54 protein-coding genes (1 of these 54 running past the window's edge) are annotated in these 57,002 nt (G+C 71.4%); 29 read left to right on the forward strand and 25 right to left on the reverse strand.

From position 1 onward, the window contains the following. Nucleotides 1–61: 61 nt before the first annotated feature. The 3 genes from DEJ27_RS14255 (at nt 62) to DEJ27_RS14265 (ending at nt 3,241) form a co-directional block, all read left to right on the forward strand. Complete coding sequence (locus DEJ27_RS14255; protein ID WP_110862261.1) at nt 62–1,468, forward strand: APC family permease; 1,407 nt, start codon at nt 62–64, stop codon at nt 1,466–1,468. Further along, entirely contained in the window at nt 1,465–2,394 is a 930-nt protein-coding gene (locus DEJ27_RS14260; protein WP_110862262.1) for an acetamidase/formamidase family protein, read from the forward strand. Before DEJ27_RS14255 ends, DEJ27_RS14260 begins: the two co-directional genes overlap by 4 nt. 79 nt (nt 2,395–2,473) lie before the next feature. Further along, nucleotides 2,474–3,241 carry an SGNH/GDSL hydrolase family protein gene (locus DEJ27_RS14265; RefSeq protein ID WP_258369953.1) on the forward strand — a complete coding sequence of 256 codons (768 nt, stop codon included), beginning with the start codon at nt 2,474–2,476 and terminating at the stop codon, nt 3,239–3,241. A gap of 6 nt (nt 3,242–3,247) precedes the next feature. Here the strand turns inward: DEJ27_RS14265 and DEJ27_RS14270 are convergent, their stop codons facing one another. From DEJ27_RS14270 to DEJ27_RS14280, 3 genes are all read right to left on the reverse strand, one after another. Continuing rightward, nucleotides 3,248–3,739, reverse strand: a complete 492-nt coding sequence (locus DEJ27_RS14270) for a GNAT family N-acetyltransferase (protein WP_110862263.1) — start codon at nt 3,737–3,739, stop codon at nt 3,248–3,250. A gap of 4 nt (nt 3,740–3,743) precedes the next feature. Continuing rightward, nucleotides 3,744–5,147 carry an LLM class flavin-dependent oxidoreductase gene (locus DEJ27_RS14275; RefSeq protein WP_220032959.1) on the reverse strand — a complete coding sequence of 468 codons (1,404 nt, stop codon included), beginning with the start codon at nt 5,145–5,147 and terminating at the stop codon, nt 3,744–3,746. A 137-nt stretch (nt 5,148–5,284) separates the two neighbouring features. Continuing rightward, on the reverse strand, nt 5,285–5,653 hold the full coding sequence (locus DEJ27_RS14280; protein ID WP_110862264.1) for a VOC family protein: 369 nt from the start codon (nt 5,651–5,653) through the stop codon (nt 5,285–5,287). Nucleotides 5,654–5,715: 62 nt separating this feature from the next. On the opposite strand from DEJ27_RS14280, the gene DEJ27_RS14285 reads away from it, so the two are divergent. Together DEJ27_RS14285 and DEJ27_RS14290 are read left to right on the forward strand one after the other, a co-directional pair. Then, entirely contained in the window at nt 5,716–6,165 is a 450-nt protein-coding gene (locus DEJ27_RS14285) for a MarR family winged helix-turn-helix transcriptional regulator (RefSeq protein WP_111091236.1), read from the forward strand. A 28-nt stretch (nt 6,166–6,193) separates the two neighbouring features. Next, a complete protein-coding gene (locus DEJ27_RS14290) occupies nt 6,194–6,649 on the forward strand; it encodes a GNAT family N-acetyltransferase (RefSeq protein WP_111091237.1) in 456 nt (151 codons plus the stop codon). On the opposite strand, the gene DEJ27_RS14295 is transcribed toward DEJ27_RS14290, so the two are convergent. After that, complete coding sequence (locus DEJ27_RS14295; protein ID WP_111091238.1) at nt 6,603–7,178, reverse strand: TetR family transcriptional regulator; 576 nt, start codon at nt 7,176–7,178, stop codon at nt 6,603–6,605. The two genes, DEJ27_RS14290 and DEJ27_RS14295, sit on opposite strands and share 47 nt — an antisense overlap. Nucleotides 7,179–7,273: 95 nt before the next feature. Between DEJ27_RS14295 and DEJ27_RS14300 the strand changes: the two genes are divergently transcribed. The 3 genes from DEJ27_RS14300 to DEJ27_RS14310 all read left to right on the forward strand — a co-directional run bounded on the left by DEJ27_RS14300 (nt 7,274) and on the right by DEJ27_RS14310 (nt 9,984). Further along, on the forward strand, nt 7,274–8,326 hold the full coding sequence (locus tag DEJ27_RS14300; protein WP_111091239.1) for a zinc-binding alcohol dehydrogenase family protein: 1,053 nt from the start codon (nt 7,274–7,276) through the stop codon (nt 8,324–8,326). Nucleotides 8,327–8,344: 18 nt separating this feature from the next. Continuing rightward, entirely contained in the window at nt 8,345–9,157 is an 813-nt protein-coding gene (locus DEJ27_RS14305; RefSeq protein ID WP_111091240.1) for a hypothetical protein, read from the forward strand. A 122-nt stretch (nt 9,158–9,279) separates the two neighbouring features. Beyond that, entirely contained in the window at nt 9,280–9,984 is a 705-nt protein-coding gene (locus tag DEJ27_RS14310) for a hypothetical protein (RefSeq protein WP_111091241.1), read from the forward strand. A gap of 84 nt (nt 9,985–10,068) precedes the next feature. Here DEJ27_RS14310 and sufU read toward each other — a convergent pair whose 3' ends face one another. The 6 genes from sufU to DEJ27_RS14340 form a co-directional block, all read right to left on the reverse strand. Continuing rightward, nucleotides 10,069–10,518 carry a Fe-S cluster assembly sulfur transfer protein SufU gene (gene sufU / locus DEJ27_RS14315; protein ID WP_071405057.1) on the reverse strand — a complete coding sequence of 150 codons (450 nt, stop codon included), beginning with the start codon at nt 10,516–10,518 and terminating at the stop codon, nt 10,069–10,071. Beyond that, a complete protein-coding gene (locus DEJ27_RS14320; RefSeq protein ID WP_110862271.1) occupies nt 10,515–11,807 on the reverse strand; it encodes an aminotransferase class V-fold PLP-dependent enzyme in 1,293 nt (430 codons plus the stop codon). Before DEJ27_RS14320 ends, sufU begins: the two co-directional genes overlap by 4 nt. Nucleotides 11,808–11,942: 135 nt before the next feature. Next, entirely contained in the window at nt 11,943–12,155 is a 213-nt protein-coding gene (locus tag DEJ27_RS14325; RefSeq protein ID WP_110862272.1) for an antitoxin, read from the reverse strand. A 95-nt stretch (nt 12,156–12,250) separates the two neighbouring features. Beyond that, on the reverse strand, nt 12,251–13,534 hold the full coding sequence (locus DEJ27_RS14330) for a chloride channel protein (protein ID WP_111091242.1): 1,284 nt from the start codon (nt 13,532–13,534) through the stop codon (nt 12,251–12,253). A 100-nt stretch (nt 13,535–13,634) separates the two neighbouring features. Then, complete coding sequence (locus tag DEJ27_RS14335; protein WP_111091243.1) at nt 13,635–15,746, reverse strand: alpha-galactosidase; 2,112 nt, start codon at nt 15,744–15,746, stop codon at nt 13,635–13,637. 153 nt (nt 15,747–15,899) lie between these two features. Further along, entirely contained in the window at nt 15,900–16,883 is a 984-nt protein-coding gene (locus DEJ27_RS14340; protein ID WP_110862275.1) for a magnesium and cobalt transport protein CorA, read from the reverse strand. 153 nt (nt 16,884–17,036) lie between these two features. Here DEJ27_RS14340 and DEJ27_RS14345 point away from each other — a divergent pair, with 153 nt between their 5' ends. Then, entirely contained in the window at nt 17,037–17,846 is an 810-nt protein-coding gene (locus DEJ27_RS14345; RefSeq protein WP_111091244.1) for a tryptophan-rich sensory protein, read from the forward strand. A 106-nt stretch (nt 17,847–17,952) separates the two neighbouring features. On the opposite strand, the gene ald is transcribed toward DEJ27_RS14345, so the two are convergent. The 3 genes from ald to DEJ27_RS14360 all read right to left on the reverse strand — a co-directional run bounded on the left by ald (nt 17,953) and on the right by DEJ27_RS14360 (nt 21,174). Then, the gene (gene ald / locus DEJ27_RS14350; RefSeq protein ID WP_111091277.1) at nt 17,953–19,062 is read right to left on the reverse strand and encodes an alanine dehydrogenase; all 1,110 of its coding nucleotides are present in this window, start codon (nt 19,060–19,062) and stop codon (nt 17,953–17,955) included. A 141-nt stretch (nt 19,063–19,203) separates the two neighbouring features. Then, a complete protein-coding gene (locus DEJ27_RS14355) occupies nt 19,204–20,163 on the reverse strand; it encodes an AraC family transcriptional regulator (protein WP_110862277.1) in 960 nt (319 codons plus the stop codon). Between the two features lie 48 nt (nt 20,164–20,211). Then, the gene (locus DEJ27_RS14360) at nt 20,212–21,174 is read right to left on the reverse strand and encodes a sugar-binding transcriptional regulator (RefSeq protein ID WP_027466231.1); all 963 of its coding nucleotides are present in this window, start codon (nt 21,172–21,174) and stop codon (nt 20,212–20,214) included. Between the two features lie 192 nt (nt 21,175–21,366). Here DEJ27_RS14360 and DEJ27_RS14365 point away from each other — a divergent pair, with 192 nt between their 5' ends. Next, nucleotides 21,367–23,115 carry a glycerol-3-phosphate dehydrogenase/oxidase gene (locus DEJ27_RS14365; protein WP_111091245.1) on the forward strand — a complete coding sequence of 583 codons (1,749 nt, stop codon included), beginning with the start codon at nt 21,367–21,369 and terminating at the stop codon, nt 23,113–23,115. A 112-nt stretch (nt 23,116–23,227) separates the two neighbouring features. On the opposite strand, the gene DEJ27_RS14370 is transcribed toward DEJ27_RS14365, so the two are convergent. Both DEJ27_RS14370 and ykgO read right to left on the reverse strand, forming a co-directional pair. Next, entirely contained in the window at nt 23,228–23,884 is a 657-nt protein-coding gene (locus tag DEJ27_RS14370) for a histidine phosphatase family protein (RefSeq protein WP_111091246.1), read from the reverse strand. Between the two features lie 28 nt (nt 23,885–23,912). After that, nucleotides 23,913–24,035 (reverse strand): type B 50S ribosomal protein L36, encoded by a 123-nt coding sequence (ykgO, locus tag DEJ27_RS14375; RefSeq protein WP_071247691.1) that lies wholly within the window; start codon nt 24,033–24,035, stop codon nt 23,913–23,915. 45 nt (nt 24,036–24,080) lie between these two features. Between ykgO and DEJ27_RS14380 the strand changes: the two genes are divergently transcribed. Continuing rightward, nucleotides 24,081–25,109 (forward strand): GTP-binding protein, encoded by a 1,029-nt coding sequence (locus tag DEJ27_RS14380; RefSeq protein ID WP_071405048.1) that lies wholly within the window; start codon nt 24,081–24,083, stop codon nt 25,107–25,109. Between the two features lie 157 nt (nt 25,110–25,266). Next, nucleotides 25,267–25,791 carry a DinB family protein gene (locus tag DEJ27_RS14385; RefSeq protein ID WP_111091247.1) on the forward strand — a complete coding sequence of 175 codons (525 nt, stop codon included), beginning with the start codon at nt 25,267–25,269 and terminating at the stop codon, nt 25,789–25,791. 285 nt (nt 25,792–26,076) lie between these two features. Here the strand turns inward: DEJ27_RS14385 and DEJ27_RS14390 are convergent, their stop codons facing one another. Beyond that, nucleotides 26,077–27,039, reverse strand: coding sequence for a sugar-binding transcriptional regulator (locus DEJ27_RS14390; RefSeq protein ID WP_110862283.1), 963 nt, complete (start codon nt 27,037–27,039; stop codon nt 26,077–26,079). A 115-nt stretch (nt 27,040–27,154) separates the two neighbouring features. Between DEJ27_RS14390 and DEJ27_RS14395 the strand changes: the two genes are divergently transcribed. From DEJ27_RS14395 to DEJ27_RS14410, 4 genes are all read left to right on the forward strand, one after another. Then, a complete protein-coding gene (locus tag DEJ27_RS14395) occupies nt 27,155–27,637 on the forward strand; it encodes a ribose-5-phosphate isomerase (protein WP_110862284.1) in 483 nt (160 codons plus the stop codon). A gap of 80 nt (nt 27,638–27,717) precedes the next feature. Beyond that, entirely contained in the window at nt 27,718–28,794 is a 1,077-nt protein-coding gene (locus DEJ27_RS14400; protein ID WP_146244707.1) for an outer membrane lipoprotein carrier protein LolA, read from the forward strand. Between the two features lie 38 nt (nt 28,795–28,832). Further along, a complete protein-coding gene (locus DEJ27_RS14405) occupies nt 28,833–29,810 on the forward strand; it encodes an ABC transporter ATP-binding protein (RefSeq protein WP_111091278.1) in 978 nt (325 codons plus the stop codon). Beyond that, nucleotides 29,797–30,657, forward strand: coding sequence for an ABC transporter permease (locus tag DEJ27_RS14410; RefSeq protein WP_111091249.1), 861 nt, complete (start codon nt 29,797–29,799; stop codon nt 30,655–30,657). Before DEJ27_RS14405 ends, DEJ27_RS14410 begins: the two co-directional genes overlap by 14 nt. 53 nt (nt 30,658–30,710) lie before the next feature. Here the strand turns inward: DEJ27_RS14410 and DEJ27_RS14415 are convergent, their stop codons facing one another. The 4 genes from DEJ27_RS14415 to DEJ27_RS14430 all read right to left on the reverse strand — a co-directional run bounded on the left by DEJ27_RS14415 (nt 30,711) and on the right by DEJ27_RS14430 (nt 34,601). Next, a complete protein-coding gene (locus DEJ27_RS14415; protein WP_111091250.1) occupies nt 30,711–31,772 on the reverse strand; it encodes an NADP-dependent oxidoreductase in 1,062 nt (353 codons plus the stop codon). A gap of 177 nt (nt 31,773–31,949) precedes the next feature. Next, nucleotides 31,950–32,882 (reverse strand): metallophosphoesterase, encoded by a 933-nt coding sequence (locus tag DEJ27_RS14420; protein ID WP_111091251.1) that lies wholly within the window; start codon nt 32,880–32,882, stop codon nt 31,950–31,952. Nucleotides 32,883–32,907: 25 nt separating this feature from the next. Continuing rightward, nucleotides 32,908–33,249, reverse strand: a complete 342-nt coding sequence (locus tag DEJ27_RS14425) for an L-rhamnose mutarotase (protein WP_110862289.1) — start codon at nt 33,247–33,249, stop codon at nt 32,908–32,910. Next, a complete protein-coding gene (locus tag DEJ27_RS14430) occupies nt 33,246–34,601 on the reverse strand; it encodes an MFS transporter (protein ID WP_220035397.1) in 1,356 nt (451 codons plus the stop codon). The genes DEJ27_RS14425 and DEJ27_RS14430 overlap by 4 nt, the downstream gene beginning before the upstream one ends. A gap of 247 nt (nt 34,602–34,848) precedes the next feature. On the opposite strand from DEJ27_RS14430, the gene DEJ27_RS14435 reads away from it, so the two are divergent. The 11 genes from DEJ27_RS14435 (at nt 34,849) to DEJ27_RS18085 (ending at nt 50,508) form a co-directional block, all read left to right on the forward strand. Then, entirely contained in the window at nt 34,849–35,859 is a 1,011-nt protein-coding gene (locus tag DEJ27_RS14435) for a LacI family DNA-binding transcriptional regulator (protein ID WP_071247721.1), read from the forward strand. Between the two features lie 43 nt (nt 35,860–35,902). Beyond that, on the forward strand, nt 35,903–37,009 hold the full coding sequence (locus DEJ27_RS14440; protein ID WP_111091252.1) for a LacI family DNA-binding transcriptional regulator: 1,107 nt from the start codon (nt 35,903–35,905) through the stop codon (nt 37,007–37,009). A 406-nt stretch (nt 37,010–37,415) separates the two neighbouring features. Continuing rightward, on the forward strand, nt 37,416–38,735 hold the full coding sequence (locus DEJ27_RS14445; protein WP_111091253.1) for an ABC transporter substrate-binding protein: 1,320 nt from the start codon (nt 37,416–37,418) through the stop codon (nt 38,733–38,735). Nucleotides 38,736–38,740: 5 nt separating this feature from the next. Further along, the gene (locus DEJ27_RS14450; RefSeq protein ID WP_232536511.1) at nt 38,741–39,673 is read left to right on the forward strand and encodes a carbohydrate ABC transporter permease; all 933 of its coding nucleotides are present in this window, start codon (nt 38,741–38,743) and stop codon (nt 39,671–39,673) included. A gap of 101 nt (nt 39,674–39,774) precedes the next feature. Beyond that, a complete protein-coding gene (locus DEJ27_RS14455; protein WP_258366682.1) occupies nt 39,775–40,581 on the forward strand; it encodes a carbohydrate ABC transporter permease in 807 nt (268 codons plus the stop codon). A 118-nt stretch (nt 40,582–40,699) separates the two neighbouring features. Then, a complete protein-coding gene (locus tag DEJ27_RS14460) occupies nt 40,700–43,018 on the forward strand; it encodes a family 78 glycoside hydrolase catalytic domain (RefSeq protein ID WP_110862294.1) in 2,319 nt (772 codons plus the stop codon). Nucleotides 43,019–43,186: 168 nt separating this feature from the next. Further along, nucleotides 43,187–44,359 carry an L-rhamnose isomerase gene (rhaI, locus tag DEJ27_RS14465; protein WP_111091254.1) on the forward strand — a complete coding sequence of 391 codons (1,173 nt, stop codon included), beginning with the start codon at nt 43,187–43,189 and terminating at the stop codon, nt 44,357–44,359. Between the two features lie 40 nt (nt 44,360–44,399). Beyond that, the gene (locus DEJ27_RS14470) at nt 44,400–46,448 is read left to right on the forward strand and encodes a bifunctional aldolase/short-chain dehydrogenase (RefSeq protein WP_111091255.1); all 2,049 of its coding nucleotides are present in this window, start codon (nt 44,400–44,402) and stop codon (nt 46,446–46,448) included. Between the two features lie 20 nt (nt 46,449–46,468). Beyond that, nucleotides 46,469–47,956, forward strand: a complete 1,488-nt coding sequence (locus DEJ27_RS14475; RefSeq protein WP_111091256.1) for a rhamnulokinase family protein — start codon at nt 46,469–46,471, stop codon at nt 47,954–47,956. Then, nucleotides 47,953–49,278 carry an alpha-hydroxy acid oxidase gene (locus DEJ27_RS14480; RefSeq protein WP_181430168.1) on the forward strand — a complete coding sequence of 442 codons (1,326 nt, stop codon included), beginning with the start codon at nt 47,953–47,955 and terminating at the stop codon, nt 49,276–49,278. The genes DEJ27_RS14475 and DEJ27_RS14480 overlap by 4 nt, the downstream gene beginning before the upstream one ends. 291 nt (nt 49,279–49,569) lie before the next feature. Further along, nucleotides 49,570–50,508: a glycoside hydrolase family 16 protein gene (locus DEJ27_RS18085; RefSeq protein WP_111091257.1), complete on the forward strand. Its 939-nt coding sequence runs from the start codon at nt 49,570–49,572 to the stop codon at nt 50,506–50,508. A gap of 116 nt (nt 50,509–50,624) precedes the next feature. Here the strand turns inward: DEJ27_RS18085 and DEJ27_RS14490 are convergent, their stop codons facing one another. Next, nucleotides 50,625–50,987: a hypothetical protein gene (locus tag DEJ27_RS14490; protein ID WP_111091258.1), complete on the reverse strand. Its 363-nt coding sequence runs from the start codon at nt 50,985–50,987 to the stop codon at nt 50,625–50,627. Between the two features lie 484 nt (nt 50,988–51,471). On the opposite strand from DEJ27_RS14490, the gene DEJ27_RS14495 reads away from it, so the two are divergent. Then, entirely contained in the window at nt 51,472–52,899 is a 1,428-nt protein-coding gene (locus DEJ27_RS14495; protein WP_375231901.1) for an MFS transporter, read from the forward strand. Further along, nucleotides 52,892–53,872: an alpha/beta hydrolase gene (locus DEJ27_RS14500; RefSeq protein ID WP_110862301.1), complete on the forward strand. Its 981-nt coding sequence runs from the start codon at nt 52,892–52,894 to the stop codon at nt 53,870–53,872. Before DEJ27_RS14495 ends, DEJ27_RS14500 begins: the two co-directional genes overlap by 8 nt. Before the next feature lie 71 nt (nt 53,873–53,943). On the opposite strand, the gene DEJ27_RS14505 is transcribed toward DEJ27_RS14500, so the two are convergent. From DEJ27_RS14505 to DEJ27_RS14520, 4 genes are all read right to left on the reverse strand, one after another. Further along, nucleotides 53,944–54,579: a hypothetical protein gene (locus tag DEJ27_RS14505; protein WP_110862302.1), complete on the reverse strand. Its 636-nt coding sequence runs from the start codon at nt 54,577–54,579 to the stop codon at nt 53,944–53,946. 492 nt (nt 54,580–55,071) lie between these two features. Continuing rightward, nucleotides 55,072–55,377, reverse strand: a complete 306-nt coding sequence (locus DEJ27_RS14510; protein ID WP_110862303.1) for a hypothetical protein — start codon at nt 55,375–55,377, stop codon at nt 55,072–55,074. 69 nt (nt 55,378–55,446) lie between these two features. After that, complete coding sequence (locus DEJ27_RS14515) at nt 55,447–55,980, reverse strand: hypothetical protein (RefSeq protein ID WP_110862304.1); 534 nt, start codon at nt 55,978–55,980, stop codon at nt 55,447–55,449. Between the two features lie 38 nt (nt 55,981–56,018). Beyond that, on the reverse strand, nt 56,019–57,002 hold the 3' portion of the coding sequence (locus DEJ27_RS14520; protein WP_146244708.1) for a bifunctional lysylphosphatidylglycerol flippase/synthetase MprF. The gene runs 1,470 nt beyond the window's last position; the window shows 984 of its 2,454 coding nt (coding positions 1,471–2,454); the start codon falls outside the window, past its right edge; its stop codon occupies nt 56,019–56,021.

The raw sequence follows: 57,002 nt of genomic DNA on the forward strand, positions 1-57,002 counted from the left end.
TCGGAGATGTGTATAAGAGACAGCCCCTGCACCCGTCCCTCCACCCGAAACGGAACCCGACATGTCGCAGCAGCACAGTGAGCTCTCCGCACAGCAGCAGCTCGAGGCCTACGGCTACAAGCAGGAGCTCAAGCGCTCCGTCTCCACCACCGACCTGCTCATCTACGGCCTGGTCTTCATGGTCCCGATCGCCCCGTGGGCGATCTTCGGGACCGTCTACAACGCCTCCAGCGGCATGGTGCCGCTGGTGTACCTCGTCGGCCTCGTCGCGATGATCTTCACCGCCCTGGCCTACGCGCAGATGGCGAAGTCGATCCCCCTCGCCGGCAGCGTGTTCTCGTACGTCGGCCGCGGCATCCACCCCACCGCCGGGTTCTTCGCCGGCTGGGCGATCCTGCTCGACTACCTGCTCGTCCCGACGCTGCTCTACGTGTTCGCCGCGGAGAGCATGGTCGGCATCTTCCCGGGCACGCCCCGCTGGCTGTGGGCGCTCGTGTTCGTCGCGATCAACACCGTCATCAACCTGGCGGGGGTGTCCTCGCTCAAGCTCGCGAACCGCATCTTCCTGCTCATCGAGCTCGTCTTCGTCGCGATCTTCGTCGTCATCGCGATCGTCGCACTGACCGGCGGCACGATCCCCGACGCGTCCTTCGGCACCGAGCAGATCTGGGACCCGGCCAAGGTGTCGGCGCCGCTCATCGCCTCGGCCCTGTCGATCGCGGTGCTGAGCTTCCTGGGCTTCGACGGCATCTCGACGCTGTCCGAGGAGTCCACCGGCCGTCGTGGCGGAGCCGGCACGGCGATGATCCTGGCGCTCGTCATCGTGGCGTTCCTGTTCATCCTGCAGACCTGGCTCGCATCCGCCCTGGCCGCGGGGCGGGACTCGTTCTCGGACAGCGAGGCCGGCAACGCCTTCTTCACCATCGTCGAGCAGGCCTCGTCGAGCGGCTGGGCGACCGCGTTCTTCGCCGTCAACGTGCTCGCCGTCGGCATCGCGAACGCCATGGCCGCACAGGCCGCGACGAGCCGTCTGCTCTTCTCGATGAGCCGCGACCGTCAGCTGCCCGCGTTCCTGCACAAGCTCAACGGGCGCCAGGTGCCGCAGAACGCGATCATCGTCGTCTCGGTGCTCTCCGCGATCCTGGTGCTGTTCTTCGTCGGGCAGATCGACACGATCTCGTCGCTCGTGAACTTCGGCGCGCTGTTCGGCTTCATGCTCCTGCACGTGTCCGTCTTCGTGCACCACGTCGTCAAGGGGAAGTCGCGCAACTGGCTGCTGCACCTGGTCGTGCCGCTGGTCGGGTTCCTGATCATCGGGTACGTCCTGCTGAACGCCGCGGTCGAGGCGAAGGTCGGCGGGGTCATCTGGCTGATCGTCGGCGCGGCCGTGTTCCTGTACTACCGACGCACCGGCCGTTCCACCGAGGTCGGCTCCGAAGCAGAACCGACGACGGAGGACGCACGATGACCCCGGACCACTTCCTGCCGAACACCCTCGGCCGCCCCGGGTTCTCGGCCGACCGGGAGCCCGTGCTGCGGGTCCGCCCCGGCACCGGCGAGACCATCGGCTTCGAGACCACCGACGCCGTCTACGCCGAACTCGACCAGCACCACGACATGGCGCAGCTGCAGGCGCCGATCAACCCGGTGACCGGCCCGGTGTTCGTCGAGGGGGCAGAACCCGGCGACACCCTCGTGGTGACCATTCACGCCATCGAGCTGACCACGCACGGCTGGTCGGTGTCCCTGCCCGGCTCCGGGGCCCTGCAGCACGTGATGGGCGACCGGGTCTTCGCCCGCCGCTGCCCGATCTCGGACGGCACGGTGCAGGTGTCCGAGCGGCACCGGTTCCCCGTCCGGCCGATGATCGGGTGCATCGGGACGGCCCCTGCCGAGGGTGAGAACTCGACGATCATGCCAGCCTACCCGGAGGGCGGCAACATGGACGTCACCGAGGCCCGCCCCGGCTCGAGCGTGTCCCTGCCCGTCCGGGTCCCCGGTGCGCTGCTGTCGATCGGCGACATCCACGCGCTCATGGCCGAGGGCGAGTCGTCGTTCGTCGCCATCGAGGCCCAGGGCACCGCGATCGTCTCCGTCGACCTGGTGAAGGGCGGCCCGGTGCTCCGCGCACCCCGCATCGAGACCGCCGACGACTGGCTGTTCGTCGGCCTCGGCGACCCCGTGCAGGAGAGCGTCCGGCGCGGGTACGAGGACGCCTTCGCGTTCCTCGTCGACGAGCACGGCTGGACCGCCGAGGACGCCTACGCGGTGCTCAGCGCAGTCGGTGACTCGAAGCTCGGCGGGCCGACCGGCTCCACCGCCCCGGACCCGCTGCACCCCTTCGCCGCCGTCGGCGCGGTCACCCTGCACCGGGTGCCGAAGGCGGTGCTGTGAGGGTTCGCTGGGGGTGACGAGCCCTTCGTGAGCACGGAGTGCCGGGAACCTGCACAGGCGTGTGCACGATGATGGGCGCATGCACGACACCATCCGCTACGTCGCGATCGGCGACAGCTTCTCGGAGGGCATCGGCGACGCCGGACCCGCTCCGTTCCCCGGCTGGACCGGACGACTCGCGAGCGCGATGGCGGGAGCCTCGGACGCCGACGTCTCGTACGCGAACCTCGCGGTGCGCGGCCGACTGCTCGCCGGGGTCCTCGACGGCCAGCTCGGGGCCGCACTCGCGCTCGACCCGGCGCCGACCCTGATCACCTTCTGCGCCGGCGGGAACGACCTGCTGCGCCCGCGCTTCGACGTGGACGCGCTCATCGGGCAGGTCGAGGCAGCCGCCGACCGCGTCGAGGCCACCGGGGCACGCCTGGCGCTCCTCAGCCCGGCCGACCCGAGCGCCCGCCTGCCCCTCGGCTCCCTCATCAACCGCCGCGGTGACGCCTGGGCCGAAGCGCTCGGCACGCTCGCCCGACGCCGCGGCCTGCCGTTCGTCGACGTCTCGCGCGACCCGCACCTCGGCCGTGCGGAGTTCTGGTCGGACGACCGGCTGCACATGAACGCCACCGGGCACCAGCGCGTCGCGGACCTGGCGCTGCACGCGGTCCTCGACGGCCCCGCGCCGGTCGAGCCCGCGGACGCCGGTGCCGCCCGGGCCCGCCTGGGCGAGGAACTCCGCTACTACCGCGAGTACGTCCTGCCGTGGGTGCAGCGTCGGATCACCCGCACGTCGTCGGGCGACGGGCGCTCGGCGACCCACCCCACGTGGACGCCGGTGCGCAGGCAGGACGCGTAGCCAGCGTCAGCCCGCGACGTACACGCGGGTGGTGACCCCGCTCAGCGCGTGCGCGAACTCGTCGCCCGTCGCCACGAAGCCGCCCGCCTCGTACAGCCGCACCGCCCGGTCGTTGTCGCCGAGCACGTGCAGCACGACGCGTGGGTGCCCGGCAGCACGGGCATCGTGCACCGCCTCGGACAGCAGCGACCGTCCGACCCCGCGGGCCTGCACCCCTGGGCGCACCGCGAGCAACGACAGGTAGGCGGCGTCCGCCGGGTCCGTCGACCGCCCGGTGCCGGGCGCCGTCACGAGCACGAAGCCGTCGACCGCACCGTCCGGGCCGGGAGCCACCAACCAGGCGACGTGCTCCGCGGCGAACTTCTGCCGCGCACGCTCCCGCACCGCCGGGTCCTCGGCGGCGCCGTCACGGGCGGCCACGGCCGCGGCCCACAGGTCGATGCAGGTGTCGGTCTCGTCCGGGGTCGCAGGACGCACGACCACGGACGACTCGATCACCCGATCAGCCTACGACCGCCCGGCTCCCGATCCTGAACGACGCCCCACGGTGCTCGTCGGGCAGCCGGTCCCCGCGGCCGTGCAGCTTCTGGCGGAGCGACCCCGACCCGTACTCCTCCGGGTAGGCCCCACGGGCACGGAGCTCCGGGATCACGAACTCGATGACGTCCTCCCACGTGCCCGGGGTCACCGCGTACGCCAGGTTGAAGCCGTCGACGTCGGTCAGCTCCTGGATCTCCTGCAGCCGGTCGGCGATGGTCGCTCCCCCGCCGACCGCCACCGGGCCGAGTCCACCGATCGCCGTCTGCCGCGCCAGGTCACGGATCGTCCACTTCGACCCGTCCTCCCCCGTCGCCGCCGCGATGTTCGCCGCCGCCGACTGGATCGCGTTCGACTCGACGTCACCGAGGGGCTGGTCCGGGTCCCACTGCGACAGGTCGACCCCCATCCAGCCGGAGTTGAGCACCAGCGCACCGAGCTCCGACGCGTACGACAGGTAGTCCTCGTACTTCGCCTGGGCCAGCTCGTCGGTGGCGTCCGTGATCACGGTGAGCAGCGTGTAGACGCGGGCGGCGTACCGGTCGCGACCAGCTGCCTCCAGGGCGTCCCGGACCTTCGCGACGGTCGACGCGAGCTGCTCGACGGTCGGTGCGCCCACGAAGACCGCTTCCGCGTTCTCCGCGGCGAAGCGGATGCCGCGCGGCGACGCGCCCGCCTGGTAGATGACGGGCGTGCGCTGCACGGACGGCTCGGACAGGTGGATGCCCGGCACGTCGAAGTGCGTGCCGTGGTGCTCGATCGGGTGCACCTTCGCCGGGTCCGTGAAGACCCCCGCTTCGCGGTCGGCGACGACGGCGTCGTCCTCCCACGAGCCCTCCCACAGCTTGTAGAGGACCTCGAGGTACTCGTCCGCCACGTCGTACCGGTCGTCGTGTGACAGCTGGTCGGTCTGGCCCATGTTCCGCGCGGCACTCGGCAGGTACCCGGTGACGACGTTCCAGCCGACCCGGCCCTTGGTCAGGTGGTCGAGCGTCGACATGCGTCGGGCGAACGGGTACGGGTGCTCGTACGCGGTGCCCGCCGTGATGCCGAAGCCCAGGTGCTCCGTCACCGACGCCATCGCCGACACGAGCAGGATCGGGTCGTTCACGGGCACCTGCGACCCGGTGCGGAGCGCAGCCTCGTTCGAGCCGCCGTACACGTCGTACGTGCCCAGGACGTCGGCGATGAAGATGCCGTCGAACGCACCCCGCTCGAGCGTCTTCGCCAGGTCCGTCCAGTAGGTCAGATCGCGGTAGTCCCGCGACCGGTCACGCGGGTGCCGCCACAGCCCGGAGGACTGGTGCGCGACGCAGTTCATGTCGAACGCGTTGAAGCGGATCTGCCGGTGCTCGCTGCTGGTGGTCACGGGTCGAGACGCTACGTCGGACACCCCGGACCGTCACGGATCGTGACGAAGCGTGACGGTCGGCTCCGGCATCGGCCTGGAGGCCCGCCCCGCGCCCGGCGCGCCGCCCGCGCCGGGCGCGTGGCTCGTTCCAGGGCTCAGGCGCGGTCGTGGAGCGTGACGTGGTAACCGTCGGGGTCGGCGAACGTGAACGTCCGACCGAAGGGACCGTCGATCGGCGCCGAGACGATGCGGTGCCCGTCGGCGACCAGCGCGTCGTGGATCGCCTGCACGTCCGTCGCGTGCAGCCAGATCGCGACGCCGAGGCCGGGCTGCGCCACCGCGTCGAGGTCCGTGCCGGGTACCAGGTCGCGCAGGGCGAAGGCGATCGGCGTGGTCTCGAACACGACGGCGTGCGGCGGGCCGGCCTGCGAGCGGACGAGGCCGAGGTACCGCTCGTAGAACGCCTGTGAGGCATCGAGGTCGCGGGTCTGCAGTGAGATGAAGTCGGGGCCGGTGACGGGCATTGGTGCACTCCTTGATCTTTGTGTCAGTTTTCTGACACACGAACCTATGTCAGACTACTGACATGCGTCAAGACGACACCGGCATCGACCTCGAGACGTCGATCGGCTACCTGCTCAAGGAGACCGCCAGCGCCCTCCGTGCGTCGATGGAGGCCGTGCTGCGCCCGCTCGGCATGACGGTGACGCACTACTCCTGCCTCGAACTGCTCGCACAGCGCCCCGGCCTGTCGAACTCCGAACTCGCGCGGGGCACCTTCGTCACCCGGCAGTCGATGAACGTGTTGCTGCAGACCCTGGAGCGGGACGGTTTCGTCACCCGCGCCACCGAGCCGTCGGTCGGCAAGGCGCTCCCCACGCAGCTCACCGACAGCGGGCGTCGGAGCCTGGCGCAGGCGAGTGCGGCGATCCGCGGTGTCGAACAGCGGATGCTCGCCGATCTGACCACCGACCAGCAGACCGAGGCCCGCCAGATCCTGCGGAGCATGGTCGCATCGCTCCGTAGTGAGACCTGAGCGCTCGCGGTGTTCGTAGGCTGGGCGGATGGACGTCGCTCTGCGGGACAGCACCCCCGAGGACCTCGAGTGGCTCGTCGAGCTCCGGGCCGTGGTGCTGCGCGACGACCTGACGCGGCTCGGGGTGTTCGACGAGCTGCGCGTCCGACAGCGGCTCCGCGACGCCTTCCGGCCGCGGCTGACCCGCATCGTCGTGGTCGACGGCCGCGACGTCGGATCGATCACCGTGCGGGTCGAGGACGACGTCCGCTGGGTCGAGCACTTCTACCTCGCGCCCGAGGTCCAGGGCCGTGGAGTCGGGTCGACCGTGCTGCACGCCGTCCTCGACGAGCCCCACGACGGCCCGACGCGGCTCAACGTGCTGGTGGGCAGCCCCGCCCGTCGACTCTACGAACGACACGGCTTCGTGCTCGACACCGATGACGGCGTCGACGTCTTCATGACGCTGCGCGCGGCCGATCGAGCACCCCACGAAGTGCACTGAGCTGCTCGTCGACGACGTCGGCCATCCGGCGCTCGGCCGGTCCGGTGACCCAGGCCTCGAGGGCCAGGTGGAACAGCATCACGCACGTCTCGGCGATCACCGCCGCCTCGGACGGATCGAGCCCGCGAGCGACGAAGGCCTCGCGCGCCGCGTCCGTCAGGTCGGCACGCTTCCGGGCGTCGCGCTCCCGGAGTGACGGCTCGGACAGCACCACCCGCCGCACCGCACCGACCTCGTCGTGACGCCCCTCGAACCGCTCGTCGGCGACCTGCCGGAGGCCGTGCACGACGATGTCGAGCGGGTTGATCCCGGCCGGCGCTCCCTCGATGGCGGCCCGGGCGAGGTCGGGGATCTCGTCGCCGGCGAAGATCACCTCGCGCTTGTCGGCGAAGTACCGGAAGAAGGTGCGGGTCGTCAGGCCGGCCCGTGCGGTGATCTGCGGCACGGTCGTCGCCTGGTAGCCCTGCTCGGCGAAGAGCTCGAACGCCGCTCGTTCGAGTCGCCCTCGGGCATCCGGAGACCAACGCATGGGGCAAGACTACTGGTGATGACACGTCGTGTCATGATTGACTGGGTGATGACACGCCGTGTCATGATCCACTTCGAGCAAGAGATCGGGACACCATGTCGTCATCGGGCAACGCAGCACTCTGGACCACGTCGACCGGGCGGTTCGCCGTCGGGCCCGCCACGGCCCCCCAGCCCGGCCCCGGCGAACTCGTCGTCCGCGCCGAGGCCGTCGCCGTCAACCCGGTCGACGCCGTCGGCGGGCTCTTCCGGCACCTGGTGTACCCGAAGCTGCGGTTCCCCGCGGTCCTCGGCTCGGACGTCGCCGGCACCGTGATCGCGATCGGGCCCGGCGTCGAGCGGTTCCGTGTGGGCGACCGGGTCGTCGGGCACGCGGCGGGGCAGGAGCAGCACCGGAACAGCGCTGCCGAAGGCGCCTTCCAGCACCAGGTCCTGCTGCTCGAACGCGTGACGACCTCGGTGCCGGATGATCTGCCGGCCGAGCAGGCAGCGGTCCTGCCACTCGCCGTCTCGACCGCCGCCGCAGGCCTGTTCGAGCCGGACCAACTCGCGCTGTCGCTCCCGACCGCAGACACCGCCGAGCGCAACGGGGTCGTCCTGGTGTGGGGCGCGTCCACGAGCGTCGGCGCCAACGCCGTCCAGCTCGCCCGGGCCGCCGGGTACGCCGTGATCGGCACCGCATCGCCGAAGAACCATGGGTTCGTGCAGGACCTCGGGGCCGAAGCCGTGTTCGACTACCGCGACGACGGTGCCGCACGCCGCATCCTCGAGACACTCGCCGACCGGGAGCTCGCCGGCACCATCGCCTTCGGCCAGGGCTCGCTGACCCGCACGCTCCCGATCGTCCGGGCAGCCACCGGCTCCGGCCGACTCGCATCGGCCTACCCGACGCCGGTGACGACGATCCGTGCACGTCTCGAGCGTCGACGCGGGGTCAACATCACCGCGATCTGGGGTGGCCGTCCGACTGAGTCCGAGGTCGGCCCCGCGATCTACCGCGACTTCCTGCCCGAGGCGCTCCGCACCGGTCGGTACCGAGCGACGCCGACCGCATCCGTCGTCGGATCGGGACTCGCCGCGATCCCGGACGCCCTCGCTGAGCTCCGCGCGGGTGTCTCCGCCCGGAAGCTCGTCGTCACGCTCCCCTGACCCGGTAGCGTCAGCGACGTGACCGGTTCCGACGAGCAAGACGACGAGACGTTCGAGATCATGATGTCGGGCGGTGCCACGCCGCGGGGGCACCTGCAGGACCCGAGCGCCGTAACGCTGCACCTGGACCCGCGGCTCCTCGGCGACACCGCCAGGGGCAAGGAGATGTTCGCCCTGGCGATCGACCAGCAGCACACCGCACTGTCCGACTACGCCTCCGCCATCGAGGCCGCCGACGGCGACGTGACCGCTCCGAGGGTGCAGGACGCCGCGACCGCACTGCACCAGGCGCTCCAGTTCCTGCCGATCGCCCACACCGCGTACACGGGTGTCGGCTTCCCCACGGCCCGCGTCGGGGACGTCTCCCGCCCGAGCTCGCTGCGACCGGAACGCGGCGAGCGCGCCCTCGGCGTCCACCCGGACATGCTGACGGCGATCCACGGTGACGCATCGCAGCGCTGGGAGCTCGCGTGCGAAGAGGACCTCCCCCTCGCCGTCGAGATCACCCTGGCGACCGATCCGGACGAGAACGTGCGGTCCGTCTTCCTTATGGCGACGAGGTCACGAACCGTCGTCCTGCTCATGGAACAGCGAGAGACCGACCCGGGCGTCCTCGAACAGCTCGCCCAGCAGGGCTACGCGAGCCCCGAACGGAAGTTCCCCCTGCCGCTCGCCGATCTCGTTCCCCGAGAGCTGGACGGCCTCTACGAACTCCTCGGTCTCGACGACCAGGCCGTCGCGCTCGCGAAGTCCCGCTGGGCACGGGCGCAGGAACGCGACGAGCGCATCACCGTCGGCGACGCGCTCCGCGAGATCGGCGTCATCGCCTGATCGTTACTCCGTAGCGAGCGACTTCGCATACCAGCGGTCCGAGTACGCCTCGCGCCCCTCGCCGCCACGCGACGTCCGTCAGGATCGCCGGGACGACGACACTGCAAGGTGAAGGGAGAATCATGACCACGCTCCGCTCCACCATCCTCACCGTCGGCATCGCCACGCTCCTCATCGGGGCGGCTGGCTGCGCGACAGCGTCCGGGCCGAGCGCTCCGAGCGCCACGCAGACGAGTGCGACGGCCGCCACCACGCCGACGGCGACTCCGAAATCGACCCCGACCCCGACCCCGACTTCATCCAGCCCGAGCGGCCCCTCGAGCTGGGTCTTCGGCGACGCGTCCTTCGGTCCCGTCCAGCTCGGTGCCACGGACGCCAGCACGGTGCTGCCGGCTGCCGGCTTCTCGCGGCAGCCGTCGAGCGGCTGCCCGACGTTCTGGGAGTGGCAGTCCGCCGACCTGTCCACCCCCAGCGGGTCCGGGTACCGGATCCTGGTCACGTCCGACGACTCCGGACCCGGCGTGCGCTACATCAGCGTTGCGGGACAGGCAACCGACCCCGGAGCGTTCTCGTCGCCCGTGCTGACGTCCACGGGCATCGCGCTCGGTTCCACCGCAGACGACGTGCGCGCGGCGTACCCCGGGCTCGAGAAGACGATCGACACGTGGGAGCCACCGATCGGCGGCTACCGCGAGTACGTGGCACCGACCACGGATGGCCACTGGCTGCACTTCGACACCACGGGTGGCGCTTCCGGCGCTGAGGACATCGTGACGACGATCGTCATCAACGACACGAAGGCGGCAACGCAGGACGTCTGCCGCTGACCGTGCTGCGGACGGGAGGCGCGGGGCGGGCCCGCAACGGGCCTCCCGACTGTCCGGTGCTCGCGATCGCGAGCCGCACACGGGTCAGCGGGACGCGGTCGCCTCGCGCGCGGCGGCTTCCGCCGCGACCCACGCGAGCATGCCGCACTTGACGCGCATGACGAACTTGGAGACGCCGTGGAAGGCGACGAGGTCCTCGAGGACGTCCTCGTCGGGCTCACCGACGCCGCGCGAGCGCATCATGGTGCGGAACTCCTCGGTCAGCGCGAGGAACTCGGGCACGGTGCGGCCGACGGCCATGTCGGTGAGGACGGACGCCGAGGCCATCGAGATCGAGCAGCCGTCGCCCTGCCAGGCGAGCCCGGCGATGCGGTCGGTGCCGGGTTCGAGCCGCAGGCTGACCGTGATCTCGTCGCCGCACGTGGGGTTCCGCTCGAAGTGCGAGGCATCCGCGTCGGGCATCGCGCCGTCGCCGTGACGCGCCTTCGCGTGGTCGAGGATGACCTGCTGGTACAGGCTGTCGAGGGCGTTCACGCGGTGGCTCCGAAGTAGTCGCGGACCTCGGCGACGGCTGCGAGGAACCGGTCGACGTCGTGCTCGGTCGTGTAGACGTACGTGCTCGCACGGCTCGTGGCGACGAGACCGAGGCGGCGGTGCAGGGGCTGGGCGCAGTGGTGGCCGGAACGCACCGCGATGCCCTGCGCGTCGAGGTACTGCGAGACGTCGTGGGCGTGCACCCCGTCGACGTCGAACGACACCAGACCGGAGCGTGGGACGCCGGCGGGCGGGCCGACCACCCGGATGCCGGGCACGGCGGCGAGACCGTCGAGCATCCGGCGGGCCAGGTGTTCCTCGTGGGCGCGGACGCGTTCCATGCCGATGCCCTGCAGGTACCGGACGGCCTCGGCGAGGGCGACGGTCTGCGACACCGGCTGCGTGCCGGCCTCGAACCGCTCGGGCGCCGGCATGAACTCGGAGCCCTCCATCGTCACGGTGGTGATCATCGAGCCACCGGTCCGGAACGGCGGCAGGGCGTCGAGCAGCTCGGCACGGCCCCAGAGCACGCCGATGCCGTTCGGGCCGAGCATCTTGTGCCCGGAGAACGCGGCGAAGTCGACCCCGAGCTGCTGCACGTCGAGGGGACGGTGCGGTGCGGACTGGCAGGCGTCGAGCACGACGAGGGCGCCGCGGGCGTGGGCGAGGCCGACGACCTGCTCGACGGGGGCGATCATCCCGGTGACGTTCGAGACGTGCGAGAACGCGACGACCTTCGTGCGGTCCGTGATCAGCGCCGCGGCGTCGTCGGCGGTCCAGGTGCCGTCGTCGGCGACCGGGATCCAGCGCAGGGTGGCACCGGTGAGCGCGGCGAGCTCCTGCCACGGCACGAGGTTGGCGTGGTGTTCGGCCTCGGTCACGAGGATCTCGTCACCGACGCCCAGGCGGAAGCGCTCGGCTTGGGCACCGCCGCGGCCACGGCTGGCGTTGGCCATGCCGTACGCGACGAGGTTGAGCGCGTCGGTGGCGTTCGCGGTCCACACGACCTCGGTCGGGGCGGCGGCGCCGATGAAGCCGGCGACGGTGGCGCGGGCGTCCTCGTAGGCGTCGGTACTGAGCGCCGCGAGCGTGTGGGCCCCGCGGTGGACGGCGGCGTTGTCGTGTTCGAGGAACCGGCGCTCGGCGTCGAGGACCTGGCGCGGGCGTTCAGCCGTCGCCCCGGAGTCCAGGTACGCCAACGGCTGCCCGTTCACGTCCTGCGCGAGGATCGGGAAGTCCCGCTTGATCGCCTCGACCTCGGTCTCGGTGAGCGGCTGGTTCGGCGCCACGACTGTCACGTCTCGTCCTCCTGGTGCTGCTGTCCGGAGCAACCCGTCCATGGTGTCCGTTGTTCCCGACCACGTCCAGTCGGCACCGCGACGGCCCAGGACAACGCCGGGTCCTGGGCCGTTGCACGTCGGTCGCTACTCGTTGCCGAGCTTCTTGTCCGCAGCGTCGCGGGCACCGTCGATCTTGTCGTCGTACTTGCCGCCCGTGGCCTTCTTGACCGCGTCGGCCACGCCGCCGAGCACCTTGTCGCTGACGCCCTCGGCCTTCTCGCTCTGCAGGGCGTCCCGGACCTTGCCGTCCTTCAGGAACTCCTGGGCCTTCTTCGTGATGTCGTCGAACCCCGCCATCGGCTGCTCCTCGTCTCGGTGCGGAGCCCGTCGCTCCGTCCTGGCGCCGACAGTAGGCCGCCGGGCAGCCATCCGTACCGGGATGTTCGGGGTCCTCACACCATCTGTGCGCTGCGACGGCGGGCGAGCACGTACCCGACGGCGACCGCGCCGGACACCGCGAGCAGCGAGGGCACGAGGATGTCGGTGCCCTGCTGGGTGAACTCGACGACGAGCACCAGGGCGGTGAACGGTGCCCGCATGGTGGTGGCGAGGAAGGCCGCCGCACCGACGAACGCGAAGGCCGCCAGGCTCGGACCGTCGGCCGGCCACAGCAGCAGCCATGCTCCGCCCAGGCCACCGCCGATCGCCGACCCGATCGCGATCGAGGGCGTCAGGGTGCCGCCGACCGCACCCGCGCCGATGGTGGCCGAGGTGGTCACGGTCCGCAGGACGCCGAGCAGCAGCAGGAGGACGATCGGCGACAGGCTGGCGAACGAGGCGTCGTCGAGCGTGCTGTTCATCGCGACGAGGCCGAGGGCCCGGCCGTTGCCGAGGATCTCCGGGAACGGGATCGCGATGAGCCCGACCATCGCGAAGACCACGGGCAGCACGACGAGCAGGTGCCAGCCCTTCGGGGCGATGCCCTGCAGCCGGTTGGTCAGCTTGACGAACCCGACCCCGGCGAGCCCCAGCACCGGCCCCACGACGACCGCCCAGACGAGCAGCGACGGCGACAGGTGCATCGCGGGCACGTGGTACAGCACCTCGTCCGGGATCACGAGCCGGGCGGTGATGGCGGCGACGGCACTCGTGGCGAAGGCGGGCAGGGCGGTCGTTAAGCTGATCTCGCCGAGCAGGACCTCGACCGCGAACAGCGCACCACCGAGGGGCACGTCGTACACGGCGGCGAGGCCGGCCGCGGCCCCGCAGGCGACGAGGATCTTCGTCTCGCGTGCGGTCAGCCCCGCACGACGGGTGACGAGTTGGGCCAGCCAGGCCCCGACCTCACGCGGCGCGACCTCTTTGCCGATGGACGCGCCGAGCCCCACGGCCAGGATCTGGACACCGGCGTTCGCGAGCGTCGCCAGGGCCGGCATCCGCTTGCCGTCGACGGCCGCGGTGACCGAGACGATCGAGCGCCCCCACCGACGGAGCGCCCACCAGGCGAACCCGGTCAGGACGCCGGCCGCCGTGAGCGCGAGGAACCGGTTCAGCCCGGACGATGCGTCGGCCGCCTCGAGGTGCCCGCCGAACCCGTAGCCGAAGGCGACGAACTGGATGAGCTGGAGCGCGAGCCAGACCGCGATGCCGGCGATGCCGCCGGAGACGCCCACCAGGGCGGTGACGACCGCGAGCTTGAGGGCCCAGACCGGGGTCGCGTGTCCGGAGTGCGGCATGACCGGAAGCCTAACGGGCTGCACGCACCCCATGACGGACGGCGACGGGGCCGCCGGACGCGGGGCGGGCCTCCAGGCCGGGCACCCCGACCACCCGTCGTCAGACGGCCGTCACCCGAAACGGCACCACGCAGTCGGCCGGCATGAGCGGCGGCTGCAGGCCGACGGTGCCGAGCACCCGTCCGCTGAACACCCGCGGGCCGGACCACCAGTCCGGTCGCACCAGGTCGTGGCCGTCGCCGATGACCACGGGGTCGACGCGGTACGCCGTGTCGGGGTCGAGGTCGCGGAAGGTGACCCGGCCGGTGCCGGAGACCTCGGAGCGGCCGATGCTGGCGAGGAAGAAGACGGCCTGCTGACGGTCCGGCGCGACCGTGCCGTACACGAGCCGCGCGTCGTCGACCTCGTCCGACCGCACCAGGTCACCGCCGTGCAGGAGCGGGCGGAGGTCGCGGTAGAGCGCGATCCACTCGGTGAGCGCGGCGGACTCGTCGGCGGTCGCGCGGGCCAGGTCCCACTCGATGCCGAGGTGGCCGACCAGGGCGGTGCCGGCACGGAAGGCGAGGTCGTGGACGCGACCGGTCGTGTGGTTCCGGCCGCTCGCGATGTGCGAGCCGAGCAGCTCCGGCGGCAGGAGCTGCTGCGTCCACCGGTGCATCTGCTGGCGCTCGAGCGGGTCGATGTCGTCGGACACCCACACCCGCGCGGTGTGCTCGATGACGCCGAGGTCGACCCGACCACCGCCGGACGAGCACGACTCGATCTCCAGCGACGGGAACCGCTCGCCGAGCGTCGCCATCAACCGGTACGCGGCGAGGGTCTGCTCGTGGACCGCTGCGCCGCCGCCCGGGAACCCCGCCTCGACGAGGTCGCGGTTGTGGTCCCACTTCACGGCGTCGACCGCGTACTCGCCGATGATCGAAGTCATCCGCTCGAGCACGTGGTCGAAGGCCTCGGGGATCGCCAGGTTGAGCACCTGCTGGTCGCGGGACCGGGCGGGCAGCCGGCCGTCGGCCTGCAGGATCCACTCCGGGTGGGCGCGGGCGAGGTCGCTGTCCTCGTTCACCATCTCGGGTTCGAACCACAGGCCGAACTCCATGCCGAGCGCACGGACGCGATCGACCAGGGGGCCGAGTCCGTCCGGCCAGACGTCCTCGTCGACGTACCAGTCACCGAGGCCGGCGTGGTCGTCGCGGCGGCCACGGAACCAGCCGTCGTCGAGCACGTACCGTTCGACGCCGAGGGCTGCGGCACGCTCGGCGAGGTCGACGAGGCGGGCCAGGTCGTGGTCGAAGTACACGGCCTCCCACACGTTGATCGTCATCGGGCGGGGCGTCGTCGGGTGCTGCGGGCGGCTGCGGAGCCAGCGGTGGAACCGTCGGGCCTGGTCGTCGAGGCCGTCACCGTGGGCGAAGTACACCCAAGGCCCCTCGTACGTGGCACCGGTGGCGAGCCGGACCTCGCCGGGCAGCAGGAGTTCACCGCCGCCGATGACCTGGCGGCCGGTGGCGAGCCGTTCGGCGTGGTGCCGGTGGTTCCCGCTCCAGGCGGTGTGGACGCCCCAGACCTGGCCGTGCGCGAAGCCGAAGCCCGGCTCCCCCACCGTCAGCACGGTCGCGGCGTCGGTGCCGGTGCGGCCCTTCCGCCCCTCGCGCTGGTGGGTCCCCACGACGAGTTCGCGGCGCTGCGGGGTCCGTTCCTTGCCCCAGCGGCCGGCGAAGTCCAGGATCTCGCGCGCCCGCGACGGGATCGGCATCGCGAGCGTCAGGTCGTCGACGGTGTAGACGCCGTCGGCGGTGTTCGTCACGCTCGCGCGGGCCCGCACGAGCCCGGAACCGAGCATCTCGATGGTCACCCGGACGGTGAGCCCGGCGACGGTGTCCTCGGCATCAGCGGTGACCGCGGTGTCGGTGACCGCCAGCGACGTCACGGTGAACGCCGGCGACCAGTCGGCCCCGTCACGGTGCCCGGCGAGTCCCGGACGACCACTCCAGCCCCGGTGCGGCTCGGGCAGCACCGACAGGCGGACCGGGTCGTCCATCTCGTTCGGTGCGACGGGCACGACGTCGGCGTCGGCGAGGGCCGTCAGCGCGTCGGTGTCGAGCGGTCCGAGTGCCGCTCCCCAGTGCACGACGGCGGGGAGCGCGTCGTCGCGGCAGTCCAGGACGAGCGAGACGCCACCGGCGGTCAGGTGGACGAGTTCGTGCGGCATGCGGGCTCCAGTCGGCGTCGTTGCACGTCAGAGCTTTCCGGTCCGGAGCCGTCCGCTGCAAATCCGGCGGCGGCGCGGCTCCGGTTGCGGCGCGGCTCAGGCTGCGGCGCGGCTCCGGCTGCGGCTGCGGCGCGGGTCCGGCTGCGGCGCGGCTCAGAACCAGCGCTTGACCTTGAACACCACGTACAGGATCGCGGCGAACAGGACCATCGCGACGATCGACAGCGGGTACCCCCACGTCCAGCCGAGTTCGGGCATGTGCGTGAAGTTCATCCCGTAGATCGCGGCGATGAGCGTCGGCGCGAACAGGATCGCCGCCCACCCGGAGATCTTCTTCGTGTCGTCGTTCTGCTTCTGCGCCGCCAGGGTGGAGTCGACGGTCAGGGCGTTCTGCAGCAGCTGCCGGAACGTGTCGAGGCGCTCCACCACCCGGATCGCGTGGTCGAGGACGTCGCGGAACCGCCGCTGCATCTCGATCGGCAGGTGGTACTTCTCGGCACCGCGGTGCAGGTTCTCGATGATGTGGATGAGGGGTCGGGCGGCGCGCTGGAAGTCGACGACCTCGCCGAACAGCTCGTACACGCGCCGGGACACCCCGGCCTCGCCCGAGAACAGCTGGTCCTCGATCTGGTTGATGTCCTCTTCGAGGCCGTCGATCACCGGCACGTAGCCGTCGACGATGGAGTCCATGAGCGCCCAGAGCTGCGCCTGCGGGCCGACGGTCACCAGCCCGGGCTTGCCGCTCAACCGCTGCAGCGCCCGGGGAACGGTCTGCTTGCCACGGGGGTCGGCCTTCACGACGGCGAGGAAGAAGGTCTCACCGACGAAGGCGTGCACCTCGCCGAACGCCACCTCTTCCTGCTGGTCGTTGTACAGCGCCGGCTTGAGCACCACGAACAGCGTCGAGCCGTAGCGCTCGAGCTTCGGTCGCTGGTGCCCCTCGGCGGAGTCCTCGACGGCGAGTTCGTGCAGGCCGAGGGCGACCGCGACGTCGCCGAGTTCCTGGGCGTCGGGCTGGTGCAGGACGATGCACGCGCTGGCGCCCTGCTCGTCGAGCATCCGGAAGGTGTCGTCGAGGGACGGACTCGCGATCGGGGCGATCCGGTCGATGTAGACGGTGTTCAGTTCGACGCTCACGCGACCACCGTACGCAGGGTGGCCGGTCTCCGGCCTGGAGGCCCGTGGCACGCCCGCCATGCGCCCAGCGTCCTGCCTGAACGCGCGCTGCACGACCGTCGGCGCGGGCCGCCTACCGTGCAGGTCATCAGCATGCTGACGAAAGGGACTGTCATGAAGAGGATCTGGAAGCGCATCGCGGTGGCCGTGAGCGCGGTCGTCGCCGTCATCGGCGCGTACGTCGGGTCGGGCGCTGCCGGTGGGACGCCCATCCAGGACGCCGCCGGTGGCGCACTGTCGGCGTCCTCCACCGCGATCGCCCCGGACGGCCCGGCCTTCTCGATCTGGAGTGTCGTCTACGCCGGGCTCATCGGCTACGCGGTGCTGCAGCTCTTCCGCACCGCGAACGACGAGCGGCACGAGCGCCTGGTGGTGCCGGCGGTGCTGTCCCTGCTGCTCAACGCCGCCTGGATCCTGTCGGTGCAGTTCGGGTTCCTGTGGGCGAGCGAGCCGATCATCGTCGCACTGCTCGTCGTGCTGATCTGGACGTTCACGATCCTGCGGCGCACCCCGTCCCGCGGCGTGGTGGAGGCGATCCTGACCGACGGCACCTTCGGGCTGTACCTCGGGTGGGTCTGCGTCGCGACGGCCGCCAACACCGCTGCGGTGCTGACGGCGGCGGGCTTCCGGGGCTTCGGACTCGGGCAGGACCCGTGGGGCGTGGTCGTCGCCGCGGTGGCCGGGCTCGTCGGGGTCCTCATCGCGCTGTGGGGTCGTGGACGTCTGGCGCCGATGGCCTCGCTCGCATGGGGTCTTGCGTGGGTCTCGGTCGCCCGGTTCGAGGGGCCGCTCGTCTCCGTGCCGACGGCGGTCGCGGCCATGGTGGCTGCGGCGGCCGTGGTCGTCGTGACGGTGGTGGTGCGTGCCCGCGTCGGCTGGGTCGGCGGGCGTGCCGGTCGGGCGGCGGCACCCGTGGCGGCCTGACACGGGTCCTCCTGCGCGTCGTTTCGCGCTGAGCGACACCTCACGCGGCCGTTGGCCCGTGAGGTGTCGCTCAGCGCGAAGACTCGTGCGGCAGCCGCCCGCGGCCTCAGCGCGGAGACTCGGCGGACGCCACCAGGCCGTGGGCGGCGGCCACCGCGGCGTTCGTGACCCGGCCGGCGTGCACGTTCAGGCCGGCGGCGAGCGCGGGGTCGGCCTCGAGCGCGGCCTCCCAGCCACAGTCGGCGATCGCGACGGCGTAGGGCAGCGTGGCGTTCGTCAGCGAGATCGTGCTCGTGCGCGGGACGGCGCCGGGCATGTTCGCCACGCAGTAGTACACGGTGTCGTGCACGGCGAACGTGGGGTCGTCGTGGGTGGTCGGGTGGGAGCCCTCGAAGCAGCCGCCCTGGTCGATCGCGATGTCGACGAGGACCGATCCGGGCCGCATGTCGGCGACCATCGCGTCGGTGACGAGCTTCGGCGCGGACGCCCCGGGGATCAGGACCGAACCGATCACCAGGTCGGCGTCGCGCAGTGCCTCGGCGATGGCGTGCGCCGACGAGCGCAGGGTCGTGAGGCGGCCGTCGAACCGGGCGTCCAGGGCCCGGAGCCGCGGCAGGCTGATGTCGAACACCGTGACGTCGGCACCCATGCCGAGCGCCATCGTGGCGGCGTGCTCTCCCGCGACGCCGCCGCCGATGACGACCACCCGGCCCTTCGGCGTGCCGGGGACGCCGCCGAGCAGCAGCCCGCGCCCACCGTTCGTGCGCATCAGGTGGAACGCGCCGACCTGGGCGGACAGTCGCCCGGCGACCTCGGACATCGGCGACAGCAGGGGCAGCGAGCGGTCCGGCAGCTGCACGGTCTCGTAGGCGATCGCCGTCGCGCCCGAGTCGATGAGCGCGTCGGTCAGCGGTCGGTCGGCGGCGAGGTGCAGGTAGGTGAAGAGCATCTGGCCCGGCCGGATCATCGGGTACTCCCACGCGACCGGCTCCTTCACCTTGAGGATCAGCTCGGCGCGCTCCCAGACCTCGGCCGCGGTGTCGACGATCGTGGCCCCGGCGGTGCGGTACTCGTCGTCGGTGAACGCCGAACCGGACCCGGCACCGGCCTGCACCAGCACCTGGTGGCCGTGCGACCCGAGCTCGGCGACGCCGGCCGGAGTGGCGGCGACGCGGTACTCGTTGTTCTTGATCTCGGTGGGGACGCCGATGCGCATGCTGACTCCTTCGTGGGCGGTGCGTTCGTCCCCACCATTGAGCACCGGATTCGCCCACAGCAGCACCGAGCCGAACATCCCGACAACCGCAGCGCGATCCGTGTCACGGTATTCGGCGGAACGGCCTTCAGTGTCGGTCGGTCAGCGCCCTCGCAGCGACTCGCTCGGCAGTTCGCCGAAGCGGCTGCGGTAGGTCGCCGAGAAGCGCCCGAGGTGCCCGAAGCCCCACGTCCGGGCGACCTCGGCCACCGTCGTCTCGTCGAGGCCGCTGCCGACCAGGTCGGTCCGCGCACCGTCGAGTCGCACGCCGCGCAGGAGTTCCCCCGGCGTCTGGTCGAGGTGCCGGCGGAGGGACTGCTGCAGCCCGCGCGGGCTGAGTCCCGCCGCCGCAGCGATGTCCGGGGTACCGATCGCTTCGCGCGCGTGCTCGTGCACGAACTCGAGCGCCCGACGCAGGCGGTCGTGCTCGGGGCCACTGCCGGACACCGTCGCACGCCACTTGCTGCGCTGCGGGAACGCCCGGATCGCCGCGGTGGCGAACGCCTCGGCGATGTCGTGCTGCACGCTCGGGCTCATCGACCGGTCGACGTCGAGCCACGTGGCGGAGTACTTCCGCACCACCGAACGCCACAGCGCGATGCCGTCGGCCGTCGGACGGCGCATGGGCTCGAAGGCGAAGTCGTCGTCGCCGGCGACCGCCCGGACGAAGTCGCGGTCCAGGTGCACCAGGTTCAGGGCGATGTCCCGGTGGTGCAGGGCGTAGGGCTCGGCGAAGGGCAGCACGACCGGCACCCCGGCCTCGAGCTCGTGGGTCTCGCCGCCCGAGGTGATCCGGCTCGAACCGCTCCGCATCCAGGCGACCAGGAACTCGTCGTCGACCTGGCTCTCGCTCCGCAGGTCGACCATGAACCGCGACGACCGCAGCGACATCCGTTCGTCACCGACGCCGGCGAAGTCCCAGTAGGCGTTCTCGTGGGTGCGACGGACCAGTGGTGCACGGAAGTCGTAGTCGCCCGTGAAGAACGCAAGCGCCTGATCGACGTCGCTGCCGACCATCCGTCGGAAGTACCGCTCACCGGGCTGTTCGAGAGAAAGCACCATGCTCGAGAACTTACGACGGACCACCGACAAACTGCGTCAGGTCCTGACTCAGGGCTGCAGGATCGCCTGCCCCACGCTCTCGTCCAGGATCAGGTCCGTGATGAGCCCGGCGGCCAGCGCGCCCCGCAGCGACGCCGCCTTCGACCGCCCGGCGACGACGCAGACCCGCCGCGGCGCGCGCTTGATCGTGTCGAGGTCCGGAGCGCCGGCCCGTGCGTTCACCCCGATGTCCTTCCACGAGCCGTCGGCCCGGTAGAACACCGTCGAGACGTCCCCGACGACCCCCGCCTGCGTGAGCTCGTCGCGGTCCTCGGGGTCGAGGTACCCGCCGGAGTACACGTGCGAGGGCACCGGGGCCTGCGGGGCACCGACGCCGAACACCACGAGGTCCATCCGCTCGTGCAGGTCGAGCACACGGCGGATCGATCGCTCGCGGAACAGGGCCTCCTTCGTCGCGGGGTCGTCGAAGAACGCCGGCACCGGGAACTGCTGCACGAACGCCCCGTAGGCCTCGCCGAACCGGCGCAGGATCTCGGACGCGTAGACGATGCCGGTGGTGCGGGTGTTCGCGGCGCCGTTGATCTGCACGATCGTCGAGCCGTGGGTGGTCTTCGGCACCAGGTAGCGGCTGACCGCGCTCACCGTCGAGCCCCACGAGATCCCGATCACCATGTTCGACTCGACGTACTGCGTCAGGATCCGGGCGGCGGACAGGGCGACCCGCTCGAGCCGGTCGACGTCGCTCGTGTGGTCCGGCACCGGGACGACGTGCGCGTGCACCCCGAAGCGGGAGCGGATGCTCCGGCTCAGCGCAGCGGCCTGGTCCAGGGGAGAACGGATCTGGATGTCGACGAGCCCGGTGTCCCTGGCGTACTTCAGCAGGCGCGACACCGACGAGCGCGAGGTGCCGAGTTCGTCGGCGATCGCGTCCATCGTCAGGTCCTGCAGGTAGTACAGGTGGGCGGCGCGCAGCGCCTGCTGCGTGCGCATGGGCTGAGCCGCATCGCTCATGGTGCTCCGATCTGTCGAACGCAACCATGCACGGACGTGCAGGGCCTCTGCAACCCCTGCCGCGCCTCCCGACCGCCGTCTCGGGCCTGGACGACACGTGTGCTGCACGTTCGTGCACGCGAGTTGCCCGCCCTGTCGAACGAGCGCACGATCGATCCTGACCCCACGAACAGACGAAGGAAGCGACGAACCATGTCGAAGAAGACACAGCCCCGGAACACGGTGACCGCCCTCACCGAGCGCCCGAACGCGCAGGTCCTCGTCGTCGGCGGCGGCATCAACGGCATCGCGACGTTCCGCGACCTGGCGCTCCAGGGCGTCGACGTCGCCCTGGTCGAGCGTGGCGACTACGCCTCCGGCGCCTCCGCGGCCTCGAGCCACATGATCCACGGCGGCATCCGCTACCTGGAGAACGGCGAGTTCCGCCTGGTGCGCGAGAGCGTGCAGGAGCGCAACGGCCTGATCCGCATCGCCCCGCACTACGTCAAGCCGCTGCAGACGACCATGCCGATCTTCTCGACGTTCTCCGGCATCATGAACGCCCCGCTGCGCATGCTGACGCACAAGCAGCGCTCCACCAAGGAGCGCGGCGCGATGCTCATCAAGATCGGCATGACGATCTACGACTCCTTCTCGCGCGACGGCGGCTCCGTCCCGAAGCACGTCTTCCGGACCAAGAAGGCCGCGCTCGAGGACATGCCGGCCCTCAACAAGGACCTGAAGTACACGGGCACCTACTACGACGCGAGCGTGCACGAGCCCGAGCGCCTGGCCCTCGACGTCCTGAAGGACGGCCTGACCGCCGGCACCGGGACCGGCTCCGCCGCGACCGCACGCGCCACCAACTACGTCGAGGCAGCCGGCACCCGCGACGGCGGCGTCCTGCTGCGCGACCGCGAGACCGGCGACGAGTTCGTCTTCACCGCCGACGTCGTGATCAACGCCTCCGGCCCCTGGACCGACCTGACGAACGAGGCGTTCGGCGGCGAGACGAAGTTCATGGGCGGCACGAAGGGCTCGCACATCGTCGTGCACAACGACGAGCTGCTCGAGGCCACCAAGGGCCGCGAGCTGTTCTTCGAGAACGACGACGGCCGCATCGTCCTCATCTACCCGCTCAAGGGCCGGGTGCTCATCGGCACCACCGACATCGACGCCGACCCCGCGAAGCCGGTCACGACGACCGACGAGGAGATCGACTACTTCTTCGGGCTCGTGAAGCACGTGTTCCCGCAGATCGACGTCACCCGCGACCACATCGTCTACAGCTACTCCGGCATCCGTCCGCTCCCCCGCCACGAGGACACCGCCCCCGGCTTCGTGTCCCGTGACTACCGGATCGTGGACACCCAGATCGCCGGGCTGCCGAAGTCGACCGTGCTGTCGCTCGTCGGTGGCAAGTGGACGACCTTCCGTGCCCTTGCTGCACACCTGTCCACCGAGGCGACGACCAAGCTCGGCATGAGTCGCAAGGTCGACACCACCGGCATGCCGATCGGCGGTGGCAAGGAGTTCCCGACCACCGACGCCCAGCGCGCCCTGTGGATCAAGTCGCACCGCGACGGCCTGGACGAGCCCATGGTCGAGGGGCTGCTCGAGCGCTACGGCACCCGTGCCGCCGAGGTCGTGGACGTCCTGACCGACGGCCCGGTCGAGCCGCTCGAGTCCGACCCGTCGCTCACCCGCGCCGAGGTCGCGTACTTCGCCCGCCACGAGCAGGCCGTCCACCTGGTCGACGTCGTCCTGCGCCGCACCAACCTGGCGTTCGTCGGCGGGGTCACGATCGACCTGCTCGACGAGCTGGCCGACGTGCTCGCCGAGGCGCTCGGCTGGACGACCGAGGAGCGCGCGGACGAGGTCCAGCGCACGCTCGACGTGCTGCGTGAGTCACACGGCGTGATCGTGCCGCTGACGTCCGCATCGGCGTCGCAGCTCGCGTAGTCGACGCGACCGACCACGGACGGGAGGCGCGGTGCCGGCTGGCACCGCGCCTCCCGTCTGTTCGTGGTCGCGTTCGCGAGCCGCTGTTCGCGTCGGCGACCCGCTGGTCGCGTCAGAAACGCTCGCCGGTGGGGTCGAGCGCCGTGCGGTCGATGAGCTGGTCGCCGCCGACCGGCTCGCCTTCCCAGTCGACCAGGCGCCAGCCGTCGGCTAACGAGCCCTCGAGCTCGACGATGCCGGTGTTCTCCAGGTGCCGCTTCGTGCCGAAGTGGTCCGGGGTGTTCTGCGCAGCTGCGCTCGCCCACGTGCGGATCGCAGCACCGTGGCTGACGGCAGCGGCGACCGCGACCCCGGTTGCCTCGATCTGCCGGACGGCGTCGTCGTAGCGCTCGAAGAACTCGGTGCCGCTCTCGGCACCGGGCATCCGGGTCGTCCGGTCGCCGCCGGACCAGCCGTGCACGGTGGAGATGTAGGTCTGCACGGACACCTCGTCGTTCTTACCCTGGGTGTCGCCCGCCTCGATCTCGCGCAGGCCCGGCAGCACCACGGGCTCGAGGCCGAGCGAGGTCGCGAGGGGCGCCGCGGTGATCTGCGTGCGGACCATCGACGACACGAACAGCCGCTCGATCCCCCGGTGGGCGAGCGCTGCGGGCAGGGCGTCGGCCTGCTGCTGCCCGAGCTCGGTCAGCCCCGGTCCGGGCACCACGGCATCGAGGATGCCGTGCACGTTCGCGGGGGTCTGGCCGTGGCGGATGAGCAGCAGTCGCATCCCGCCACCCTACGGACCGCCGCCGACGTCAGCCCTGCCGGGTGTTCCAGCGGGGGTTCTTCTTGTTGATGACGTAGACGCGGCCCCGACGTCGGACCACCTGCGAGCCGGGGATCTGCTTCAGGGCCTTGAGGGAGTTGCGGACCTTCACGACGAGCCTCCTTGTTGAGAACGGTTGTCAGTTACAGTAGCGGACATGCGTGCTGCTGCCATCACCCTCGTCACCGCCCTGCACCAGGTCGACGCCGACCGCGTCGCCGCCCGGATCTCGGACGGGCACCGGATGCACGTCGCCGGGAGTGCCTTCGCCACCGCCCGCGCCGTGGCCGACCGCGCCGACCAGCTCGACCGGGTCTGCGGGCCCGACGCGGGCCACGGGCTCGTCGTCACCCTGCACCCGGGGGCCGACGCCCGAGCGGTCGGCATGCTGCTCGCCAACGCGGCACGGTCCGAGACCGGCGACGACCGGGTGCTCCGGCACGTCGTCGGGGTGCTGCGGGCGGACGACGTCGCGCACCTGCTGTGGTCGGACGTCGACGACGCCTTCGTGGCCGCGGACCGGATGGCCGCACTCGTCGAGTACGCGACGGTGATCGCCCTCGACCGCATCGAACCGCTGTCGGGCCGTCGGCGTCGGGCGCTCGTGTCACTGCTGCACCGGATGGCGCCCCAGGCCGTGATCGTCGCCCTGCCCGCGATCCGCAGCGCCGCCGACCTGCCGGCCTCGAACGGTGGAGCCGCGCGGGTGCTCGCCACCGGTGCGGGCTGGATGCGGGCGCTGTCGAGCGGTGCGGACACCGGGCGCGAGGCCCGCGACGCCCTGGTCTCGATGCGCTACCGGGAGCCGCTGCCGTTCCACCCCGGACGGCTGTCGTCCGTCATCGCCGACGACCTGTCCGCCGGGGTGAACGGCCGCGTGCTGCGGTCGCGGGGGTTCTTCCGCCTGGCGTCCCGGCCGGACCACGTCGGCTCGTGGTCGAGCTTCGGGTCGATGCTCGCGCTCGACCCCACCGCGAACCCGTCGTGGGACGCCGACGCCCCGATCGGGCAGGCGCTGTGGTTCGTCGGCGAGCAGCTCGACGTCCGGGCGATCGAGCGGGCGCTCGACGGGGCGCTGCTCACGCCGTCGGAGCTGCTCGCCGGGCCGGACGTGTGGCGCGGCTGGCCGGACCCGTTCCCGGTGTGGCCCGCGGTGGACCCGGCATCGGAGCACCGGCACGAGTGAGCGTGCGGGTGCGGCGCGGGCGGGTGCGGCGGTTCGGTGCGTGCGCATGTTGCGACAGAACGCGAGTCGAACGACGCGTGGATCGTCGCAGTGTGCCGCCGATCCGCACCGGTCCGGCGAACCCGGAAGCTGAGTAACGAGGCCGTACCATCGGCCCATGGCGATCGAACCCGAGACGAAGAACTGGACGTGGGTCATCGAGTCCGCGTGTCCCGAGTGCGGCTACGACGGCAGTGCGGTGACCGTCCGCGACGTGCCGGGCATCATCGACGAGAACACGGCCGGCTGGCCCGCGATCCTCGGACGCGACGACGTGCGGGACCGCCCCGACGACCACACGTGGTCCCCGCTCGAGTACGGCGCCCACGTGCGGGACGTGCACCGGAAGATGGCGGAGCGCCTCGAGCTGATGCTCACCGAGGACGCCCCCACGTTCCCGAACTGGGACCAGGACGCCACCGCCGTCGAGGACCGCTACGGCGAGCAGGACCCCGCGGTCGTCGCCGAGGAACTGCGGGAGTCGGCCGACCGCGCGGCCCGGGCCTTCGCGGCGGTGCCCGACGAGGTGCTCGAGCGCACCGGGCTCCGGTCCGACGGCAGCGCCTTCACCGTCGCGACGCTCGCCACCTACTACGCGCACGACCCGGTGCACCACCTGTGGGACGTGCGGCGCACGCCCTAGACGTGGGGACCACCGGCCTGGAGGCGAGATGCGGCCCCGCCCCGCGCCTCCAGGCCGCCTGCGGTCGCCCCCTGACCCGGGCGTACCTGCCGAAACCGGGCGTACCTACCGAAACCGAGCGTGCCTGCCGAAACCGGGCGTACCTGCCGAAACCGGGCGTACCTGCCGAAACCGGGCGTACCTGCCGAAACCGGGCGTACCTGCCACGAAGAAACGACCAGGTATGCCCGAATCCACCCTCCATCTCACGTGTGATGGGAAGGATCGGGCGCGGCGCCGGCTCGCTCAGGCGAGTGCGTCGAGCACGGCGCGCGCCGTCGCGGCGTCCGTCACCAGCTCGTTGACCAGCCCGCCCCGCACCGCAGCCACGATGCTCGTCGCCTTGGCGCCGCCCACGGCGACCCCGACCGCGTGCGGCACGGTCGACAGGATCTCGCGCGAGGTCCGCACCATCCGGTCACTCCCGGGGAACTCGATCGCCGATCCGTCCGCGGCGTAGAAGTTCAGGCAGACGTCGCCTGCCGCACGGTCGAACGCGACGTCCTCGACCGGGATGCCCCGGGCCAGGGCGTCCCGGGTGTGGGTCGGCGCCCCGATGCCGAGGATCGCGCCCTTCGCCCGGCTCCACAGCCCGACGACGTGCTGGAACGCCGGGTCCTGGTCGAGGGTGGACCGCATCACCGGGGACGGCAGCGCCTGGGCGAACAGGAATGCCGGGATCGCGCCGGAGTGCTCCGCGGCCGTCCGGGTGATCTCGTTCGTCTGGAACCACGGCATCGGGTCGGCCTGCCCGCCCACGGTCGGGACGAGCTGCACACCGGGCATGGTCGGCATGCCGGACCGTGCGACGTCGTACACGGTGCGGCCGGACGACATCAGGACGGCGTCGCCGGGGACGAGTCCCATGCCCTCGACCGCGGCGGCCAGCGGTGCGGCCAGGTCGGCGCCGAGCGTGGCGGCGTGGGTGACCGCGGCCAGGTGCACCGCGCGGAGCCCGAGCACGACCTGCAGCCGTTCGGCGAGCGCCACGGTCTCGTCCTGGAACGGGTCGACGACCTCGATGCGGACGAGTCCGGCCTTGCGGGCTTCGGCGACGAGCCGTGAGACGGTCGGGCGCGAGACGCCGAGGCGCGAGGCGATCTCGACCTGCGTGGCGTCCTCGAGGTAGTACATCCGCGCCGCCTGGTAGACGGTGTCCAGCGGGAACCGGGTGCGGGCTCCGTCCGGGGTGGGGGTCTCGGCCGACATGGTGCGATGCTACCGCCACGCGCGCCGCAGAAATTGTGTGCTGGACAGATGTCCACGGCCGTCGCAGACTGGTTCGGGAGCGCCCGGAACCTCGGGGCGCGGGAGGAGCACAGACATGACGTACCGTCTCGTGATCGGGTCCGACGACGCCGGGTTCGACTACAAGGAGATCATCAAGGCCGACCTGCTCGCCGACGACCGGGTGTCCGACGTGCGGGACGTCGGCGTCGACGCGGACGGCCACACCGCCTACCCGCACGTCGCCGTCGACGCCGCACGGCTGGTGGCGAACGGCGAGGCCGACCGGGCGATCCTGATCTGCGGCACCGGACTGGGCGTGGCGATCAGCGCCAACAAGGTGCCGGGCATCCGTGCCGTCACCGCGCACGACTCATACAGCGTGGAGCGCTCGATCCTGTCGAACGACGCCCAGGTCCTCTGCATGGGGCAGCGGGTCGTCGGCATCGAGCTCGCGCGTCGTCTGGCGAAGGAGTGGCTCGGCTACACCTTCGACACCTCCAGCGCGAGTGCCGAGAAGGTCAACGCGATCTGTGCGTACGACGGCAGCGCTCCCGCGGGCGTCGACGCACGGGGTTAGGCCGCCGCGCAACGCCCAGCTGCCTGTCGGGGGCCGGACGTACCGTACCCACGACTCCAATGCTCCACGAGGGGAACCCGATGAAGAAGTCAGCCTGGCTGCCAGCCGTCATCGCACCGGTCGTCGTCGCCGGCGCCGTTGCCGCCCCGATGATCGCGAACGCCGCGAACGACCCGATCGCGGGGACGAACCCCAGCGCCGCGGCCGTCATCGCCAGCATCGCGAAGTCGTCGGACGCCCAGTACTCGGGCAAGCTCTCGCAGACGAGCGCGCTGGGCCTCCCCGAACTGCCCACCGGGTCCGGCGGCTCCTCGCTCGAGGGCGACGCCTCCGACGTGCTCGGGCTGCTCACCGCGTCGCACACCGCCCGGGTCTACGTCGACGGCCCCGACAAGCAGCGCGTCCAGCTGACGCAGCAGCTCGCCGAGCAGGACGTCGTCCGCAACGGCTCGGACGTCTGGACCTGGGACTCGAAGGAGCGCTCGGCCACGCACGTGACCCTGCCGAGCGACACCGCGACGGACCTGCAGGACGGCACGACCACACCGGCCGACATCGCCCGGCAGGCCATCGACGCGATCACCCCGACCACCACCGTGTCGAAGCCGACCGAGGTCAGCGTCGCCGGACACGACGCCTGGCAGATCACCCTGACGCCGAAGTCGTCCGACACCCTCGTCGGAGCCGTGCGGTTGGCCGTCGACCAGCAGACCGGACTCCCGCTCCGCGCGAGCGTCCAGGCCGCAGGCGCGGACGACCCCGCGGTGCAGGTCGGGTTCACGAGCCTCGACTACGGCGCCCCGGCGGCCCGGCTCTTCGACTTCACCCCGCCGTCGAACGCAAAGGTCACCGAGAAGGACCTGTCCGACGCCGGATCGCACGCGAAGGGCGAGCACGGCGACCGCCGTGGCACCGCGAGCGGTGACGAGCCGACCTTCACCGGCACAGGCTGGAGCACCATCGCCGAGCTCCCCGCCGGCACCTTCGACCGGTCCGGGCTCGAGGGCGAGGCCTCCGGCCTGCTCGACCAGCTGACCAAGCCCGTCGACGGCGGCCGTGCCGTGCAGACGTCGCTCGTCTCGGTCTACCTGACCGACGACGGCCGCGTGCTCGCGGGTGCCGTGCCGGTCGCCTCCCTGGTCGACGCCGCGAAGTGAGCGCGGACGACCACGAGGTGAGCACCGCCGACCACGAGGTGAGCACGGCCGACCGCGGGGCGAGCACGGCGGCACCGGCGCCCGACCTGGCGATCCGCACCACGGGCCTCCAGAAGGTGTTCCGCAAGCAGCGTGCGGTCGGCGGGATCGACCTGGCGGTGCCGCGCGGCGCGGTGTTCGGGTTCCTCGGGCCGAACGGTTCCGGCAAGACCACCACGATCCGGATGCTGCTCGGGCTCTCGAGCGCGAGCGGCGGCACCATCGAGCTGCTCGGCGAACCGATGCCGAAGGCGCTGCACGACGTCCTGCCCCGCGTCGGCGCGCTCGTCGAGGGGCCGGCCTTCTACCCGTACCTGTCCGGCCGGGCCAACCTGCAGCGCTTCGACGCCGCCGACCCCACGTCGGACCCGCGCACCCGCAAGGCCCGCGTGGCCGATGCGCTCGACCGCGTCGGGCTGACCCACGCGGCGGACAAGAAGGCGCACGCGTACTCCCTCGGCATGAAGCAGCGGCTCGGGCTCGCGAACGCCCTGCTGTCCCCGCGCGACCTGCTGGTGCTCGACGAGCCGACCAACGGCCTCGACCCGCAGGGCACGCGCGAGGTCCGCAACCTCATCCGCTCCCTGGCCGACGACGGCACCACGGTGTTCGTGTCGAGCCACCTGCTCGCCGAGATCGAACAGGTCTGCACGCACGCAGCCGTCATGCGGACGGGCAAGATCGTCGCGCAGGGCCCCCTCGACGAGCTGCGCGCAGCCGGGGCCCGGACCGTGACCGTGCGGACGCCCGACGTCGGGCAGGCCGGTTCCGTCCTCACCCGACTCGGGCTCACCCCGCGGCACGACGGCGGGGCCGACGTGCTGGTGGCCGACCTGCCGAACGAGCTGCTGCCCGAGACGATCACCGCGGAGCTCGTGCGCGCCGACGTCCGGGTGCGCGGCCTGACGGTGGGCGGCGGCACCCTCGAGGACCTGTTCGTCGCACTCACCGGAGAGGGATTCGATGTCGCAGCCTGACGCGGCCGTGCGCGACCTGCCCGTCCGCCGCCGGCAGCGCCCGTTCGCACTGCTCGGTTCCGAACTCGCGCTGGTGTTCCGGCGTCGCCGCACCTGGGCGATGCTCGGGGCGCTCGCGCTCGTGCCGATCCTGATCGCGGTCGCCGTGAAGCTCACCACCGACGGCGACGACGGCGGGCCGGCGTTCCTCGGCGACATCACCAACAACGGCCTGTTCGTCGCGTTCACCGCGCTGACCGTGTCGATCCCGCTGTTCCTGCCGCTGACCGTCGGCGTGGTCGCCGGTGACACCGTCGCGGGCGAGGCCAGCCACGGCACGATCCGCTACCTGCTCGTCGCGCCGACGGGCCGCGTGCGGTTCATCCTGGTGAAGTTCGCCGGTGCCGTCGCGTTCTGCCTGGCCGCCACCCTGCTGGTGGTGCTGGTCGGTGCGGCGATCGGCGCCGTGCTGTTCCCGATCGGCCCGGTCACGCTGCTGTCCGGCACCCAGGTGAGCGGCTGGTCGTACGCCGGCCGCGCCCTGCTGCTCGCGCTGTACGTCGCCATGTCGATGCTCGGGCTCGTGGCGATCGGCATGTTCACCTCGACGCTGACGAACGTGCCGGTCGGCGCGATGGCCGCGACGGTCGTGCTCGCCGGGGCGTCGCAGGTGCTCGACCAGCTCCCCCAGCTCGACTGGCTGCACCCGTTCCTGTTCTCGCACCAGTGGCTCGGGTTCGGCGACCTGCTTCGCGACCCGATCTCGTTCGACTCGTTCGGGTCGAACGCGGTGCTGCAGCTCGGGTACGTGGTGGTGTTCGGCGCGCTGGCGTACAGCCGGTTCGCCTCGAAGGACATCCTGAGCTGACGCGGCAGGGGCCCGGCACGAAGGTTGTCGGGCCCCTGCAACGATCAGCTCGCTCAGCTCGCGGGCGACGCCGATCCGCCGGCCATCGTCTCCGTGTCGGTCCCCCGCGCATCGGCGTACCGGTCGCGCAGGTCACGTGCCTTCTCGGAGCGGTACCAGTCGAGCCGCGCCCCGGTCTCCACCGTCTGCATCCCGATCACGACCTTGCCGCGGGACTTCATCTCCGCCAGGTCCTCGTACGCCTCGACGATGTACTCGAACGGGTAGAAGCCCGAGATCAGGACCTGCACGCGGCGGTCCTGCACGGCCTTCGCCAGCAGGGTCAGCAGCTCGCGGGTCTCCTCGTCCTCGGCGGGCGCACGGAGGAACCGGACCTCGATGTCCCGGCGCTCCTCCGACGACACGAACCGCTCCTGGCCGACGCCGAGACGTTCGGCCAGCAGCTCGGCGTTGCTCTCACCGTGGTTGTCGACGAACGCGGTGATCGGCCGGCCGTCGGCGATGTCGCGGATGCGGTCCTCCTCGCCTTCGCCGTAGGCGACGGGCAGCGTGCCGATCTGCCGCAGGTAGTCGTGGTTGCGGGGGCTGCCGAGGGCGATCACGGTCGCGCCGGCGTCGTGCGCCAGCTGGCACTCGATGTGTCCGACGCCACCGGCTGCGGCCGAGATGACGACGGTGTCCTGCGGTCCGAGCCGGAGCGACCGGACGACCGACACCGCGGTGCAGCCCGCCAGGTACAGGCCGCCGGCGACCTCCCACCCGACGTGCTCCGGCTTCTTGATGACGGCGCCGCGCGGCACCGCGATCCAGGTGGCGTGGGCGCCGCCGGTCGGCGCGTGCCCCATCACCTCGTCCCCGATGCGGAGGTCCTTCACACCGTCCCCCCGCGCGCGCACGATGCCGGCGAAGTCGACGCCCTGGTGTGCGGGGAACTCGAGGTCGACGTGGTCGCGGAGCTTGCCCTCGCGCAGGAACCGCTCGATGTGGTTCAGTCCCGCGGCCACGATCTCGACGACGATCTCGCCCGGTCCGGCCTCGGGCTTCTGCTGGGGGACGAGCTCGACGACGTCGAAGTCGCCGTACCGGTCGTACTGCACTGCACTGCCGACTCGCATGGGTGCTCCTTCGCTCCAGGTGTGCGTCCGTGCTACTCGGTGTTCCCGCACGCAACCCGAAGACGTGGGGTACCGCGGCCGTGGACGGGACCAGACGGCGGACTGGAGGCCCGTGGCGACGCCGCCACGGGCCTCCAGCCCGCCGTCACGCGCGTCCACCGCGCGTGGGGACCGGGCTCAGTGCTTGCCGGCGGCCGCGATGACGGCGCGGACCGTCTCGGGGTCGAGGCGGAACGCCCGCGGGTCGGCGTCGCCCCGGGGCACGCGGACCGGTGTCGACCAGACGGAGCCGTCCGCGGCGACGTCGACGACGAGTGCGCCGCTGTCGACGACGGCCGATTCCTCGTCGTACGGGCCGACGACGTCGGTGTCGTTCGCGACACCGGGTGCGACGAGGACCGGGACGCCGGCGAGCGACCCGGCGAAGTGGTGGTGGTAGTGGCCGGCGAGGACGACCCGCACGTCGGAACCGCGGATCACGTCGGCAAGGGCCTCGGGGTTCTGCAGGCGGAGGGCCTCGTGCAGCTCGGTCGGGGCGGGCAGCGGGGGGTGGTGCAGGACGACGACGGTGCCGTGCGGGGCTTCGGCTGCGCCACTGCCGGCGCCTTCGGCCAGAGCTGTGCGCAGGTGCTCGAGCGCCGTGTCGCTGAGCTCGCCGTACCCGGCACCCGGCACGCTCGTGTCGACGGTCACGATCCGACGCCCGTCGACGACCGACTGCCCGGAGACCGGGACCGTCGGCGGCAGGTACTCCATCGTGTGCACCAGTGCCGTGCCGCCCTGGCCCAGGACGTGCCCGTTCGTCAGGACCTGACGGAAGCCCTCGCGCAGGTCGTGGTTGCCGGGGACCGCGACGAAGGCCGCTCCGTGCCGCTCCGCCCAGCCGCCGACGCGGTCCTGCACGGTCGCGTAGGACTCGGGGCTGCCGTCCTCGGAGACGTCGCCCGAGACGACCACCAGCCCGATGCCGGGCACGCCGTCGACGTGGGCGAGCAGGCGTTCGAGCGCGGCCGTGGTGTCGACCGCGCCCTGGTGCAGGGCGCCGTCGCCGGTCAGGTGGGTGTCGGAGAGGTGGAGGATGCGGAGGGTCCCGGCTGCTGGCGGCTGCATGCGTCCACGGTAGCCACGGCCCCCGTCACTCCGGTGCTGCCGCCAGCTGGTCCTCGAGGTTGAAGACCTCGGGCAGCACCCGCGCGGTCTGGTCGGCGCGCCCGGTGGCCCCGGCGAAGAGGTCCTGCATGTGCGCCTCCCACGCCGTGGCCACCTCGGACGCCGCGAGTGCCGCATCGGCATCGGCCACCGAGTCGGTCTCGTAGTACCCGATGAGCAGCCCGTCGTCGTCGAGGAACAGCGAGTAGTTCCGCCGTCCCGCCGCCGCGATCGCCCGGAGCATCGCCGGCCACACGGCGGCGTGCCGCTCGCGGTAGGCGTCGAGCAGCTCGACCTGCACCTGCAGCCGGAAGCAGACGCGGGTCACCGTCCGGCCTGTTCGCGGCGACGCTGCTCGGCGTCGTGGACGGTGCGCTCGTCGGCGGTGCGGACCGTCCCGGTGACCGTCGTGACGGTGCCGTAGCGCTCGGCCTCGATCGCCTCGAGGGTCTTGCCCCGGGTGCGCGGTGCCCAGATCGTGCCGACCAGGAACGACAGCGCGAGGAGCCCGAGGATCAGGCCGCCGAGGGCCCGCAGCCCGATCTCCGACAGCAGCAGCGGGAACCAGATGCTCAGCAGTCCGACCATGACGCGGGCGGCCAGGAACAGCACGCCCTGGGCGCTGGCGCGGTACCGGGTGGCGAAGAGCTCGCTCGTCCACAGGCCGTAGAACGCCTGTGCACCGATGCCCGACGAGACGCCCCACGCCACGGCGAAGAACAGCAGGGTGCCGAGGTTGGCGGGCGCGTAGATGAGGACTGCCCACGCGATGATCGCCAGCACGGCCCCGGCGGCGTAGAGCGCGCGGCGGCTGACCCGGTCGGCGTACCGCATGAAGCCGAAGTACGTCGCGGCCACGGTGCAGCCCCAGACCAGGATCTGCAACCCGTACTGCTCGGTGACGCTCGTGACCCCGGTCGCCGCGTACACCCGGGGCTGGAAGATGCCGGCCTGCCCGGCGACGGTGTTCCAGAGCGCGTAGACGCCGAACAGGAACAGCATCGCGGTCAGGTTCTTCCGGCGGCTGAACAGCTGCGTGATCCCGTGGAAGAAGTTCGCCGTGCCGGTGGCCGCGCGCTCGTCCTTCCAGATCGCCGACTCGGGCAGCCCGCGGCGGAGCCACCACACGATCGCGGCGACGACGAACAGGTGGGCGAAGATGAGCCGGCTGCCGAGCAGGCCGAGCGGTGCCGCGGCGATCGCCAGGGCGAACCCGACCATCGGCCCGATCGACCACGCGAGCTGTGCCGTGCCGACGTGGGCCGCACGCTTGTCCGCGGGGGCCTGCTCGGCGATGTAGGTCCAGCTCGCCGGCACGCCCGCACCGACGACGATGCCGGTCAGGATGAAGCCGACCAGGAGCATGCCGTAGCTGCCGGCGAACACCGCGAGCAGGATGCCGAGCATGTAGAGGAGCAGGTCGTACGTGTAGATGAACTTCCGGCCGTACCGGTCGCACAGCGGTCCGCCGACGATCGCGCCGACGGCGGCACCGAAGGCGTTCGCCGACAGGCTCGCGAGCAGGCCGACCTCGAGGTCGCCGATCCGGAACTCGGCCTGCCAGAGGCTCAGGCTCGTGGCGATCGCGATGATCGACCCCGACTCGATGTAGTTCGACATGGCCACCGAGACGGTGGCCTTCCAGCCCGTGGTGTTCCGGGCTCCGATGCGGACCGCCATTGGTCCTCCGTTCGCGTGTTCGTCGGTGAATCGTTTCAACGGGACGACGAGGACGATAGCGCTCCGGTGTGCGCGCTGGCAAGAGCGGGTTCGCCGGGCCGGTCCTCGCACCGTGCGGGGGCAGTCGACGCGACCACCCCACGGACGGGAGGCCCGGCACCGGCCCGCCCCGCGCCTCCCGTCCGCGTTTTCCACAGATCACGGCGCGGGCCGACCGCGCGGACCGCGCCGATGCCAGGATGGCCACATGGCGGTCAGTGTGCGAGAGGTGGCAGCGCTCGCGGGCGTGTCCCTCGGCACGGTGTCGAACGTGCTGAACCGCCCCGACAAGGTCGCGCCCGGCACGGTGGAACGCGTGCAGTCGGCGATCGCGACGCTCGGGTTCGTCCGCAACGACTCCGCACGGCAGCTCCGGGCCGGACGCAGCTCCACCGTCGGGCTCATCGTGCTCGACGGCGGCAACCCGTTCTTCACCGACGTCGCCCGGGGCGCCGAGGACGCCGCGATGGACAACGGCCTCGCGGTGCTGATCGGCAACTCCGACGAGTCGACCGACCGCGAACGCACCTACGTCGACCTGTTCGAGGAACGCCGTGTCGCCGGACTCCTGATCTCCCCCGCCGGTGACGACCTGTCCCGGCTCGCGCGGCTGCGCGACCAGGGCACCGCCGTGGTGCTGGTGGACCGTCGCGCCGACGACGAGCACTTCGCCTCGGTCTCGGTCGACGACATCGCCGGCGGCCGCATCGCGGTCGAGCACCTCGCGGCGATCGGCCGCACGCACATCGCCTTCGTCGGCGGGCCGTTCGGCATCCGCCAGGTCGCCGACCGGCACGCCGGGGCACTCGCCGCCGCACAGGCCGCGGGCATCCGGCTCGAAGCCCTGCCGACCACCTCGCTGTCCGTGCTCGAAGGGCGCCGCATCGGCGAAGCGATCCAGGCCCGCCCGGCCGCCGAACGCCCGGACGCCGTCTTCGCCGCCAACGACCTGCTCGCCGTCGGGCTGGAACAGGCCTTCATCATGCGCGGCACCATCGCGGTGCCCGAGCAGATCGCCATCGTCGGCTACGACGACATCGCGTTCGCCGAGTCCGCCGTGGTCCCGCTGACGTCGGTGCGGCAACCCGCGCAGGACCTCGGTCGCCGCGCGATCGAACTCCTGACGAAGCAGGTCGAGCAGGGGCAGGACATCGACCTCGAGCACGTGGAGTTCACACCGGAGCTCGTGGTGCGGCAGTCCTCCGTCGCCGACGCCTAGGGCGAGGTCCGGACACGGCTCCCCCGCCGCCTACGATCGGAGCATGGTGCATGTCCCCCGGCGCGACGGTCCGCCGAGCGTGCACGACGTCGCAGCCCGGGCCGGGGTGTCGCTCGCCACGGTCTCGAACGTCCTGAACCACCCCGAGCGGGTCGCCGACGCGACCGCCGCACGCGTGCGGGACGCGATCGACGCGCTCGGGTACACACCGAACCGCAACGCCCGGGCGCTGGTGTCCGGCAGCACGCGCGCGATCGGCCTGGTGGTGATGTCGCTGCGGAACTCCCTGTTCAGCGACATGGTCAACGGCGCACAGCTGGCCGCGCGGGAACGCGGCTTCACCCTGCTGATCGCCAGCAGCGAGGACGACCTGCAGGCACAGGGCGAACACCTCGCCTACCTCGAGAGCGCCCGGGTGTCGGGGATCCTGCTCGCCTCGATGACGGAGTCCCGCGACCAGGTCGAGGTCGCGCGGCGCCACGGCCGACCCGTCGTGTACGTCAACCACGAGCCGACCGAACTCGACGCGTGCGCGGTGGTCGTGGACAACGAGCAGGCCGGGTTCCTGGCGACCGAGCACCTGATCGAGCGCGGCTGCCGACGCATCGGGTTCGTGAGCGCCCGTCCGGACCTGCAGCCCGTCGACCGGCGACGGGCCGGCGTGCTGCGGGCCGTCGCGGCACACCCGGGGGTCGAGCTCGTCGACGTCGACGCCGGGGACATCGACCCTCCGGGTGGCACCGACGCGGGGCTCCGCATCGCCCGGATGCCCGCGGACGAACGCCCCGACGGGGTGCTCGGAGTGACCGACCTGCTCGCGATGGCCGTCGTCTCCGAGCTCCGAGCCGCCGGGATCCGTGTCCCCGAGGACATCCCCGTGTCGGGCTGCGACCACAACTCCGTGGCGTGGGGCGGTGCGGTGCCGCTGACCTCGGTGACGATGCACGGCTCGGAGATGGGTGCGGCCGCGGTGGAGCTGCTGCTCGAGGAACTCACCGACCCGATGCACGTGCACCGGACCGTCGTGCTCGGCAGCGAGCTGGTGCCGCGCGAGAGCACGCTCGGTCGCGAGGGCGCGGCCGCAGCAGCCGCCGCAGCCGTCGTCGCGGGCACGATCACGTCGAGCGACCCGAGGCGCACCGAGGCCTGACCACGTCAGCCGAGACTCGGCCAGGCGGACAGGACTCGCCCTCGCACGGCCGCATCGTGCCCGCGGAGCCGAGACTCGGCCTGCGGACCCGACCCGGCACCGGACGGGAGGCGCGGGGCGGCGCCGACACGGGCCTCCCGGCCGGCGGGCGGCGCGACCACCGCACGGTGCAGCGCCGCGCGTCGGCGGACGAATGGACAAGCGAGCGACCACCCCGTACACCGCACCGCACCCGCTCCGCGGGATCGCGTAACGAAATCGGCACAGCGATTGACACGCTTCAATCCGCGTGGTTCCATCCTGATTGAAACGTTCTAAAACGCAGTAACCGGACCCCGCGACGGCGCGGGATCCGGGTCCGTTTCACCCGGGGTACCCAGCCCCGGGCCTTACGAGGAGGTAAGGAATGTCAGTTCGTTCCATGACCAAGCGCGCGATCGCCATCGGCGGCGCGACGGTCCTGATCGGCGGGCTCGCAGCGTGCTCGTCCGGCGGCTCCGCCGACGAAGGCGGCGGCAAGGTCGAGATCACCTACCAGGCCGACAACGCGCCGGCCACCGCGGCCACCGCGAAGCCGCTCATCGAGGCCTTCGAGAAGGCCAACCCCGACATCACCGTCAAGTTCGACACCCGACCCCAGGGCACCGACGGCGACAACCTGATCAAGACCCGACTGTCGACCGGCGAGGCCGCCGACGTCTTCAACTACAACTCCGGCTCACTCATGCAGGCCCTCAACCCGGACAACACCCTGGTGGACCTGTCCGACGAGAAGTGGGCGGGCGACGTCGACCCGCAGTTCACCAAGGTCGTCAGCACCGACAAGGGCATGTACGGCGCCCCGTTCGGCACGAGCTTCGGCGGTGCGGTGCTCTACAACACGAAGGTCTACGACGACCTCGGTCTCAAGGTCCCGACCACCTGGGACGAGTTCATCAGCAACAGCGAGGAGATCAAGGACGCCGGCGACGTCGCCCCGATCATCCAGACCTACGGCGACACCTGGACCAGCCAGCTGTTCGTCCTCGGCGACTTCGCGAACATCACCGCACAGGACGAGAAGTGGGCGGACGACTACACCGCCAACAAGGAGTCCTACGCCGACGAACCCGCACTCGCCGGGTTCGAGCACCTCGCCGAGGGCAAGGACAAGGACCTGTACAACGAGGACTACGCCTCGGCCACGCAGGCGAACGGTCTGAAGATGCTGGCCGACGGCACCGGCGCGCAGTACCCGATGCTCACGAACGCGATCTCGGCGATCCAGCAGGACTCCCCCGACGCGGTCGAGGACATCGGCGCGTTCGCCCTGCCGGCCGAGGACGCCGCGGACACGAACCTGACGATCTGGGAGCCGAACGGCCTGTACATCCCGAAGACCACCACGGGTGACAAGCTGGCGGCGGCGAAGAAGTTCATCGCCTTCGCGAACTCGTCCGAGGGCTGCCAGGTGCAGAACGACACCGGCACCCCCGGTGGTCCGTACGTCATCTCGACCTGCTCGCTGCCGGACGACGTACCCCCGATGATCGACGACCTGCAGAAGTACCTGGACGACGGCAAGGCGAGCCCGGCGCTCGAGTTCCTGTCCCCGATCAAGGGCCCGAACCTCGAGAAGATCTGCGTGCAGGTCGGCTCGGGCATCACCACCGCGGCCAAGGGTGCTGACCAGTACGACGACGACGTCGTGCAGCAGGCACAGCAGCTCGGCATCAAGGGCTGGTGACCGGCGTGACCGCGACCCTCACGACGGCGGTGGCCCCGCCGCAGACCCGCAAGGCCGGCCGGCCCGGACCAGCGCGCAAGCGGATGCGCTCGTTCTACCCCGCGTGGTTCTTCATCCCGGCGATCGCGCTGTACGTCGTGTTCTTCGCGGTCCCGACCTTCGCCGGGTTCTACTTCTCGCTCACCCGCTGGACGCTGTTCGACCAGACCTTCATCGGCTTCGACAACTTCGTCCGGTTCTTCCAGGACCCGCAGCTCGTCTCCGGGTTCGTGCACACCTTCCAGTACGGCTTCGTGACGAGCGCGGCGAAGGTGGTCCTCGGACTGGCCCTCGCCCTGCTCCTCACGTCGCCCGTGCTGGGGCGCGGCTACCTGCGGGCGGTCGTGTTCTTCCCGGTGCTCGTGTCGACCATCGGCATCGGCATCACGTTCAAGGCGCTGATGGACCCGTTCCACGGGATCATCAACGGTGTGCTGGGTTCGGTCGGCCTGCCCACCCCCGGGTGGCTGACCGACCCGGCGCTCGCGCTGTGGAGCGTCGCCGCGGTGGACGTCTGGAAGGGCGTCGGCATCGCGACGCTCATCTTCATCGCCGGCATCGTGGCGATCCCGCAGGAGTACTTCGAGGCGGCACGGGTCGACGGCGCGAGCGCGTGGTCGATCTTCCGGAACATCACGTTGCCGCTGTCCCGCCCCGCGATGGGCACCGTCATCATCCTGTCGCTCATCGGCGGCCTGCGGTCGTTCGACCTGATCTGGGCGATGACCGGCGGCGGGCCGGGGTTCACGAGCGACGTGATCGCGAGCGTGATCTACAAGCAGTACCAGGCCGGTTTCTACGGCCTGTCCACCGCCGGCAACGTGGTCCTGTTCGTCGTCGTCACGGCGATCATGGTGCCCGTCTCATGGCTCCTCAACCGCAAGGAGGCGGACCTGTGACCGCCGTCACCACCCCCGGAACCGGTCACGCGTCGGCGTCCGGCAGCCGCCGCCCCACACCGGCGAGCCGGAACCGCCACCCCGGGCGCGCCCGCAGGTGGATCATCGGCTCGATCGCCATCGTCGTCAGCTTCGTCGTGTTCCTGGTGCCGTTCGTCTTCGTCCTGCTCCAGGCGGCGAAGAACCCGGCCGAGGCGAACCAGCTCGGCTTCAGCCTGCCGACCGACTGGCAGCTGTGGCAGAACCTGCAGGCGGTGTTCCAGAGCGGCGACGGAGGCATCCTCCGCGCGTTCTGGAACAGTGCCCTGCTCACCGTCGGCAGCGTGACCGTGATGGTGGTGTTCTCCGCGATGGTCGGGTACGTCCTGCAGCGGCGACCGAGCCGGTGGAACGGCCTGATCAACTTCTTCGTGCTGGCGGGGCTCATCGTGCCGCCGGCGATCGTGCCGACCATCTGGGTGCTGCAGGGGCTCAACCTGTTCAAGACCATGGGCGGGATGATCCTGATCGAGGCGACGTTCGGCCTGTCCTTCTGCATCCTGCTGTTCCGGGCGTTCGTCGCGACGATCCCGAAGGAACTCGACGAGGCCGCCGTGCTCGACGGCGCCGGCCCGATCCGCCTGTTCTTCGGGGTGGTGCTGCCGCTGCTCAAGCCGGTGATCATCACGGTCGTGCTCGTGCAGTCGGTGACGGTGTTCAACGACTTCACCAACCCGCTGTACTTCCTGCCGGGGTCCGAGAACGCGACGGTGCAGCAGACGCTCTACGCGTTCCAGAGCCAGTCGGTCAGCCAGCTGAACCTGCTGTTCACCGACGTGCTGCTCATCACGATCCCGCCGCTGATCCTCTACGTCTTCTTCAACCGTCAGATCGTCGCCGGCATGACCAGCGGCGCCGTCAAGGGCTGACCGCCCACCCCGGTCTGGAGGCGCGACGCGCCTCCGCCACACCGCCCGCCCGGGCGCACGGCCGGGCCAACGACCCCGCACCGGTCGACGACGACCGGTCGCGTGAAAGGACCATCACATGACCACCTGGACCGCACCGTTCATCGCGGCCGACAGCGACCTCGGCAGCGCCCCGATCCTGCGTCGGGAGTTCACCCTCGACGACGGGCACGGCGCCGTCACAGCCGCCACGCTCGACGTCAGCGCACTCGGCGTCGTCGAGGCCTGGCTCGGCGGACAGCGCGTCTCCGACCACCTGCTCGAACCGGGGTGGACGAGCTACGAGTGGCGCATCCGCGTCGTGTCCCACGACGTCACGCCACACCTCGTCGACGCGGCACCGGGCGATCCCGCGGTGCTCGCGCTCATCGTCGGCAACGGTTGGGCCGCCGGACGCCTGGCCTGGGGCGGCGGTGGCGGCTGGTACACGGACGAGCGCGCCGGGTTCGCCGAACTCCGGATCACCTTCACCGACGGGCACGAGCAGCGCGTGACGACCGACACCGACTGGCAGGCCCTGTCGAGTGCGATCACCGCGGACCAGCTCTACGACGGGCAGGACATCGACGCCCGACTCCGCGACGGCTCGTTCCTGACGCCCGGCGAGGTCACCGTGCCCAGCGTCGACGGCCACCAGGGCCGCACGAGCACGGTGCACACGGTCGACATCGGCGAGCGCGAACTCGTCGCCGACACGGTGCCGCCGGTGCGTCCGCTCGCCGAGATCGCCCCGGTCGAGATCTGGACGAGCCCGTCGGGAGCGACCCTGGTCGACTTCGGCGTGAACCTGGTCGGCTGGGTCCGGGTCACCGCGACCGGCCCGGCCGGCACGGTGCTCACCCTGCAGCACGCCGAGGTGCTCGAGCACGACGAGCTCGGCACCCGCCCCTTGCGCACCGCGAAGGCGACGGACCACTTCACCCTGCGCGGTGACGACGAGCCCGAGACGTTCGAGCCCCGCTTCACGTTCCACGGGTTCCGCTACGCGCAGGTCGACGGGTTCCCGGGCACGCACGACGAGCTCCGCGCCGCGGTCACCGCCGTGCAGGTCGGCTCGGACCTCACCCGGACCGGCACCTTCGAATCGAGCCACGAACTGCTGAACACCTTCCACGACAACGTCGTCCGGGGCATGCAGGGCAACTTCCTGAGCGTGCCGACGGACTGCCCGCAGCGCGACGAGCGACTCGGCTGGACGGGCGACATCGCCGCGTTCGCGCCGACGGCCTCGTACCTGTTCGACACGCGGACCTTCCTGGCCGACTGGCTGCGCGACGTCTGGCTCGAGCAGCAGCACGCCGACGGGGTCATCCCGTTCGTGGTGCCGGACGTGCTGAAGTACTCCCCCGCCGAGGACTTCGGCAAGCCCGACGCGACCGCCGTCTGGTCGGACGCCGGCGTCTGGGTGCCGTGGACCCTGTACCAGGCGTACGGCGACACCGCGGTGCTCGAGGAGCAGTTCGACTCGATGGCCGCACACCTGCGCCGGGTCCGTGACCACCTGTCCCCGGAGGACCTGTGGGACACCGTGTTCCAGTTCGGCGACTGGCTCGACCCGGACGCCCCGCCCGAGGCCCCGGCCGACGCGAAGGCCGACAAGGGCGTCGTCGCGACGATCTGCGCCTACCGGTCCGCGACGATCGTGGCGGACGCGGCGGAGCTGTTGGGTGGTCACGAGGCGGAAGCGGCGGAGTTCCGGGAACTCGCCACGCGCCTCCAGGCCGGGTTCCGCACCCACTACCTGCAGGACGACGGGCGGATCCTGTCGGACGCGACCACGGTGTACACGCTGGCGATCGTGTTCGGGATCCTGTCCGAGCAGGAGCAGGCCGTGGCCGGCGAGCGTCTCGCCGAGCTGGTCGAGGCGTCCGGGTACCGGATCTCGACGGGCTTCGCGGGGACGCCCTTCATCACCGACGCGCTGACGCAGACGGGCCACCTGGAGGACGCCTACCGACTGCTGCTGCAGACCGAGTGCCCTTCGTGGCTGTACCCGGTGACGATGGGCGCGACGACGGTGTGGGAGCGCTGGGACTCGATGCTGCCGGACGGCACGATCAACCCGGGTGAGATGACCTCGTTCAACCACTACGCACTCGGTGCCGTGGCGGACTGGATGCACCGGGTGGTGGGTGGCCTGTCGCCGCTGTCACCGGGGTACTCGGCCGTCCTGATCGCGCCGCAGCCGGGCGGTGGACTGACGTGGGCGGAGACCTCGCTCGACACGGTGCACGGGCACGTCGCCGTGCGGTGGGAGCTCGTCGACGGGGAGTTGCGCGTCCGGGCGACCGTGCCCGAGGGCGTCTCGGCCCTGGTGCGCCTGCCGGGTGCCCCCGAGCAGCGCGTCGGCGCGGGCACGCACGACCTGCGCGCGCCTGCCGCGGTCCCCGCCGCGTAGGGGCCTGGCTCGCAAAACACCGGTGTTCGCGCGTCGAACCCCCGAACGCGCGTGTTCAACACGTGAACACCGGTGTTTTGCGGCACCACCCCACCCACCACGGTTGCGCGGCCCCCGCGCAGCGCGTACCGTATGAAACGATTCAATCGCACACGAGGAAGTGACACGATGACATCGACCCCGAGCTTCGCCGGCATCGCCGACCAGCTGGCACGACAGCAGATCGAGCTGCCCAGCTGGGCCTTCGGCAACTCCGGCACCCGCTTCAAGGTGTTCAGCACGCCGGGCACCCCGCGCGACCCCTACGAGAAGATCGCCGACGCCGCCCAGGTGCAGGAGTACACCGGCCTGGCCCCCACCGTCGCGCTGCACATCCCGTGGGACCTGGTGGACGACTTCGCCGACCTCAAGCGCCACGCCGAGGAGCACGGGGTGTCGCTCGGCACCGTCAACTCGAACACGTTCCAGGACGACGACTTCAAGTTCGGTGCCCTGACCCACGTCGACGAGACGATCCGGCAGAAGGCGATCGACCACCACCTGCGTTGCATTGACGTGATGGACGCCACCGGCAGCCGCGACCTGAAGATCTGGCTCGCCGAGGGCTCGAACTACCCCGGGCAGGAGGACATGCGCTCCCGCCAGGACCGCCTGCACGAGTCGCTCAGCACGATCTACGACCGCCTCGGCGCCGACCAGCGACTGGTGCTCGAGTACAAGTTCTTCGAGCCGTCGTTCTACCACACGGACGTCCCCGACTGGGGCACCAGCTACGTGCAGACGGCGGCACTCGGGCCGAAGGCGATGGTCTGCCTCGACACCGGGCACCACGCCCCCGGCACGAACATCGAGTTCATCGTGATGCAGCTCCTGCGTCTCGGCAAGCTCGGTTCCTTCGACTTCAACTCGCGCTTCTACGCCGACGACGACCTGATCGTGGGCGCCGCAGACCCGTTCCAGCTGTTCCGGATCCTGGTCGAGGTCATCCGCGGCGGCGGCTACGACAACCCCGACGTGGCGTTCATGCTCGACCAGTGCCACAACGTCGAGGACAAGATCCCCGGCCAGATCCGCTCGGTGCTCAACGTGCAGGAGATGACGGCTCGCGCGCTGCTCCTCGACCGCGTCGCACTGACCGCCGCGCAAGAGGCGCACGACGTCCTCGGCGCGAACGAGGTCTTCATGGACGCGTACCAGACCGACGTCCGGAAGGACCTGGCCGAGTGGCGCGAGTCCCGCGGACTGCCTGCGAACCCGATGCGCGCCTACCTGGAGTCCGGGTACCAGCAGTCGATCGCAGCGGACCGCGTCGGCGGCGTCCAGGCCGGCTGGGGCGCGTAGGAACATGACGAACACAGTGGAGGCACGGGTGGACCCCGCAATGCACGGCACCGACGCAGACACCACGATCCGGGCGCTGGTCGCGCGCTCGAACGCGCTCGGCTCGGATCCGCGGATCACGAACTACGCGGGCGGGAACACCTCCGCCAAGGGCACCGACACCGACCCGGTCACGGGCGAACCGGTCGAGCTGCTCTGGGTGAAGGGCTCCGGGGGCGACCTCGGCACCCTCACCCCGGCGGGCCTCGCGGTCCTGCGCGTCGACCGCGTCCGTGCCCTCCAGGACGTCTACCCCGGGGTGGAGCGCGAGGACGAGATGGTCGCCGCCTTCGACTACACGCTGCACGGCAAGGGCGGTGCAGCGCCGTCGATCGACACCGCGATGCACGCCCTCGTCGACGCCGCCCACGTCGACCACCTGCACCCCGACGCCGGCATCGCGATCGCCACGGCGGCGGACGGTCCGGCCCTGACCGAGCGGATCTTCGGTGACAGGGTCGTCTGGGTGCCGTGGCGCCGACCCGGGTTCCAGCTCGGGCTCGACATCGCCGCCGTGCAGCACGACCACCCGGACGCCGTCGGCACGATCCTGGGCGGCCACGGCATCACGGCCTGGGGTGACACGAGCGATGAGGCCGAAGCGAACTCCCGCTGGATCATCGACACCGCCGAGCAGTACCTCGCGGCCAACGGCACCGCCGACCCGTTCGGCCCGGTCCGTCCCGGGTACGAGGCCCTGCCCACCGAGGAACGCCGTGCACGCGCCGCCGCCCTCGCCCCGACGATCCGCGGCATCGCCGGACACGACAAGCCCGTCGTCGGCCGGTTCACCGACACCGACGTCGTGCTCGACTTCCTGGCGAGCGAGCAGGCACCGCGCCTCGCAGCACTGGGCACGAGCTGCCCGGACCACTTCCTGCGCACCAAGGTCAAGCCGCTCGTCCTCGACCTGCCCGCAACGGCGAGCGTCGACGAGCAGACCGCCCGCCTGCACGAACTGCACGAGCAGTACCGCGCGGACTACCAGGCGTACTACGACCGGCACCGGGCGCCGGACTCCCCCGCGATCCGCGGCGCCGACCCACTCATCGTGCTGGTCCCCGGCGTCGGGATGTTCTCGTACGGCAAGGACGCCCAGACCGCCCGCGTCGCCGGCGAGTTCTACGTCAACGCCATCAACGTGATGCGCGGTGCCGAGTCCGTCAGCACCTACGCCCCCATCGACGAGGCCGAGAAGTTCCGGATCGAGTACTGGGCACTCGAAGAGGCGAAGCTGCAGCGGATGCCCGCGCCCAGGAAGCTCGCGACGCGCATCGCCCTGGTCACCGGGGCAGCGTCCGGCATCGGCAAGGCGATCGCGAAGCGCCTGGCGGCCGAGGGTGCCGCCGTCGTCATCGCCGACCTCGACCTGGCGAAGGCGCAAGAGACCGCCGCCGAGATCGGCGCCGGCGACCGCGCGATCGGCGTGGCCGCGAACGTGACGGACGCCGCCGCGATCGACCGGGCGATCCAGCAGACCCTGCTGCACTTCGGCGGCCTCGACCTCGTCGTCAACAACGCGGGGCTGTCGCTGTCCAAGAGCCTGCTCGAGACCACCGAGCAGGACTGGGACCTGCAGCACGACGTGATGGCGAAGGGTTCGTTCCTGGTGTCGAAGGCCGCCGCGAAGGTCCTCATCGAGCAGGGCCTGGGCGGCGACATCGTCTACATCTCGTCGAAGAACTCGGTGTTCGCCGGGCCGAACAACATCGCCTACTCCGCCACGAAGGCCGACCAGGCCCACCAGGTGCGGCTGCTCGCGGCCGAGCTCGGTGAGCACGGCGTCCGCGTCAACGGCATCAACCCCGACGGGGTCGTGCGCGGCTCCGGCATCTTCGCGAGCGGCTGGGGTGCCAACCGCGCCAAGACGTACGGCATCGAGGAGCAGGACCTCGGCAGGTTCTACGCGCAGCGCACGATCCTGAAGCGCGAGGTCGTGCCCGAGAACGTCGCGAACGCCGTCTACGCCATCTGCACCGACGACTTCTCGCACACCACCGGTCTGCACGTGCCCGTCGACGCGGGCGTCGCCGCGGCCTTCCTGCGGTAGCGACGAGCAGGAGCACGAGCATGCACACCAGCGGAAGCGTCGCCGCGGTCGACCTCGGGGCCACCAGCGGCCGGGTGATCGTCGGCCACGTCGACCAGTACGGGGTCCGGATGGACCACGTCGCACGGTTCCCGAACGGCCCCGTCACCCTGCACGAGGGCGACGACGACACCGGCCGCGACGCCCTGCACTGGGACGTCGTCGAGCTGTACCGGCAGGTGACCGAGGGGCTGCGGCGTGCGTTCGCCGAGCACCCCGCGATCGCCAGCGTCGGCATCGACTCGTGGGCGGTCGACTACGGCCTGCTCCGCGACGGCCGACTGCTCGGGCTGCCGTCGCACTACCGCGACGACCGGCACCAGGGCGGTGTCGTCCCCGTGCACGACCGGATGCACGCCGCCGAGCTGTACGCCCGGAACGGCCTGCAGCACCTGCCGTTCAACACCCTGTTCCAGTGGGCTGCCGACCCGTCGCTGCAACTCGCACAGCGTGCGCTGCTCGTGCCCGACCTGCTCGGGTACTGGCTGACGGGGGTCGAGGCGGCCGAACGCACGAACGCCTCGACGACCGGGGCACTGAACGCGACCACCCGTGGGTGGGACCCGGCGGTGCGGGCTGCTGCGGGCCTCCCGGCCGGGCTGCTGCCCACGCTGCGCGACCCGGGCGACCGACTCGGCCCCCTGCTGCCGTCCGTTGCCGAGCTCGTCGGCGGGCAGGCCGACGTGACGCTGGTCGGCTCGCACGACACGGCGAGCGCCGTCGTCGCGGTCCCCGCGACGGAGCCGGACTTCGCCTACATCTCGTCGGGCACGTGGTCGCTCGTCGGCGTCGAGCTCGACGCGCCCGTCCTGTCGGACGCGGCGCGACGCGCGAACTGCACGAACGAGGGCGGTGTCGACGGTCGCGTCCGGTTCCTGAAGAACGTGTCCGGACTGTGGTTGCTGTCGGAGAGCGTCCGCACCTGGGAGCGCGGTGGCGACCAGGTCGACCTGGAGGCCCTGCTCGCCTCCGCCGCGGCCGTCACCGCCCCGGTCCCCGTCTTCGACCCCGCGGACGAGTCGTTCACCGCACCCGGCGACATGCCGGCGCGGATCGCAGCGTGGTGCGCGGCGCACGGGATGAGCGCCCCCGCCTCGCGCGCGGAGTTCGTCCGGAGCATCCTCGAGTCGCTCGCGACGGCGTACGCCGAGACCCTGCGCACCATCGCCGACGTGACCGGCAAGGCCATCCGGGTCGTGCACGTCGTGGGCGGCGGCTCGCAGAACCGGCTGCTCTGCCAGCTGACCGCGGACCGGACCGGCCTGCCGGTCGTGGCGGGGCCGGTCGAGGCCACCGCGCTCGGCAACGTGCTGGTGCAGGCGCGCGCCGTCGGACTCGCGGGCCTCGGAGGGGCTTCACTGGAGGCACTCCGCAGCATCGTCGCACGGAGCGTCGAGCCCGTGCGGTACACCCCCTCGGCGTCGTCGCGCGCCGATCCCGATCGATCCCCCGTCAGGAGCCACGCATGACCACGACCGACGACCAGCACCGGATCGACCCCGCGACAGGCGCACCGGCACCCGCGACAGGCGCCGCGTCCGCCGCCCGCACGCGGGTCAAGCGGCAGCTGCCGACGGTGCGGGACCTCGCGCCGCTCATGCAGTTCAAGAAGCCTTCGCTGCCGGGTCGGCGTCAGCGCCTCGAACAGGCCTTGACGATCTGGGACCTGCGGGACATCGCCGCCCGTCGCATCCCGAAGGCCGCGTTCGACTACACCGAGGGCGCGGCCGAGGCGGAGATCTCCCTCGCCCGTGCCCGGCAGGCGTTCGAGGACATCGAGTTCACCCCGGCGATCCTGCGGGACGTGTCGAGGGTGGACACCTCGCGTCAGGTGCTCGGGGCGCCGGTGTCCTACCCGTTCGGCATCGCGCCGACGGGCTTCACGCGGATGATGCAGACCGAGGGCGAGCGGGCCGGTGCCCGGGCCGCCGGACGTGCCGGCATCCCGTTCTCGCTCTCCACCATGGGCACCACCGCGATCGAGGACGTCCGCGACGCCAACCCGCACGGGCGCAACTGGTTCCAGCTGTACATGTGGAAGGACCGCGAGAAGTCGATGGCGCTGGTCTCCCGCGCCCAGCAGGCCGGCTTCGACACCCTGCTCGTCACCGTGGACGTCCCCGTCGCGGGTGCGCGGCTGCGGGACAAGCGGAACGGGTTCTCGATCCCGCCACAGCTGAGTGCCCGGACCGTGGTGAACGCGATCCCGCGGCCGTGGTGGTGGTTCGACTTCCTGACCACCGAGCCGCTGGCGTTCGCGTCGCTCGACCGCTGGTCCGGCACCGTCGGCGAGCTGCTCGACCACATGTTCGACCCGACCGTCACCTACGAGGACCTCGCCTGGATCCGTGACCAGTGGCAGGGCAAGGTCGTCGTGAAGGGCGTGCAGTCGCTGGCCGACGCCAAGCGCCTGGCGGACCTGGGGATCGACGGCATCACGCTGTCGAACCACGGCGGCCGGCAGCTGGACCGCGCCCCGGTGCCCTTCCACCTGCTGCCCTCCGTCGTCAAGGAGGTCGGGAAGGACACCGAGGTGCACCTCGACACGGGCATCATGTCCGGCGCCGACATCGTGGCTGCCGTGGCCCTCGGCGCGAAGTTCACGATGGTCGGCCGTGCCTACCTGTACGGGCTGATGGCCGGCGGCGAGGCCGGGGTGGACCGGATGATCCAGATCCTGTCCGAGCAGATCGAGCGGACCATGCGGCTGCTCGGGGTGGCCTCGCTCGATGAGCTCGAGCCGGGGCACGTGACGCAGCTGCAGCGGTTGCAGCCGATCCCCCGGGTCTGACCCGTCGGCTCGCCGCGCGTTGCACCGTGCACGTTCGACGGTCGGACACCGGGCGTTCGTCGGTCGATTTCCGTGACGCCCCCCGAACGGGTCACAAATGATGCAAGATGTCCGTGGACGTGTCAACGAAACCCTCGGCATCCGGCCGGCTGATGCGTCCGTCCCTCCCCGCATCCTGCGCCCGAGCATCCACGAGGAGCCCGACATCTCGACCCGAAGCACGTGCACGCCCTCGCGCGGCACGACCCCACGGAACACGTCCACGCCCCTGACCACCCGAGGGGGCACCCGATGATCCGCCACCGCGCGATCCTCGCGATCGCGACCGCCGGCGCCCTGGTCCTCGGCGTCCCCACCGCCGCCTCCGCCCGCACCTGGTGGGGCTGGGACGGCGAACGCCGCTGGCACAACGCCCCGGTGAACCCCACCCCGACGCCGGCCCCCGACGAGACGGAGACCCCGGCCCCCACCGACGAGTGGACCCCGGATGCTGAGCCCGAGCAGGACTCGGCGCCGATCGAGGACTCCGCCCCCGTCGCCGAGCCCGCGCCCGAGGCCGCGCCGGAGGCGGCACCCGAAGCGGATGGATCCCCCGCGGACCTCTCCGCGATCGCACCGGACGCCTCGTTCGTCGAGGACTTCACCAAGAACGCGGTCACCGGCCTGGTCTCGTCGCTCTACCCGCAGTCGTGGCAGGCCTACCCCGACGGCACCTCGGGCATCTACGCGCCGAGCAAGACCGTGTCGGTGCACGACGGCGTGATGGACGTCGCCCTCGGCACCGGTGCCGGAGCGGCCGGCACCTTCGGGTCCTCCGACGGCGCCTGGGACCACGTCGGTGGCTCGTTCTCGGTCCGCGCGAAGGCGACCGGCGGCGACGGCAACGGCGCGGCCTTCATGCTGTGGCCGACGTCGAACGTGTGGGCCGACGGCGAGATCGACTTCCCCGAGGGCAACTTCGAGGACAGCCCCTCGGTGTTCCACCACTCGATGACCCCGGGCAAGGAAGCCGAGCGCGTCCAGCTCGGCACCGGCGTCTCGTGGCGCGACTGGCACACCTACAAGGTCGACTGGGTCCCCGGTGAGTCCGTCACGTACAGCGTCGACGGCAAGGTCCTGGGCACCGTCACCCACGACGTGCCGACGACCCCGCACCGCTTCATGTTCCAGGTCGGCAACTGGGGCGAGAAGGGCAACCTGCTCATCGACTGGGTCTCGACGACCGAGTAGCGTCCGCAGGTTCCCACCACGACGCGACGGGAGGCCCGGTGCCAGCTGGCACCGGGCCTCCCGTCGCGTGCCTGGTCACGTCTGCTGGCCGCGGCGCGCCCTGCGGAGCCTGTGGGCTAGCGCTTCTCGTCGACGAGCGCGATGAAACGGCTGCCGATGCCCTCGACCTCACGCCGCGTCAGGCCGGCGGTGGGCTCCGGCGCCTGGTACGGGGCGTGGTAGTCGCACATCAGGTAGTCCCACTCGGGCCACCACTTCTTCGGACGCGCCTCTTCGTCGAAGCCGCAGACCACGCACTCCAGGCGCGTCCAGACCTTCTTGGTGCCGGTGCGGTTGGCGCGGGACTGCACGAGCCAGGCGGGCGGGTCCTGCTCGATCGCGTCGAGCTCCGCTTCGCTCAGGCGCGACGGGATGCCGTGGCGGGTCGCCATCTCGAGGGGGATGTCGAGCCGGACGGCGGCTTCGCGGCGGGAGAGCATCCGTCCAGGGTAGGTCCTGCCACTTCCCACCTCGAACTGTGATGTCGGAAACCGTCGGCGACCGCTCCCAGGTCTGGCGAGACTGGCTCGGAGCTCGAAAACGGCGAGTGCGTCATCAACCTCCCGTGCGCCGACCATCATGAGCTCCCAGCGGTTCGACGGCCTCGGCGGCGTGCTGCACCCGTCGCGGCTCGCCGGCATCGACGAGGAGTGGTCCCGGTAGCGAGAGGGGCTCCGACCGCCGACTTCCTTCGCGCGAGCAGTCCGTGTATGGTCTCGATCACTGAGGTAAAAGGCGTCGCGATCTGCGACGCACCCGCACGCGGCATCGAACGAGTCGCCACTTCTTCCCTCGAAGGAGTGCGCCATCGTGTCCCCCAGTCCCGCTCTCACCACCGGGCACGTGCCTGCCGGTGACTCGTCTCCTCGTCTGCGCGACGCCTGGATCGCCCTCGCCGGGCTGTCCGCGGTGTTCCTGTTCGAGATGCTCGACAACTCCGTGCTCAACGTCGCCCTGCCGACGATCGGCCGCGACCTGGGCTCGTCGACGACGGGACTGCAGTGGGTCTCGGGTGCCTACTCGGTCGCCTTCGGAGGGCTGATGCTGCTCCTCGGCGCCGTCGCCGACCGCATCGGACGCCGTCGGGTCATGCTCGCCGGGCTCGTCCTGCTGGCCCTGGCCAGCCTCGCCACGGCGGTGGTCACGTCGACCGAGCAACTGATCGCCGTGCGGGGAACGATGGGCGTCGCCGCGGCGATGACGACGCCCGGGTCGATGGCGCTGGCGTTCCGCCTCTTCGACGACGAAGGTCTCCGGGTGCGGGCGCTCACCGTCATCTCGACGGCCGGGCTCGTGGGGCTGGCCATCGGTCCGACCGTCGGCGGGTTCGTGCTCGCCGTCGCCCCGTGGCAGGTGCTGCTGCTGGCCGACGTGCCGATCGCGGTCCTCGCGCTCGTCGGCATCCGGTTCGGTGTCACCCGCGACGAGGCGGCAGGGCTCCGTCGCGATCCGGTCGACGTGGTCGGAGCGCTGCTCGGCACCGTGACCACGGCTGGAGCGCTCGTGGCGCCGACGATCCTGGTCGAGTCCGGAGCCGCCGGCTGGTGGGGGTGGGGCGTCCTCGCGCTCGCCGTCGCCTGCGGAGTGGGGTTCGTCGCCCGCGAGCGGACCGCGCGGCACCCGCTGATCGACCTGCACCTGCTCGCCCGACCACTCGTCTCGAGCGGCCTCGCGTTCAAGGCCGCGTCGGGTTTGGCCGTCGCCGGACTGTCGTACCTCGTGACCCTGCAGCTGCAGTTCGCCTGGGGGTGGTCGCCGGCCTTGGCCGCGGTCGGGACGCTGCCGCAGGTGGTCGTGTTGCTCGTCGGTGGCCGCTTCGTCGGGCCGTTCGTGCAACGGGTCGGCCTGGGCCGCGCCGCCTGGATGAGCGCCGTCTCGGTCGTCTCCGGTCTCGCGGTCTTCGGCGCCCTGAGCCGGTACGGGTACCCGTGGGTGCTCGTCGCGCTCGTGCTCGTCGCCGCCGGCATGCGGGTCGTCGGCGTCGTCGCCGGCGCGTCGGTCCTCACGGGCCTGCCCGCGGACCGCACCTCCGTCGGAGCGGCGCTCGTCGACACCTCGAGCGAGCTCGCGGGCGGTGCCGCCGTTGCCGCGGCGGGGACCATCGTCGCCGCCTTCGTCGCCGGGAGCATCACCACGACCACCTGGACCGCCGCCCGGATCGAGGGCTTCCAGGACGCCCTCACCGTCGCCGGCCTCGGCCTCGCCGCGGTCGCAGCACTGCTCGGCGTGCTCGGCATGCTCGGAGCCCGGCCCACCGTCGAACCGGAAGACGGAGCCCCGGCCGAACCTGCCGACACCACCCCTGCACACACCGACCGGACCACCATCACCGAGGAGACCTCCCGTGCCTGACACCATCGCCCTTCCCCGCCCGCCGTTCGATCCCGAGTTCGTGCCCTTCCTCACCGCCATGGACGCGCGAGGCCGCTTCCACCTCACGACCCAGATGCTGCCGCAGATGCGACAGCTGGACATGACGGAGGCGCAGCTCGACGAAGGGCTGCATGCTCGCGGCCTGGAACGGAGCAGCATCACGATCCCGGGGCACCGCGGCGCCCCGATCGATCTCGCCGTGATCCAACGCACCGGCCGTACCGGTACAGCTGCCCTGGCCTACGCGATCCACGGCGGCGGCATGGTGTTCGGCCACCACCTCGGCAACCTCGACTCCTACGACGAGTGGCTGCTGGTGCACGACGTCGTCCTGGTCAGCCCCGGCTACCGTCTGGCGCCGGAGCACCCGGACCCGTACCCGGTCGAGGACTGCTACGCCGGTCTCGTCTGGGCAGCCGAGCACGCCGACGAACTCGGCATCGACCCGGAGCGCATCGTCCTCGTCGGGCAGAGCGCCGGGGCCGGTCTCGCCGCCGGCACGGCCCTCCTCGCCCGCGACCGACAGGGGCCCTCCGTCATCGGCCAGGTGCTCGTGAGTCCCATGCTCGACGACCGCGACGCGACCCTGTCGGCTCGGCAGTTCGACGGTGTCGGGGTCGCCGACCGGGAGATGACACGGTTCGGCTGGGACGCCTACCTCGGTGACCGGCGTGGTGGCGAGGACGTGTCGATCTACGCTGCACCCGGGCGCGCGACCGACCTCACCGGGCTCCCGCCCGCGTACATCGACTGCGGCAGCACCGAGGTGTTCCGCGACGAGACCGTCGCCTACGCCAGCTCGCTGTGGGCGGCAGGAGTCCAGGCGGAACTGCACGTGTGGCCGGGGGCGTTCCACGGGTCGACGAGCATGATGCCGGACGCGACGCTGTCGCAGCGGGCCGTGCAGGCCCTGCGCGAGTTCACCGGGCGCCTCCTCGGCCCGGCCGTTTGACAGCGGCCCCGGCACGAGCGGATCGTGGCGCTCATGCCGGGACCGGGACCGGGACCGGGTCGCAGCATCAGCTAGATCCGATCCAGGCACACCACCGCGACGACGACCGGCCACGCCTCATCATCGAGCTGCACGGACCGTAGCCCCCGCGGCAGAGCTCGTCCGTCATCGGACGCGACGACGACTCCCTGCAGCCCGATGAGGTGCCCCGAACCGCGGCTGTAGTGCACGCGATCGCCGACGACGGGCATGACGATGGTGTCCGCCGCCAGCTCCTCTGCAGCGAGTTCGATGACCGGAGGCCAGGACTCCGTGAGCACCTCGACGGCTTGCCACTCGGACCCGCCGCGCTCGTCGAGCTCTGCATCGCGCAACTCGAGATCCACGATCCTCGCGACCGGCAGGGATTGCGGGCTGATCGTGCGCGCGACTCCACATTCGATCGGGACGCTCCTGCTGGCGAGGAAGAGCCCCTCGCGCGCCGTACCGAGCTGCGACGGGACCGGCTCAGCGCCGACCTTGCGGAGTCCGCCGTTCGCTGTCGAGCCGCCTGCGGTGTGCGTTCGCGTAGCACTCGCCTTCGCCGCACCGAGGAGTCGTGGCGCGACCTGAGCTGCTCTCGTCCGCATCGGATCATCGCTGAACTGCGCGCCGAGATCCTTCTTGAACGCGAGGGCGCGAGGCCGTCGCTTGTCGCGCTTTTCCATCGGGTCGCCTTCGGCTCGGCTTCGCGCAGCCTCGAGTCAGGCTGTTCCCGGACCGTACTGCCGGACAACCGGCGCACGCGATGGTTCCTCAGCGACATTGCGGTAACCAGCAACACGATTCGGAGTTCGCGCCGGCGCTGCCCCCGTTCGCTCCGGCCTCGGCCTGCTCAGCGTGCGGGCGCCGCTTCGTCGCGGCGGGCTCTTCACCGCAGGGCCCGGCGGAACCCCGTGAGCACGGCGCCGCAGTCCGTGCACTCCTACTCGCTCCACCCAACCTGGCCGCAGGTGTCGTAGGCCGCTGTCGACGCCACCGTGGACCCTGCACCACCCGTCGGGACGAAGTACGGCAACGAGACGCCCTGCCGGGTCACGGTCCCGCAACATGCGAGCACTGGCGACCTGACGCCCGATGGTCCACCCGGTACGGACGGGAGGCCCGGTGCCAGCTGGCACCGGGCCTCCCGTCCGCCCTGTGGTCGCGTCGACGACGCGTCAGCCTTCCCAGGGCCAGTACGTCTGGCAGGTCTCGGGGCCGCCGTTCGTCGACGCGCAGACCTGGGTCGGCCCCCAGAGCGCGAAGGCGACGAACGCGACCTGCAGCACCAACAGGCTCAGGCCGACGATGAACAGGGCACGGACACGGCGACGGTCGTCACGGACGCCGGTCAGCAGCGAACCGAACGCGGCCAGCAGCCCGCCTGCCGGGACCACGAGTCCGAGGACGACGGTCACGGTCATCAGGAGCGCGAACTCGCCTCGGGTGGTGCCGAAGCGTCGCCCAGCGTGCAGTGCAGTCACGGTGGTGAGCGTATCGGTCCGCGGGGCACGCGGATGCGCCCATTTCGGGCGGCGGTTGTCGACCGCGGTTCAACCGCCGCTGCGCTCACGACGACGCACCCGCAGGGTGCCGATCCCCTGGACGATGCAGACGACGCCGCTCGCGACGACGATGACCCCGGTCACGATCCGGCCGATGGAGACCCCTCCGAACAGCAGCGGGGCGACCGCGACACCGATGAAGACTGCGCCCATCACGATGACGACGACCGGGTTCTGCGCGACGAAGAACCGGCGCCCACCGTTCGCTTCGGCGATCGCGCGGTCCCGAGCACGAGGGACGGCGTCGGGCGACCGACCCGCGCGGCGATCTGCACGCCGTCGCCGGCTGCGCAGGACCAACCACACCGCGGCGCCGATGACGACGGCAGCTCCGATGGCGATCCACTCGACGATGCGGAAGGACCCGAAGACGATCACCAGGACGAACCCGACCGCGATGCCCACGAACATGTCCGTGGTCATCCGGTCGGTCCGGCCGTCGCCACTCGTGACGTACCCGGGGCGGCGTTCGTACGGATCGTGCTCGTCCACGGCCGGTCCGTCGGCCCGTTCGGTTCCCATGCTCCGAACGTACCGACGGCGCGGCGGGCCCGTCCGGGTCAGCCCACTCGTTCCGCCGGCGGCTCGGCCCGGACTCCGTGTGCCGGACGCCGCTCCCGCACGATCGCCACCGCCTGGCGCAGCGACAGCCCCGGCAGGTAGGTGCGGACGATCGCGACGCCGATCGTGGGCAGCGCCACCGGGTCCGGGTACGCCATCACCAGGGGGTGCAGGTCGGGCCCGAACTTCGCCTTGAAGCGCAGCAGGGAGCGGAACCCGTAGACGGGCTCGAGCGCACCACCGACGACGTCGAGGACCGATTCGACGCCGCTCCGGCCGGCGCCCTGTGGTTCCGCCGAGGACGCGAGCGGGGCGGCGGACAGGCTGAGCCGTTCGGCACCGTCGGTGCGCATCCGGTCGACCGCACTCGCGACCAGGAACTCCATCACACCGTTGGGCGCGTCCGGCGCGCGGCGCATCACGTCGAGCGTCCACCCGACCACCTGCCCGGCACGGTACGCGGGCAGCCAGCTGGTGACGGCGAGCACGGTGTCGTCCTCGCCCAGGGCCACGAGCGTGCGGACGGCGGGGTCACGCATCTCGTCGATGCCGCCGAGGGTGAACCCCATCTCGGGCAGTTCGCGCTCGGCGACCCACTCCTCCGAGATCGCCTCGATCTGGCGGGTGACCGATCCGGGCAGCGAAGCCCAGTCCGACCAGAGCGCAGTGGTGCCGGACCGTGCGGCCTTGTTGACGGCCGTGCGGACGTCCTGCTTGCGCTTGCCCGTCGTCGTCCAGGTGCGCGGGTCGAGGTCGGCGTCCTCGGCCACGGGAAGCGTCGTCCATCCGAGTCGTGCGAGTGCAGCACCGAGGATGGCGTCGATGCCGTAGAAGACGGGCGTCCAGCCGTGGTCGTCCGCGGCCCGCGCGAAGCCCTCCAGCGCCGCAAGCCGTGCGTCCTCGTGCCCGAAGGGGCCGCCGGTCGTCACGGCGACGCTGCCGGTGCGGTGGTAGGCGACGCCGGCGCGACCGTCCTCGGTGAA

The sequence above is a fragment of the Curtobacterium sp. MCPF17_018 genome (assembly GCF_003234135.1).
GTDB classification, from domain to species: Bacteria; Actinomycetota; Actinomycetes; order Actinomycetales; family Microbacteriaceae; genus Curtobacterium; species Curtobacterium flaccumfaciens.

Coding starts and splice junctions, on each gene's coding strand:
- DEJ27_RS14365 (WP_111091245.1), top strand. CDS start 21,367: ATGTCGAAGAAGACACAGCCCCGGAACACGGTGACCGCCCTCACCGAG.
- DEJ27_RS14330 (WP_111091242.1), bottom strand. CDS start 13,534: ATGCCGCACTCCGGACACGCGACCCCGGTCTGGGCCCTCAAGCTCGCG.
- DEJ27_RS14420 (WP_111091251.1), bottom strand. CDS start 32,882: ATGCAGCCGCCAGCAGCCGGGACCCTCCGCATCCTCCACCTCTCCGAC.
- DEJ27_RS14385 (WP_111091247.1), top strand. CDS start 25,267: ATGGCGATCGAACCCGAGACGAAGAACTGGACGTGGGTCATCGAGTCC.
- DEJ27_RS14335 (WP_111091243.1), bottom strand. CDS start 15,746: ATGCCGCACGAACTCGTCCACCTGACCGCCGGTGGCGTCTCGCTCGTC.
- DEJ27_RS14435 (WP_071247721.1), top strand. CDS start 34,849: ATGGCGGTCAGTGTGCGAGAGGTGGCAGCGCTCGCGGGCGTGTCCCTC.
- DEJ27_RS14265 (WP_258369953.1), top strand. CDS start 2,474: ATGCACGACACCATCCGCTACGTCGCGATCGGCGACAGCTTCTCGGAG.
- DEJ27_RS14280 (WP_110862264.1), bottom strand. CDS start 5,653: ATGCCCGTCACCGGCCCCGACTTCATCTCACTGCAGACCCGCGACCTC.
- DEJ27_RS14360 (WP_027466231.1), bottom strand. CDS start 21,174: ATGAGCGATGCGGCTCAGCCCATGCGCACGCAGCAGGCGCTGCGCGCC.
- DEJ27_RS14495 (WP_375231901.1), top strand. CDS start 51,472: ATGCTCGACAACTCCGTGCTCAACGTCGCCCTGCCGACGATCGGCCGC.
- DEJ27_RS14310 (WP_111091241.1), top strand. CDS start 9,280: ATGACCACGCTCCGCTCCACCATCCTCACCGTCGGCATCGCCACGCTC.
- DEJ27_RS14255 (WP_110862261.1), top strand. CDS start 62: ATGTCGCAGCAGCACAGTGAGCTCTCCGCACAGCAGCAGCTCGAGGCC.
- DEJ27_RS14370 (WP_111091246.1), bottom strand. CDS start 23,884: ATGCGACTGCTGCTCATCCGCCACGGCCAGACCCCCGCGAACGTGCAC.
- DEJ27_RS14345 (WP_111091244.1), top strand. CDS start 17,037: ATGAAGAGGATCTGGAAGCGCATCGCGGTGGCCGTGAGCGCGGTCGTC.
- DEJ27_RS14355 (WP_110862277.1), bottom strand. CDS start 20,163: ATGGTGCTTTCTCTCGAACAGCCCGGTGAGCGGTACTTCCGACGGATG.
- DEJ27_RS14415 (WP_111091250.1), bottom strand. CDS start 31,772: ATGCGAGTCGGCAGTGCAGTGCAGTACGACCGGTACGGCGACTTCGAC.
- DEJ27_RS14400 (WP_146244707.1), top strand. CDS start 27,718: ATGAAGAAGTCAGCCTGGCTGCCAGCCGTCATCGCACCGGTCGTCGTC.
- DEJ27_RS14515 (WP_110862304.1), bottom strand. CDS start 55,980: ATGGGAACCGAACGGGCCGACGGACCGGCCGTGGACGAGCACGATCCG.
- DEJ27_RS14470 (WP_111091255.1), top strand. CDS start 44,400: ATGCACGGCACCGACGCAGACACCACGATCCGGGCGCTGGTCGCGCGC.
- DEJ27_RS18085 (WP_111091257.1), top strand. CDS start 49,570: ATGATCCGCCACCGCGCGATCCTCGCGATCGCGACCGCCGGCGCCCTG.
- DEJ27_RS14445 (WP_111091253.1), top strand. CDS start 37,416: ATGTCAGTTCGTTCCATGACCAAGCGCGCGATCGCCATCGGCGGCGCG.
- DEJ27_RS14300 (WP_111091239.1), top strand. CDS start 7,274: ATGTCGTCATCGGGCAACGCAGCACTCTGGACCACGTCGACCGGGCGG.
- DEJ27_RS14390 (WP_110862283.1), bottom strand. CDS start 27,039: ATGTCGGCCGAGACCCCCACCCCGGACGGAGCCCGCACCCGGTTCCCG.
- DEJ27_RS14475 (WP_111091256.1), top strand. CDS start 46,469: ATGCACACCAGCGGAAGCGTCGCCGCGGTCGACCTCGGGGCCACCAGC.
- DEJ27_RS14410 (WP_111091249.1), top strand. CDS start 29,797: ATGTCGCAGCCTGACGCGGCCGTGCGCGACCTGCCCGTCCGCCGCCGG.
- DEJ27_RS14440 (WP_111091252.1), top strand. CDS start 35,903: ATGGTGCATGTCCCCCGGCGCGACGGTCCGCCGAGCGTGCACGACGTC.
- DEJ27_RS14460 (WP_110862294.1), top strand. CDS start 40,700: ATGACCACCTGGACCGCACCGTTCATCGCGGCCGACAGCGACCTCGGC.
- DEJ27_RS14380 (WP_071405048.1), top strand. CDS start 24,081: ATGCGTGCTGCTGCCATCACCCTCGTCACCGCCCTGCACCAGGTCGAC.
- DEJ27_RS14490 (WP_111091258.1), bottom strand. CDS start 50,987: ATGCTCTCCCGCCGCGAAGCCGCCGTCCGGCTCGACATCCCCCTCGAG.
- DEJ27_RS14260 (WP_110862262.1), top strand. CDS start 1,465: ATGACCCCGGACCACTTCCTGCCGAACACCCTCGGCCGCCCCGGGTTC.
- DEJ27_RS14480 (WP_181430168.1), top strand. CDS start 47,953: ATGACCACGACCGACGACCAGCACCGGATCGACCCCGCGACAGGCGCA.
- DEJ27_RS14505 (WP_110862302.1), bottom strand. CDS start 54,579: ATGGAAAAGCGCGACAAGCGACGGCCTCGCGCCCTCGCGTTCAAGAAG.
- DEJ27_RS14395 (WP_110862284.1), top strand. CDS start 27,155: ATGACGTACCGTCTCGTGATCGGGTCCGACGACGCCGGGTTCGACTAC.
- rhaI (WP_111091254.1), top strand. CDS start 43,187: ATGACATCGACCCCGAGCTTCGCCGGCATCGCCGACCAGCTGGCACGA.
- DEJ27_RS14325 (WP_110862272.1), bottom strand. CDS start 12,155: ATGGCGGGGTTCGACGACATCACGAAGAAGGCCCAGGAGTTCCTGAAG.
- DEJ27_RS14430 (WP_220035397.1), bottom strand. CDS start 34,601: ATGGCGGTCCGCATCGGAGCCCGGAACACCACGGGCTGGAAGGCCACC.
- DEJ27_RS14285 (WP_111091236.1), top strand. CDS start 5,716: ATGCGTCAAGACGACACCGGCATCGACCTCGAGACGTCGATCGGCTAC.
- ald (WP_111091277.1), bottom strand. CDS start 19,062: ATGCGCATCGGCGTCCCCACCGAGATCAAGAACAACGAGTACCGCGTC.
- DEJ27_RS14295 (WP_111091238.1), bottom strand. CDS start 7,178: ATGCGTTGGTCTCCGGATGCCCGAGGGCGACTCGAACGAGCGGCGTTC.
- DEJ27_RS14290 (WP_111091237.1), top strand. CDS start 6,194: ATGGACGTCGCTCTGCGGGACAGCACCCCCGAGGACCTCGAGTGGCTC.